At 57.8% G+C, this 56093-nt stretch carries 56 protein-coding genes and 1 other RNA gene (2 of these 57 only partly in view); 29 read left to right on the forward strand and 28 right to left on the reverse strand.

Translation table 11 applies throughout. The features are described from left to right. The 3 genes from N2601_RS12700 to N2601_RS12710 all read right to left on the reverse strand — a co-directional run. A protein-coding gene (locus N2601_RS12700) for an IS630 family transposase (RefSeq protein ID WP_260303969.1) occupies nt 1–541 on the reverse strand; the annotation gives its coding sequence in 2 pieces (ribosomal slippage) (nt 1–205 and nt 205–541; 945 coding nt in all) (it extends 403 nt beyond the left edge of the window). A 118-nt stretch (nt 542–659) separates the two neighbouring features. Further along, entirely contained in the window at nt 660–908 is a 249-nt protein-coding gene (locus N2601_RS12705; RefSeq protein WP_260303119.1) for a hypothetical protein, read from the reverse strand. A gap of 327 nt (nt 909–1235) precedes the next feature. Next, on the reverse strand, nt 1236–1451 hold the full coding sequence (locus N2601_RS12710) for a helix-turn-helix domain-containing protein (RefSeq protein ID WP_311319443.1): 216 nt from the start codon (nt 1449–1451) through the stop codon (nt 1236–1238). 218 nt (nt 1452–1669) lie between these two features. Between N2601_RS12710 and N2601_RS12715 the strand changes: the two genes are divergently transcribed. From N2601_RS12715 to N2601_RS12725, 3 genes are all read left to right on the forward strand, one after another. Further along, nucleotides 1670–2317: a hypothetical protein gene (locus tag N2601_RS12715; protein WP_260303120.1), complete on the forward strand. Its 648-nt coding sequence runs from the start codon at nt 1670–1672 to the stop codon at nt 2315–2317. Nucleotides 2318–2329: 12 nt separating this feature from the next. After that, nucleotides 2330–2662 (forward strand): zinc ribbon domain-containing protein, encoded by a 333-nt coding sequence (locus N2601_RS12720; RefSeq protein WP_260303121.1) that lies wholly within the window; start codon nt 2330–2332, stop codon nt 2660–2662. Between the two features lie 331 nt (nt 2663–2993). Further along, nucleotides 2994–3539, forward strand: a complete 546-nt coding sequence (locus tag N2601_RS12725; protein WP_260303122.1) for a hypothetical protein — start codon at nt 2994–2996, stop codon at nt 3537–3539. Between the two features lie 375 nt (nt 3540–3914). Here the strand turns inward: N2601_RS12725 and N2601_RS12730 are convergent, their stop codons facing one another. After that, nucleotides 3915–5774, reverse strand: coding sequence for an ATP-dependent nuclease (locus N2601_RS12730; protein ID WP_260303123.1), 1860 nt, complete (start codon nt 5772–5774; stop codon nt 3915–3917). Nucleotides 5775–6026: 252 nt separating this feature from the next. Here N2601_RS12730 and N2601_RS12735 point away from each other — a divergent pair, with 252 nt between their 5' ends. Continuing rightward, the gene (locus tag N2601_RS12735) at nt 6027–6575 is read left to right on the forward strand and encodes a recombinase family protein (protein ID WP_260303124.1); all 549 of its coding nucleotides are present in this window, start codon (nt 6027–6029) and stop codon (nt 6573–6575) included. Nucleotides 6576–6643: 68 nt separating this feature from the next. Here the strand turns inward: N2601_RS12735 and N2601_RS12740 are convergent, their stop codons facing one another. Next, nucleotides 6644–7225, reverse strand: coding sequence for a hypothetical protein (locus N2601_RS12740; RefSeq protein WP_260303125.1), 582 nt, complete (start codon nt 7223–7225; stop codon nt 6644–6646). A 1391-nt stretch (nt 7226–8616) separates the two neighbouring features. Here N2601_RS12740 and N2601_RS12745 point away from each other — a divergent pair. From N2601_RS12745 to tnpC (N2601_RS12790), 10 genes are all read left to right on the forward strand, one after another. Next, complete coding sequence (locus N2601_RS12745; protein ID WP_260303126.1) at nt 8617–10137, forward strand: hypothetical protein; 1521 nt, start codon at nt 8617–8619, stop codon at nt 10135–10137. 70 nt (nt 10138–10207) lie between these two features. After that, complete coding sequence (locus N2601_RS12750; RefSeq protein ID WP_260303127.1) at nt 10208–10483, forward strand: hypothetical protein; 276 nt, start codon at nt 10208–10210, stop codon at nt 10481–10483. Nucleotides 10484–10762: 279 nt separating this feature from the next. Next, nucleotides 10763–11146, forward strand: coding sequence for a hypothetical protein (locus tag N2601_RS12755; protein WP_260303128.1), 384 nt, complete (start codon nt 10763–10765; stop codon nt 11144–11146). Continuing rightward, on the forward strand, nt 11094–12080 hold the full coding sequence (locus N2601_RS12760) for a DUF2971 domain-containing protein (RefSeq protein WP_260303129.1): 987 nt from the start codon (nt 11094–11096) through the stop codon (nt 12078–12080). The genes N2601_RS12755 and N2601_RS12760 overlap by 53 nt, the downstream gene beginning before the upstream one ends. A 430-nt stretch (nt 12081–12510) precedes the next feature. Beyond that, on the forward strand, nt 12511–12945 hold the full coding sequence (gene tnpA / locus N2601_RS12765) for an IS66-like element accessory protein TnpA (protein ID WP_104825481.1): 435 nt from the start codon (nt 12511–12513) through the stop codon (nt 12943–12945). Next, the gene (gene tnpB, locus N2601_RS12770) at nt 12929–13282 is read left to right on the forward strand and encodes an IS66 family insertion sequence element accessory protein TnpB (RefSeq protein ID WP_104825480.1); all 354 of its coding nucleotides are present in this window, start codon (nt 12929–12931) and stop codon (nt 13280–13282) included. The genes tnpA (N2601_RS12765) and tnpB (N2601_RS12770) overlap by 17 nt, the downstream gene beginning before the upstream one ends. Nucleotides 13283–13326: 44 nt before the next feature. After that, entirely contained in the window at nt 13327–14925 is a 1599-nt protein-coding gene (gene tnpC, locus N2601_RS12775) for an IS66 family transposase (protein WP_104825542.1), read from the forward strand. Nucleotides 14926–15016: 91 nt separating this feature from the next. Next, a complete protein-coding gene (tnpA, locus tag N2601_RS12780; RefSeq protein WP_104822824.1) occupies nt 15017–15445 on the forward strand; it encodes an IS66-like element accessory protein TnpA in 429 nt (142 codons plus the stop codon). Beyond that, nucleotides 15442–15792, forward strand: coding sequence for an IS66 family insertion sequence element accessory protein TnpB (tnpB, locus tag N2601_RS12785; protein WP_104822825.1), 351 nt, complete (start codon nt 15442–15444; stop codon nt 15790–15792). The genes tnpA (N2601_RS12780) and tnpB (N2601_RS12785) overlap by 4 nt, the downstream gene beginning before the upstream one ends. A 47-nt stretch (nt 15793–15839) precedes the next feature. Further along, on the forward strand, nt 15840–17483 hold the full coding sequence (gene tnpC, locus N2601_RS12790; protein ID WP_104822826.1) for an IS66 family transposase: 1644 nt from the start codon (nt 15840–15842) through the stop codon (nt 17481–17483). On the opposite strand, the gene N2601_RS12795 is transcribed toward tnpC (N2601_RS12790), so the two are convergent. The 5 genes from N2601_RS12795 to N2601_RS12815 all read right to left on the reverse strand — a co-directional run bounded on the left by N2601_RS12795 (nt 17452) and on the right by N2601_RS12815 (nt 20325). Then, nucleotides 17452–17697, reverse strand: coding sequence for a DUF6429 family protein (locus tag N2601_RS12795; RefSeq protein ID WP_260303130.1), 246 nt, complete (start codon nt 17695–17697; stop codon nt 17452–17454). The two genes, tnpC (N2601_RS12790) and N2601_RS12795, sit on opposite strands and share 32 nt — an antisense overlap. A 41-nt stretch (nt 17698–17738) precedes the next feature. Further along, nucleotides 17739–19301, reverse strand: a complete 1563-nt coding sequence (locus N2601_RS12800) for a DUF6538 domain-containing protein (protein WP_260303131.1) — start codon at nt 19299–19301, stop codon at nt 17739–17741. 88 nt (nt 19302–19389) lie between these two features. Then, a non-coding RNA gene (ssrS, locus tag N2601_RS12805) (6S RNA) lies at nt 19390–19548 on the reverse strand. Between the two features lie 74 nt (nt 19549–19622). Then, entirely contained in the window at nt 19623–20000 is a 378-nt protein-coding gene (locus N2601_RS12810; protein WP_104824183.1) for a cell division protein ZapA, read from the reverse strand. A 49-nt stretch (nt 20001–20049) separates the two neighbouring features. Next, the gene (locus N2601_RS12815) at nt 20050–20325 is read right to left on the reverse strand and encodes a DUF4164 domain-containing protein (RefSeq protein WP_104825195.1); all 276 of its coding nucleotides are present in this window, start codon (nt 20323–20325) and stop codon (nt 20050–20052) included. Nucleotides 20326–20727: 402 nt separating this feature from the next. Between N2601_RS12815 and tkt the strand changes: the two genes are divergently transcribed. The 6 genes from tkt to N2601_RS12845 all read left to right on the forward strand — a co-directional run bounded on the left by tkt (nt 20728) and on the right by N2601_RS12845 (nt 29053). Further along, complete coding sequence (gene tkt, locus N2601_RS12820; RefSeq protein WP_104824184.1) at nt 20728–22710, forward strand: transketolase; 1983 nt, start codon at nt 20728–20730, stop codon at nt 22708–22710. Between the two features lie 60 nt (nt 22711–22770). Next, on the forward strand, nt 22771–23781 hold the full coding sequence (gap, locus tag N2601_RS12825) for a type I glyceraldehyde-3-phosphate dehydrogenase (RefSeq protein WP_104824185.1): 1011 nt from the start codon (nt 22771–22773) through the stop codon (nt 23779–23781). Between the two features lie 2 nt (nt 23782–23783). Further along, nucleotides 23784–24368: a putative glycolipid-binding domain-containing protein gene (locus N2601_RS12830; RefSeq protein ID WP_104824186.1), complete on the forward strand. Its 585-nt coding sequence runs from the start codon at nt 23784–23786 to the stop codon at nt 24366–24368. Between the two features lie 330 nt (nt 24369–24698). After that, on the forward strand, nt 24699–26549 hold the full coding sequence (locus N2601_RS12835) for a potassium/proton antiporter (protein ID WP_104824187.1): 1851 nt from the start codon (nt 24699–24701) through the stop codon (nt 26547–26549). A gap of 72 nt (nt 26550–26621) precedes the next feature. Beyond that, nucleotides 26622–27824 carry a phosphoglycerate kinase gene (locus N2601_RS12840; protein WP_104824188.1) on the forward strand — a complete coding sequence of 401 codons (1203 nt, stop codon included), beginning with the start codon at nt 26622–26624 and terminating at the stop codon, nt 27822–27824. Between the two features lie 206 nt (nt 27825–28030). Continuing rightward, a complete protein-coding gene (locus N2601_RS12845; RefSeq protein WP_104824189.1) occupies nt 28031–29053 on the forward strand; it encodes a class I fructose-bisphosphate aldolase in 1023 nt (340 codons plus the stop codon). A 90-nt stretch (nt 29054–29143) separates the two neighbouring features. Here the strand turns inward: N2601_RS12845 and N2601_RS12850 are convergent, their stop codons facing one another. After that, complete coding sequence (locus N2601_RS12850) at nt 29144–29776, reverse strand: CatB-related O-acetyltransferase (protein ID WP_104824190.1); 633 nt, start codon at nt 29774–29776, stop codon at nt 29144–29146. Between the two features lie 259 nt (nt 29777–30035). On the opposite strand from N2601_RS12850, the gene N2601_RS12855 reads away from it, so the two are divergent. Beyond that, nucleotides 30036–30956: a PhzF family phenazine biosynthesis protein gene (locus tag N2601_RS12855; RefSeq protein ID WP_104824191.1), complete on the forward strand. Its 921-nt coding sequence runs from the start codon at nt 30036–30038 to the stop codon at nt 30954–30956. A gap of 48 nt (nt 30957–31004) precedes the next feature. Here N2601_RS12855 and N2601_RS12860 read toward each other — a convergent pair whose 3' ends face one another. After that, nucleotides 31005–31166, reverse strand: coding sequence for a hypothetical protein (locus N2601_RS12860; protein WP_199773484.1), 162 nt, complete (start codon nt 31164–31166; stop codon nt 31005–31007). A 224-nt stretch (nt 31167–31390) separates the two neighbouring features. Here N2601_RS12860 and N2601_RS12865 point away from each other — a divergent pair, with 224 nt between their 5' ends. The 3 genes from N2601_RS12865 to rcdA all read left to right on the forward strand — a co-directional run bounded on the left by N2601_RS12865 (nt 31391) and on the right by rcdA (nt 33781). Beyond that, nucleotides 31391–32680: an MFS transporter gene (locus N2601_RS12865; RefSeq protein WP_104824193.1), complete on the forward strand. Its 1290-nt coding sequence runs from the start codon at nt 31391–31393 to the stop codon at nt 32678–32680. Between the two features lie 27 nt (nt 32681–32707). Continuing rightward, complete coding sequence (locus N2601_RS12870; protein WP_104824194.1) at nt 32708–32899, forward strand: DUF1192 domain-containing protein; 192 nt, start codon at nt 32708–32710, stop codon at nt 32897–32899. A gap of 366 nt (nt 32900–33265) precedes the next feature. Then, on the forward strand, nt 33266–33781 hold the full coding sequence (rcdA, locus tag N2601_RS12875) for a protease adaptor protein RcdA (protein ID WP_104824195.1): 516 nt from the start codon (nt 33266–33268) through the stop codon (nt 33779–33781). Between the two features lie 187 nt (nt 33782–33968). On the opposite strand, the gene rpmE is transcribed toward rcdA, so the two are convergent. Beyond that, a complete protein-coding gene (gene rpmE, locus N2601_RS12880; protein ID WP_104824196.1) occupies nt 33969–34190 on the reverse strand; it encodes a 50S ribosomal protein L31 in 222 nt (73 codons plus the stop codon). Between the two features lie 175 nt (nt 34191–34365). Here rpmE and N2601_RS12885 point away from each other — a divergent pair, with 175 nt between their 5' ends. The 4 genes from N2601_RS12885 (at nt 34366) to N2601_RS12900 (ending at nt 38316) form a co-directional block, all read left to right on the forward strand. Continuing rightward, nucleotides 34366–36186 carry an ABC transporter transmembrane domain-containing protein gene (locus N2601_RS12885; protein WP_445944959.1) on the forward strand — a complete coding sequence of 607 codons (1821 nt, stop codon included), beginning with the start codon at nt 34366–34368 and terminating at the stop codon, nt 36184–36186. Between the two features lie 102 nt (nt 36187–36288). Further along, nucleotides 36289–36471, forward strand: a complete 183-nt coding sequence (locus N2601_RS12890; protein ID WP_104824198.1) for a YegP family protein — start codon at nt 36289–36291, stop codon at nt 36469–36471. A 251-nt stretch (nt 36472–36722) separates the two neighbouring features. Then, nucleotides 36723–37061, forward strand: coding sequence for a YciI family protein (locus N2601_RS12895; protein WP_104824199.1), 339 nt, complete (start codon nt 36723–36725; stop codon nt 37059–37061). Nucleotides 37062–37068: 7 nt separating this feature from the next. Then, complete coding sequence (locus N2601_RS12900) at nt 37069–38316, forward strand: RNA polymerase sigma factor (RefSeq protein WP_260303132.1); 1248 nt, start codon at nt 37069–37071, stop codon at nt 38314–38316. Between the two features lie 3 nt (nt 38317–38319). Here N2601_RS12900 and N2601_RS12905 read toward each other — a convergent pair whose 3' ends face one another. The 12 genes from N2601_RS12905 to N2601_RS12960 form a co-directional block, all read right to left on the reverse strand. Next, nucleotides 38320–39351, reverse strand: coding sequence for a peptidoglycan -binding protein (locus N2601_RS12905; protein ID WP_104824200.1), 1032 nt, complete (start codon nt 39349–39351; stop codon nt 38320–38322). 3 nt (nt 39352–39354) lie between these two features. Beyond that, nucleotides 39355–40404, reverse strand: coding sequence for a flagellar motor protein MotA (locus N2601_RS12910; protein ID WP_104824201.1), 1050 nt, complete (start codon nt 40402–40404; stop codon nt 39355–39357). A gap of 134 nt (nt 40405–40538) precedes the next feature. Then, on the reverse strand, nt 40539–41339 hold the full coding sequence (locus tag N2601_RS12915) for an inositol monophosphatase family protein (protein ID WP_104824202.1): 801 nt from the start codon (nt 41337–41339) through the stop codon (nt 40539–40541). Between the two features lie 205 nt (nt 41340–41544). Continuing rightward, nucleotides 41545–42636, reverse strand: a complete 1092-nt coding sequence (locus N2601_RS12920) for a protein-glutamate methylesterase/protein-glutamine glutaminase (protein WP_104824203.1) — start codon at nt 42634–42636, stop codon at nt 41545–41547. Nucleotides 42637–42646: 10 nt separating this feature from the next. After that, nucleotides 42647–43504 (reverse strand): CheR family methyltransferase, encoded by an 858-nt coding sequence (locus N2601_RS12925; RefSeq protein WP_104824204.1) that lies wholly within the window; start codon nt 43502–43504, stop codon nt 42647–42649. 22 nt (nt 43505–43526) lie between these two features. Then, a complete protein-coding gene (locus tag N2601_RS12930; RefSeq protein ID WP_199773485.1) occupies nt 43527–44024 on the reverse strand; it encodes a chemotaxis protein CheW in 498 nt (165 codons plus the stop codon). Next, a complete protein-coding gene (locus N2601_RS12935; RefSeq protein ID WP_104824205.1) occupies nt 44021–45934 on the reverse strand; it encodes a HAMP domain-containing methyl-accepting chemotaxis protein in 1914 nt (637 codons plus the stop codon). The genes N2601_RS12930 and N2601_RS12935 overlap by 4 nt, the downstream gene beginning before the upstream one ends. Nucleotides 45935–46153: 219 nt before the next feature. After that, the gene (locus N2601_RS12940) at nt 46154–47854 is read right to left on the reverse strand and encodes a methyl-accepting chemotaxis protein (RefSeq protein WP_260303133.1); all 1701 of its coding nucleotides are present in this window, start codon (nt 47852–47854) and stop codon (nt 46154–46156) included. A gap of 37 nt (nt 47855–47891) precedes the next feature. Further along, nucleotides 47892–48407, reverse strand: a complete 516-nt coding sequence (locus N2601_RS12945) for a chemotaxis protein CheW (RefSeq protein ID WP_245463893.1) — start codon at nt 48405–48407, stop codon at nt 47892–47894. After that, nucleotides 48404–50440 (reverse strand): chemotaxis protein CheA, encoded by a 2037-nt coding sequence (locus tag N2601_RS12950; protein WP_104824207.1) that lies wholly within the window; start codon nt 50438–50440, stop codon nt 48404–48406. Before N2601_RS12950 ends, N2601_RS12945 begins: the two co-directional genes overlap by 4 nt. Continuing rightward, a complete protein-coding gene (locus tag N2601_RS12955; RefSeq protein ID WP_104824208.1) occupies nt 50437–50805 on the reverse strand; it encodes a response regulator in 369 nt (122 codons plus the stop codon). Before N2601_RS12955 ends, N2601_RS12950 begins: the two co-directional genes overlap by 4 nt. Further along, on the reverse strand, nt 50802–51125 hold the full coding sequence (locus N2601_RS12960) for an STAS domain-containing protein (RefSeq protein WP_104825198.1): 324 nt from the start codon (nt 51123–51125) through the stop codon (nt 50802–50804). The genes N2601_RS12955 and N2601_RS12960 overlap by 4 nt, the downstream gene beginning before the upstream one ends. Before the next feature lie 343 nt (nt 51126–51468). Between N2601_RS12960 and N2601_RS12965 the strand changes: the two genes are divergently transcribed. After that, on the forward strand, nt 51469–53220 hold the full coding sequence (locus N2601_RS12965; protein ID WP_445944960.1) for a chemotaxis protein: 1752 nt from the start codon (nt 51469–51471) through the stop codon (nt 53218–53220). Nucleotides 53221–53279: 59 nt separating this feature from the next. On the opposite strand, the gene N2601_RS12970 is transcribed toward N2601_RS12965, so the two are convergent. The 3 genes from N2601_RS12970 to N2601_RS12980 all read right to left on the reverse strand — a co-directional run. Next, a complete protein-coding gene (locus N2601_RS12970) occupies nt 53280–54521 on the reverse strand; it encodes a tetratricopeptide repeat protein (RefSeq protein ID WP_104824209.1) in 1242 nt (413 codons plus the stop codon). A 9-nt stretch (nt 54522–54530) separates the two neighbouring features. Continuing rightward, the gene (locus tag N2601_RS12975) at nt 54531–55184 is read right to left on the reverse strand and encodes a thiamine phosphate synthase (protein WP_260303134.1); all 654 of its coding nucleotides are present in this window, start codon (nt 55182–55184) and stop codon (nt 54531–54533) included. 183 nt (nt 55185–55367) lie between these two features. Next, nucleotides 55368–56093, reverse strand: a protein-coding gene (locus tag N2601_RS12980; RefSeq protein ID WP_260303135.1) for an IS630 family transposase whose coding sequence is annotated in 2 segments (ribosomal slippage) — nt 55368–55973 and nt 55975–56093 — 957 coding nt in all (it continues 232 nt past the right edge of the window). Because the reading frame shifts where the segments join, the coding sequence is not laid out codon by codon here.

Genomic DNA, 56093 nt, shown 5'->3' on the forward strand with positions numbered 1-56093 from the left:
TTCCAATGGCCGTGCGGCACGCCGGCACGGCAACGCTCACCTCGCAATGCACGTCCGCGCAGACGTGACATCTTGGTCGAGAGGCCGGTTTCGTCGATGAAGATCAGTTTCTCCGGATCGAGGTCCAATTGACCATCGAACCAGGCGCGCCGGCGCTTCAGGACGTCCGGTCGGTCCTGCTCCAGTGCGTGTGCGGTCTTTTTTTAAAGGTCCACCCACGGCCTCGGAGCCAGGCGCCAAGTGCGCTGCGGCTGATCTTCACCTGCCGCTCGAAGGACAAGCGCTCAACCATCTCATCGAGCGTCACATCCCTACGCTCGTCGATCAACGCGACAACGAATTCCTCGTGTGCATCCACTGCCGAAGGTCGTCTCCAGCCCTGTGGCCGAGCAGTTAACTCACCCTCTTTCGCTCTTGCGATCCAGCGGATCGCTGTCGAAATCCCAACACCGAAACGAGCCGCAGCCTGCCGAGCCGACATGCCCGACGCAGACGCTTTCAAAACTCGTATTCGGAGATCATCGCTCAGGGCCTGTCCCATCATCCACCTCTCCGCTGTGGATGTTGAATCAGCTTCGACCGGCCCCGTCACCTCACAATCGATTCATCAATCGCAGGACATGCTCTAGCAAGCCGCCACCGCTTAACGCGGGCCTGTCTCACGCGGCATCGATGAGCTTTACGAAATCGTCAAAGTCATCATTGGCATCGAACACTTCGAAGGCGACGGCATCATTAATGACAATCTGCGCACCTCTGAGATAAACGCGGTCGAGGATCAGATCGGCAACGAACCTGCCGATGCGCTCACGCGGAACGAGTGTCGTTTCGATAGTGTCCACGTAGTCGCCAGTCGCGACCACACGCACACCACTGTTAGTGCTTTCAATATTCAGATTGATTTTCATTTGAAGCCAAAATGCTTGGACTGCGGGGTGCCACCGATGTCGAGAACGACACATACAGCCGAACGTTGCGCGACGCCTCCCCCGAAGCATGCAGATTTGGTTAGGTTCGGGAGTCGCGTATGTTGGAGATCAAGAGGTGCAATGCATCAGCGGCATCAAAGCCTATTGCTTCAGCTAAAGCAATATATTCGATCACATCGATACGACATTGCCCGTTCACGACACCAAGCCAAAGATGACTCATGATGACTTTTTCATCGTCTGTGGTCGGCGCAGATTTCATAGCGGGGAATTCAGCCCGACAAGGTAGTCGTATCTAACCACGATCTACCCCCGGAACGATGCCAAATCGAATTGGGCGGCTAAAACGCGAAGCTCCGCTGCCGGGTCAAAGCCAATAACCTTAGCGATAGCTATGTACTCAACGACGTCTAGGCGGCGTTGACCGGTCTCCAGTTTAGCCATGTAGGACTGGTGATGCCCGATGGCTTTAGAAACGTACTCCTGCGTATAGCCCGCCGCGTGCCGCATGCGCGCAATCATCTGGATCAGTTGCTTGTGCTCCGCCGAACTTAGCGATTTCGACAAAAAAAAGGCCCCAATTTTCTAATTGGGGACTTCAAATATACGTAAGAACCAATTATCCCAAAATAGCAGATTGGTATTATTTTTCGCGACAACCAGCCGTAGGCGTTTTGGGGGATAAATTGAAATCTAAAAGTTTATGGACCGAGTGCGGAACCTGCCAAAAGCAGATTTCGGTGAGTGCGAAGGCGTGCCCGCACTGCGGCGCACGGCGCAAGCGATCTGGCGCTCTGAAATGGGTCGGTGGCGTTTTTCTAGCTTTCGTCGTGATTGGAGCTGTCGCCGGGGCGAACAAACCGAGTGATAAGACGACGAGCACGTCGGGAACGCCGATGGCGTCTGCCAGCAAGCAAAGCCCTCTTCCGGCGAGCCAACGCGACTTCCTCGCCGTGGTAGCAGATTACAAGGAGCGCTTCCGTTCCGCCTCTAACGAGCTTCAGCAAAGCGCTTTACGTGATGAGCGACGAGCCGCGATTTTAAAGGCGCTTGCCTCGCGGCTCACCGTCGAAAACTGGGCTGGGACGCTGCGTAATCTGGAGACCAATACCGAAGGCAAGGCGATCATCACCGTACGTCTCGCATCGGATGTCGATGTTATGACGTGGAACAACAGCTTTAGCGATGTGATCCACCGGACCATGATCGATAAAGGGACGCCGCTCTACGCGGCTCTCATGAATATGTCGGTCGGTGACCCCGTGATCGTCTCCGGCAGCTTCATTCCATCCGATCAGGACGGAATGCTGGAGACCAGCGTGACCATCGACGGTTCTATGACCGCACCTGAGTTCCTTTTTCAGTTTAGCAAAATTTCAAAGCAATAGGAGATTTTCGTAATGGCAATGATTAACTGCCCGGAATGCAATAATAACGTAAGTAATACTGCTTTCAAATGCCCGAGTTGTGGTACGCAGCTTCGTAAGCCGAAGCGCGGTTTCTTCGGGAAGCTGTTCAAATGGTCATTTGTTTTGTTCAATATACTGATGTTCGTGTGGCTGGTCGGCGGGATGAATGCCGCAACTAAGGGATACGAAAGCTTGAACGGCGCTGAGCAAGCCGGTGCCGCCATCGGTACAACCCTTGGAGCCGCCATGATCGTTGGCATCTGGGTAATCGGCGATATCGTCCTCGGACTTTTCGTACTGTTTACACGACCGAAGGCGGCGTAATGAAGCGAGTTCTTATTATTGCAGCACTTACTTTGGGTAGTGCAACGGCAAGCTTTTCGCAGGACAAATGCCTGACAGAGAGCGATGTTCAGAAATACGTCAAGCAACACCACATGGTAAAGACGCGCTGCTACTGGAACACCGATACCGCAGGTTCGGAAGAGGAGTTTCAGTGCGTCCGAACGTGGGTCTCTCCCCAAAAGGAATATTTCTCCGTCGAGAGCAACTCTGATTGCCTTGTTAATCCGAAAACGCACAACCAATCAGATATGAAAAGGCTTCTTAGAAACAAGGAGCCAAAACCGCCGTGTGACGAGTGCGGCTAACAGTGATGGAGAGCATTGGATTGGGGATACTTAAAGCGCTCGGAATGGCATGTGTGCTGGCGGCATTTTCGCAAGGTGTCGCCCAAGCTGCCGATAGCTTTGATTTTGCCGTCCATCGTGTCGATGCGGTCTATGAAGGCAAGCTAAGCCTCCCGGATTTCAAAGGGCGCGATAAGGACTTCGCGCTCTTCAAAACCCGCATAACCGAAGCGATGAAAGCCGGTGTGACGTTTGCGGGCGAGTATTCCGTCGCTCAGTTTGGATGCGGTTCTGGCTGCACGAACGTCGTCGTAGCCAGTAATCGAACGGGGCAGCTATACAGCTTTCCAAGGGGCGGCGAAAACAATCAGGGGCTTGAGCTAAAGTTCGACCGTCACAGCAACTTGATGGTCATGCGGTGGTATACAGACAGCTCATGGGAAAGCTGCATCTTCGAATCTTTTGTTTTCAATGATGGAAGATGGATCGCGGGGGATGCTTTGGCTTCCAAGGGGGATGAGACCTGCTCAGGAGATGTTATCGCAGGCGTTAATAAGGCAAGGGGCCACTGATCTTTTCGGAGCGCACAGTCAAGCATCTTCCATCGATCCCGCCCTGCCCGCCGGCGCAGTTTGCCACTTGCTGTGAACTATAAAGAGCGGGCGAAGGGGAGTTGCCACCAGATACGAAAAAACCGGCATCGGTGCCGGTCATTCGTTTAGTTATGCTCCTTACCCCAAGCCTTCCTCCGCCAGTTGCGCATAGGCTCAGCCATCATTAGCAAGCGACGATTAACGCTACAGCTTGCTTAAAATTGCCAATCATATTCTTGTCTGCAGGGCTCCGTTCAGATTGAGACTGACGGTCTCGTGCTCGATCTTCCACTTCCAATGGAGCACGCTTCGAAGTCGTCATTTGAGCATGCCGAGCAAAATGGCAATCTGATATCAACTCACCAGTGATAAGAACCAGTTCAAAATCTTTCCTCCCTCGGCAATTGTTTGCTCGTCGAGCATTCCATTGTCGCCCGCCGCATTAGCCTCTGCAAGGTACATAGCAACGTGCCGCTTGCTTGACTTGCCATTAAAACGTTCCGTTATTTTGTGGACAGACGCACTGAGAAGGTTCTCAAGCTTCATACCAAGCATGTCCTGGGAAACATCCGCTAACGTGAAGACTTGATCTGAAGCAATTATACCTTCATCAATATAGCGCTGTTTTTCAGCCCGTCCTTTCACATCATCATCCAAAAGCAGCACGAATTTTGCTCCCATCCCATACAGGGAGGGCAGCGTCGCTGAAAAGCCTCCAGCGCCAACGCCGGGGATGATTGATAAGCTAGCTGCTTGAAAGGTATGCTGCTTTACATACGAGAGAAAATGGAAATCGCTGATTCCTTCGACACAAAGAAAAGGTCCGCTTCCTATTACAGGAGGCGCTTCGTAAAGGAGCTTTTCCCAAACGGGCTGGAAATAGGTTGTTTTTTCCGGGTACTCGCTTACAAACTTACCATAACCTGTAGCCTTAATATCCGTGGGTTTAGTGTCCATGGCGAAGATGTCGTCACCGGCCTCCACATTCACTGCTTGATTCTCAATAATAACGGCGTCTGATAGCCATGACGGATTAATCATATGCGGACTATGGGTGGAGTAGATGACTTTATTTCCGCCTTTAACAATCCTTGCAATACTGTCCATTAGCTGCATTTGAGCTTTCGCGTGAAGGTTTGCGGCAGGTTCATCGAAAAGAAAGATAGTTTTCTTTCCAGACTTTGAGCGAAATTGTGTGAATAGAAGATACGAAAAAAACCAACGAAACCCCAATGATCTTTCGTGAACCGAGAAGACAGAGTGTCCGTCGGAAATTCCAAAGGATACAAACGGTATATCGTTTCGTGCTGTATCTACACCCCACTCAACCTTCACGCTGCGAGACCGGACCGGGTGATTAAACACCTTTTCCCAGCTACCGATAACCTCCCGGTTGATCACTTGTTGGACCTTGTGAAACACCGCGTCCACGATTTTTCGCTCGGGCCCCGCCCAAAAGTCCTGAAACCAATTAGAGGAATTTGCCTTCTCACGGTGGGTGTTAAGCCGCGCGAGAACATGCTTTTCTAGGTCTAGACCCTCCCCTATACTTGCAATCACGTCGCTTAATACAGTCCTATAATAAAGGTTGATTGGAGTTTCATCCGAATGCTTCTGCAAGTATATCTTTGAGGGCATGTCGACTATAAATGTAGGAAAATAGAGTATTTCATACAAGTCTTTTTCAATTAAATCTGCGACTCGAAGCCAAGCCTCGTCTTTAGATGTAACGTCTACAGGCTTTCCATTTTTTGTTTTCTTGTATTGAAAAGTTATCCCGCCCCAATAGTTTACTTGCTTTTGATACTCGCTGTCTTTGTATATAAACGCCTTTTCTACTCTTATTTTCTTCACAGGCTTTCCAATAGAAGTATGAATACCCATTGCGGAGCCAACTTTAGCGACGTATTTGTCGAATTCTGCGGGCTCGAACCCAAATTCTGCTTCTATTCTAATGTCTCCATTAAAGGCGGCTCTTTTGTCGATTGGAATCAATGACAGCAAATGTTCACTCTGTTCCAGCGCGCCCACAAGATTTGCGATAGTCCGGTCGCCGGTCGAAAAATGTGAAAGCGCCTCTAGGATGGTTGTCTTCCCGCTCTCGTTCAAGCCAATCAGTGTAACCACATCTGATTTTTTCCGGACGTCAATGTTAATCTCAGCATCTTGAATGCCCCTGAAATTCTTTATCCTAAAGCGGTTTAAGGTCGGCATGGCGCTTCCTGATTGTGCCAGCATCAATTTCGCTGGAAGAGGTAGTGAGCGAATAATGGCTTAGGTGATCGGACTTGCAACACTGTTGTTGTCTTCGTGAGAGTTTCGCAAGACTATCAGCCTAGAGATCACCGACGCAATGTGGTGGCGTCTCACAAAGTAAACATCTTGCGACCGTCTCAACACCGCCCGTTGACGTGTCTCTTTTTATGTCTCATAACTGCGACAGGGAAAGTCTAGGAGTTTCGAGACATGGCAACTATTGGATATGCCCGCGTATCGTCCGCAGGACAGAAGCTTGAAGTGCAGCGGGAAAAGCTTTTGGATGCTGGTGTTGAACGTCTCTACGAAGAGAAGAAGTCAGGCACTAACACCGACCGCCCTGAGCTACAGAAGGCGTTGGATTTCGTTCGAGAAGGCGACGTGTTCTGCATCACCAAAATCGATCGTCTGGCGCGCTCTGCCGCCGATCTGCTGAACATCTACACACGGCTTAAAAACAAGGGAGTTCAGTTCCGGGTTCTTGATCAGAACATTGACACGACATCGAAGGAAGGCGAATTCATGCTGACCATGTTGGCAGCATTCGCTCAATTCGAAACAGCTATTCGAGCCGATAGACAGGCAGATGGCATCGCCAAAGCAAAGGCTGTTGGAACGCGGTTCGGGCGCAAGCCCAAGGCAACGGGAGATGTAGCCGAAAACATCCGCACCATGCGAACCGAAGGGCTGATGATCCGGGAAATCATGGCAAAGACCGGACTTAGCAAGGCAACAGTCTACCGGGCACTCACCGCCTGATAGACCGAGCGCAAAGGCGTCTACAAGTGCAGGAAATCCGCCATCTGTGCCGACAGGATCAAAGAGCTTCATGCAGCCGGAATTGGTTCGAATAGCCCTTCTTCAATAAGGAACGTGCGCCACTGGTCCGCCATCTTTTCGAAAAGGTCAAAAGCGTGGTGTTTTTCGCCCTCGTATCCAACATACACAAACAGGGTATGGCTTTTTAGCGAACGTTCCCCATCTCTCGTTTCCCACGTCAGCTTGTAGCTCGATCCGCTCCATAGTTCGGGCATAGAGTCTTTTCGAATTTCACGGTGCTTTACGCTGTTCGCCAAGATGCGGCAGAATTTCAGGGCGGGAAGGCGATGCTCTTGCGCATCAGCAAAGTTTGCCTCAACGGTCTTGCCGTCGAACTGGTCCCGCTCTGGCTTGGTCTCTTTGCGTTTTCTGCCACCAGTAAGCCGCGTGAAATTGGCATCATCGACTTGGTCACGATGAAGCACCCAATCAACGAGATGCCACGCATCAACAGCGCAATCGATTGCGGCGTACCTTGCCTCATTCTGCAAGTTCGCCTTCTTGAGCCGTTCAATGTCGAATAATAGCTTATAATGCAGGTCTGTCGGTGATTTCAGTCCGAATGTCTTGGTCTTCCTGCGCTGATCCATTCTATCCCCGATTTTTGATGTTCAACGGCAGATAGTGGTGAACAGCCGAAAAGTACAACAGGGATCGGCGGACAGGCGGACTAACCCATTAAATGATGGATTTTGAGCGATTTCGGCGGTTTCGCGGGCGACTGAGCGCGGCGGGCGGAAAACGTGATCCCGGCAAGATGTGTGGGTTCGGCGACGGAACGCTATTTATCGGATAGGAATATATGCCCATACTTTGTTCTGGCGTTATAATGTAACGTTGCTCGTGTCTGTCTTTGCGGCACTTCAGCGCTAGCGCTCGGTCATGTTTGCGACACTCCATAAGACCATAGCCATTCCGTCGATGTCGGATGGAAATCCTTCGGTATAGGTTGATCACTCTTGTTGCCTTTCCAGATGTCGGTAGAGAACACCAGCGGAATCCAGTCGAAACCAGTTGGATACAGTTGAGGCTAGCGATCCATAGGTGTTGGCAGGATTGCTACAGGTATCCTTCAGTTATCCAGCAGGATTTATCAGGCGAACATGGTAATGGTTGATCAACAATCTAAAATCCATGGGGTATTTTGTCAGTCGAGATGGCAATTGGTAGGATAGCGATAGCGATTGGTCTGAATACCGATAAGAAAATCTAGTTTATTGATAGGCGATCCTAATGACAGCTAGAAATCATTAGCGATTGGTAGAATATTGATTGAATAAAGAATATTTTAAACCACTAGAAAACTCTGTCAATCGAAATGGCGATTGGTAGTAAATCCATTTAAAACTGAAACCCTACTGATTGCCAATGGAATTGGAGGCGTTCCCTCGCTACGCTCGTGAACGGGATTGCCCACTCGCTTTGCTCGTGGTCATCCATGGCTAGTGATTTGAGATTCCTTTATCGATTCATATCCCATGGATTCAAACAACAAGATGTCACACACTTATCCCGTAAAGAGTATATTACAGGTTATCTCTGTGACAGGCACTGTTATGATGAAGTGCCGCAAACGTGACACTATCTAACGCAGTACAATCGTCAGAAATTCATAGTGAAAACGAATTATTCTGACTGGTGTTGTCAAATTTATCCTTGCCAATTGGGATGATATTCGGTATAATTGCGACATCATTTTAAGAGACACTTAGCGCTTTGTCGCATGTCCTTATCAAAATCCTTCCGAACCGAAAATAATTCCCGAAACATTGAAGTTTTTCTTTGAATCACGCGTTTTAGCGGGAAGGATTTCACTAAATGAAAACATGAAGAAAAGGAATCGGCTTGGGAACTCGATCTTGCTCTTCAAGGTCGGTTAAGTCGGTTCTAATGCTCAATGCCTCGTGAATAGAAAGCAGGGAGTTAGGTCGTTTCCAAGCCGGACCTAACTCCCTTTTTTATTTTACTTGAGGCTACTTTAATGAATTTCCAGAACAAAAAGACTATTCAAAAAGTGTCGGGCAATATCGGTTCGCGCAAGACACTGACAGCCCTTCAATGGCTTGATGACCTTGTTGAAAAGAACATGGGTTGCCTTGTCCCGACAACGATTGCAACGCCCACCAATGGGCTTTCCCGGATGTATCGTGACCTGCTCGAAGGCTATGGCATTCCCTGCCTTGTCATCTCTCAAGATGAAGGTTTTCGCTCTGCATCGGAAGAATATGCTCGCCAGTGTGAAGCGGGTTATGAAGGCGTTCTGATCGTCCATCATTCCATTGCGCTGAACGCGAAGACGAAAACTTTCAATCGTATTCTGATCCATGACGAAGCTGTTTCGCCTATCCAAACCATCAGGATCAAATTCAAAAGCCCGGAAGACCTTCAACGGCTATCGGTGCAAGAGACCCCGGACGTTGACGGATATTACGAGCTTGTCCAGTCTGATGTGACGGAAGACATGGTGGAAGACGCCAAGGACTATGAAGGGTCGGATTTCACTGTATTCGGCAAGAAGGCGCAAGAGCTTGGTTGGTTTGCCAACAATGGGAATTACCGGGTGGTTGTCGATAGAGAAAGCTTCGATAAAGCTGCATCCGGGGAAGCCTTCGCGGAGTACAAGAAGGTGATTCTGCAATTCACGATCTTCATGCATTCAACCATCGTGAATGGCTATAAAGACACCCTGTTCATATCGGCTGAATTTGACAAAACCATGCTTGGTTTGATGTGGGCAAAGGACGTTGATTTTCAGTCCAATGAATGGATCGAGTCCCGCCTCGACAATGACTACCTAAGCCGGAAAGCCCCGAAGGTTGAGCTTTATCATGCCCCGGTTCCAAACCTGTCCAAGACCTTCTTCAAGCGCCTTGGCGGCGGCAACCGCGATGTGGGAAATCAAATGTTTCTCGACCACGTTGCCGATTGCCTTGGCGACATGTTTCCGGGAAAGAAACACATCGTCTGCACCAATGAACCCGACAAGGTAAAGCGCTATAGTTGGAAGCTCGAATGTCCTTGCCTTGGCAAGAATGAGCAATGCCAGTGTGAAGGCTACGGTAAGCGCGTCATCATCAACCCCCACGGATGGAACCACCTTCAAGATTATGACATGGGTGTGTTTTTGGCAGGCATCAATTTTGATCCTATCACCAATGACAGGCTTTCCGCTTTCTACGAAATCACCAAAGAGCAAGCCAAGGAAGCGCTGTGCTACCAGATGGTTTTGCAGTTCCTTGGACGTACCAGCCTTCGCAACAAGGACAGCGACAACCCGATTATCTTGGTTGCCCCTGATGAAGGCGCGGCGGCTTACATCCAACGAATTTTAGGCTGCGCTGAATCTAAGCCGCTTCCAATCGATTTTACAAAGCGCCCCCGTAAGACTCGTAGCGACAAGAAGAACAAGAGTGTCGACCAGAAGCGCACCGAAGCCGCTGAACGGCAGCGCAAAAGTAGGGCAGCAAAGAAAGCCGCAGCCTCTATCGAAATGACGCTGTGACGCGAGAGAGCTTTTCTCATACATAATGGCATGATTAGCTTTCCTGCTCCGCCACTCATCGCCGGAGTCTATGCAATCGTCGCCACGAAGACGAACGACCGCTGTTGAGCAACAGGATCAAACCATCAATCAGCTTAAGGCTGATGCAAATCGCCTTCAGGAAGCCACCACGGCTTATTCTGATGCGGTCAAAAAGACGGAAGCTGATTTCGTTGTCGAGTGGGAAGCGATTGATGCAATCGACTTCAGCACACCCAAGAACACGGATGAGCTTGAACGGCAAAGCAATGACGAATTTGCCAAGTCCGTTGACAGTCTCCGGGCAGCGACAAGTCCCGGGAACTGATCCTAGCCAAAGTGAAGGTACAGTACGAGCGCACCTAGAATTGCGGCAGCGATAATGCCTAGCCAGCCGTTGCCTGACAATTCGATGAAGCCAAACTTGAATTTAAATTCGGGGGGATGGTTCATAGCAGTCACCTTTCACCAAAAAAATCGGTTGGTGCTGCTAACTGCTACGCAGTATATGGGTGCCTGACCCCCTGCGCAAGGGGGGTACAATGGCGCTCAATTCGCTTGCAAGAGCTTGTAAACCTCAGACCGAAGGCGGTCAATTTGTCCACCGATGAGCAAAACAAAAAGGGGCGATGAAGCCCCTTATTTTGTTTCTCGTGGGCGCCTAGAGTCGTCACTGTGGATTGGCGACACCCTTGCCTTTGGTGAAGCAGTCGGCGATCGCTTGGGCTTTCCACGCCAGAAACCCAAGGAGAACGGAGAGGGAGAGCGGGCTTGGCGCGCCAATCAGGATGTGCTCGAAGTAGACGACTACATCAACGAGGCAGGGCGACCGGATGGTGGCGCTGTATCGAAGCTTGTGCCCAAATCTGCAAGCCTCTCGCACTTTTCGAACCGCTCGGCTAAATTGCCACAACAAAACGCGCGAACTGAGATATTTGATGCTTCAATCCTTGGTAGAAGAGCTATCGTTTACGGCGGAAGAAATTCGTAGCTTCCAAATATTTTATCCATATGCCTTCAACAAAACTATTGAGGCGCTGAGTACGCGGCATCCATTTGTCCATTATTGCAGCAGTGCAGCCGCCGAATCCATGATCCGGAACGGATCGGTATGGATGAGGAATGTTACCTGGATGAACGATAGCTCCGAGATACAGCACGGAAAGACTTGCCTTGCTAATGCGCTGACGAGCGATTCAGCACGAGAATTGGCGAGGGTACTGGACGGAAAATTTCCAGGATTTACTGAGCACCTTGTCGGGTTAGTCAATTCGTGGATACCGCACTTTGAACAGGAGACCTACATCACTTGTTTGACGGAGCAGTTGCCAAACGAAGAGCAGATGGGCAGGCTTTCCATGTGGCGCGCCTACGGTGCAGGCGCAAACCCGGTCGCATTCGTGTTAAATAGCGGTCCTTTTCTTCGTCCATCAGACGCACTTGGCGCCTACACCAGCCCGGTTGCCTATCTATCCCCCGCACAATTTCTTGAGCAATACGAGCAAGTCGTAAAGAACGTCATCGGTAACATTGAATTCTTGGAAGGGCTCGGGCGCGAGCATATCCTTGCAAATCTTTTTGCAGCCTATCGATACGCGATCATTTGCACGAAACATCCAAGCTTTCATGAAGAGCGTGAATGGCGAATTGTGTATCAACCTACGTTTCAAAAGTCTCAAAGGCTCGTGCCGGACCGGGTTGTCATCTCACAGGCTCCGCAACGAATCTATAAAATCCCTCTAATGGATGTACCAGACGAAGGTTTCTATGGAGCCACACTACCTGACCTCTTCCGAAAGCTTTTGATCGGCCCCGGCACAATGTCTGTGCACCTCAAGCGCGAATTCATTGCCCTTTTGGAAGAGCAGAACGTACCAAACGCCGCGACTAAAGTTGAAGTATCTGACGTGCCATTACGTTTATGATGTCGCAACAATATTACGATGACGACCCAACGGTTTATCGCGGTTTTAGCCCCCTTAAGGTCGGGAAACAAACGCTCGAACGTGAGTAAGGTCTAAGCCGTTGTAGGCGATGGATTGAATGCCTTCGTTCAAAACCGCCAAACCATACGAGCTTCCATAGACCTCACGGATGCCCTGTGAATGTCCCTGCAACTGGTCCATAACGGCGCTATCCACCCGGCTATCGCGACAGGCTTGCTCGAATGAATGCCGCAGAGAATGCCAAACCTTCTTTTCTGCCTTTATCCCCGCCTTTGAGGTACGCATCCGAGTTGGGCCGCATTGTGCAGTGAGTGAGAGTGTGGATGCTCTGTAAGCGCGCAAATCGCTGCACCTGTTCATTGGCGGAGTGTTGAGCGAATCTGTGTCCACAACGGAGACTGTGGATACAATGACATTGGATGGCGCGGGAATTTCAGGGGAGCTTCGGGTCGTCAAGGTTCTTCGCAATGGCAAGCGGCGGTTTGATCCGGTCGAGAAGGAACGCTTGATCGACGCGGCCCTTGAGCCGGGGGTATCGGTTGCAGGGCTTGCGCTGAAGTACGGGGTGAATGCTAATCAGTTGCGCAACTGGATCAAGCTGCATCAGCGCCGGCAGGCGGAGAAGGCGTTGACGGTTATGCCTTGCGCGCCGTCGGCCTTCGTTCCGGTGGTTGCGGCATCGCCGACTGGACGACCGCCGGCCCCGTCGGCTCCGACATCGCCACGGATGCGCTTGAAGGCATCGCTACCGAACGGCGTGCGGCTTGAGCTTGAAGATGCGGATGCGCAGGCTCTGTCGGCGATGATCGAAGCGTTGGGGCGTTGCGATGTTCCGGCTGGCTGATGATCTGCGCGTCTATCTTCACCGGGAACCGATCGACTTTAGGGCTGGGATCAACAGCCTCGCGATTTTGGTCGAGCAGTCTATGGGCCTCAATCCGTTCGAGCGGGCGGTATTTGCCTTCTGCAACCGTCGCAGAACCCGGATGAAATTGCTGTTTTTTGATCGATCGGGCTTTGTGCTAATTTTGAAAGCGCTGACCGAAGATAAGTTCCGCTGGCCTCGGCGACAGGAGGCTGTGGTGTCGCTTGATGCCGAGCAATTGCACTGGCTGCTCGACGGCATTGATCTCGACGCGATGGTTCGCCATCCGGTGCGACAATATGAATTTGTCGGGTGAATTTGGCGGTTGACGCAGGGGAGCGGTTCAGATTCAAAAATGCGATGACTCGAACCGGTACCCCGACCGTTGAAGAATTGATGGCGCTTTTGGCGGCGAATGCTGCCGAGATTGCCGCGCTGAAGGCTGAGAAAGATACCCTTGCGCAGCGCGTCTTCAAGCTCGAGGAAGAGCTGGCGCTGGCGCAGTTGCATCGTTTTGCGCCGCGTAGTGAAAAGCACGTGGATCGCATCTTCAACGAAGCCGAGCAGAGCGTCCTTGAGGGGGACGAGGGTTGCGACCTCGCCGACGAGGCGGATACCATCGATCTTCCGGACACGGGATTGCCGCAGACCGACAAGCCGGAACGCAAGAAACCTGGTCGCAGGCCGTTGCCGGAAAACCTGCCGCGCCAGCGCGTCGAATATGACCTTGCCGACGATCAGAAGGTCTGCCCGTGCTGTAGCCATCAGATGCACCGCATGGGCGAACTGGTCACAGAACAGCTTCACATCGAGGTGAAGGCGAAGGTTCTGCAGAATGTCCGAGCAAAATATGCATGCCGCAACTGCGACCGGACCGGGATCAATACGCCTGTTGTCATCGCGCCGATGCCGAAGCAGCCCTTGCCCGGCAGCATAGCCACGGCCTCGACGCTGGCCTTCGCGCTCGTCCATAAATATGTCGATGGCACACCGCTCTATCGTCTGGCGCAGGCCTTTGAGCGTGCAGGCGTTCCTGTCAGCCGCGGCGCTCTCGGCCACTGGGTGATCAGTTCGAGCGAGAAACACCTCGTTCGTATCTATGACGCGCTGAAACTGCGGCTCCAATCGCAGACGATCATCCATGGTGACGAGACCACAGTCCAGGTGCTGAAGGAAGAGGGCAAGGATCCCACCAGCATCTCTTACATGTGGGCCTATCGTAGTGGCGAAGACAGTAAACAGCCGATCGTGCTGTTCGATTATCAGGCCGGCCGCGGACAAGAGCATCCGCAGGCCTTTCTTGGCGACTACCGCGGCATCTTGATGAGTGACGGCTATCAGGCCTGGCGCACGTTGAAAGGTGCCACGCATGTCGGGTGCATGGCCCATGCCAGGCGGCGCTTTGTCGAGGCTCTCAAGGCGCGCAAGAAACCCGGTGGGCCGCCGGCACAGGCCATCAAGTTCTTCGACCAGCTTTATCGGATCGAAAGGCAGGTGCGGGACGAAAAGCCCGATGACGGCGAAACGCAGGCCGATTACATGCGTCGCTTTCGCCAGAAACATAGCGTTCCGGTTCTTTCCGCCCTCAAGGAATGGCTCGACAAAATCGCGCCAAAGGTCGTGCCCGACACCAAGCTTGGCGATGCCGTTTCCTATACGCTCAACCAATGGGACTATCTGACCCGCTATACCGATGACGGCAGGATGCCGATCGACAACAATTTGCTGGAGCGCGACATCAGGATTTTTGCAACTGGAAGAAAGAGTTGGCTCTTTAGCGATACAGTCCAGGGGGCCAAAGCCAGTGCCGTCATCTACAGCTTGATGCTGACCTGTCGCGCCTGCGGTGTCGAACCATTCGCATGGCTACGCCACGTCCTCACCGAACTGCCGCAGCGCCCCGACGATGTCGATATCGACGACCTGCTGCCCTTTAACTTCAAAAGCCAGCCAGCCTGAGCTGCCCCTTCAAGCCGCTTACCACGTGCAATGAAACGCGCGCTTACGATGCTCTGTCTATATAGACGGCAATATAGACGGTGCTTCACACATGGACTTGAGGAATGATCTCACCGGGCATTTCAGCCGGATGGAGATTGTCGATAGCGGGCGTCGCCGGCGTTTCACGGATGAAGCGAAGCTGGCGATCGTGGCTGAGAGTTATAACGGCCCGCGACAGGTGACGGCCACGGCGCAGCGTCATGGGATCACGCGCTGGCAGTTGAATGCCTGGCGCAGGGCCGCGCGGGAAGGACGGCTTGTCCCCCGCTCGGCGAACGGATTTGTTCCAGCGATCGTTGTTACCGAGCCTAATGTTGCGAATACGCCACCTGCGGCGACTGTCGCTGTGCCGCCTTCTGTCACCGCGCCCGGTCGCATGGAGGTGGTGAGTGCGAACGGCCGGCGTGTGATCGTCGGTCGGGATGTCGACGTGGACGTCCTGCTGCGGCTCATTTGTGGTCTGGAGACGTTGCGATGAACCCGTTTCCGATGGGAACGGGGGTCAAGGTGTGGCTGGCGACGGGACATACAGACATGCGGTGCGGCTTTCCTTCGCTGGCCCTTCGGGTGCAGGAGGTGTTGAAACATGACCCTCTGGGCGGTCATCTGTTCTGCTTCAGGGGTCGACGAGGTGATCTGGTAAAATTAATTTGGCATGACGGCCAAGGCGCCTGCCTGTTCACGAAAAAATTGGAGCGCGGGCGGTTTATCTGGCCCAATGTTGAAGGCGGCGCCGTCGCGATCTCGGCCGCACAGCTTTCTTATTTGCTGTCGGGAATTGACTGGCGGGCGCCGCAGGAAACCTGGCGTCCGACACGGGTTTGAGCGCCTTCTTCATTGAATTTGTTCAGGAAATATGCTCTAAAATTTGCATGTCATTGCCACCGCTTTCCCTTCCGGACGATCTTGCCAGCGCCCACGCCGCGCTGCTGGCGGAACGCGAGGCGCGGTTGCAGGCGGAGGCCGAAGCGACCAAAGCCAAGGCAGAGCTTTCCAGCATCGAGGCGCTCAACGCCCATCTGCAATTGCTGATCGCCAAGTTGGAACGCGACAAACACGGTCCGAGCCGGGAGCGCACCCAGCGGCTGATCGACCAGATGGAATTGCAGCTCGAAGAGCTGGTCGCCGACGCGACCGAGGACGAGCTTGCGTCCGAAGCGGCCTCTGCCAAAAGCCAGACCGTTCGGGCCTTCACTCGCAAGCGGCCGGTGCGCAAACCCTGGCCGGACAATATCGAGCGGGAACGTGTCGTCATCGAAGCTCCTGGCGCCTGCATCCATTGCGGTAGCGAACGGCTGTCGAAGCTGGGCGAGGATACTACCGAGACGCTGGAGGAGATCCCACGCCGCTTCAAGGTGGTCGAGACCGTCCGGGATAAGTTTACTTGCCGGGAGTGCGGCTGCATCAGCCAGGCGCCGGCGCCGTTCCATGCCACACCGCGCGGCTTTCTCGGCCCCAACCTTCTCGCCACTATAGTCTTCGACAAATTCTCCGAGCATCAGCCGCTCAACCGCCAGAGCCGGCGTTTCCGCAGCGAGGGAATTGATCTGTCCACCCAGACGCTTGCCGACCAGGTTGGCTACGTCAGCGCCGCCGTCAAGCCGCTCTTCGATCTCATCGAGACGCACGTGTTTGCGGCCGAGCGATTGCATGGCGACGACACCACTATCCCGATTCTCGCCAAAGGGCAGTGCATCACCGGCCGGATCTGGACCTACGTTTGCGACGATAGGCCCTTTGGGGGACAGTCGCCACCGGCCGCCGTCTTCTACGCCTCCAGCGACCGGCGTGGCGAACATCCACAACGACATCTGGCCGAGTTCAAAGGCATTCTGCAAGCTGACTGCTATAATGGCTTCAATCCGCTCTTTGATCGTACGAAGAAACAAATACCGGTGACGCCGGCTTTCTGTTTTGCCCACGCGCGCCGGAAGTTCTTCGAGCTGGCCGACGTCTCTCGCAGTGCGCGCCGCGGTAAAGGCGCACGGCCTGTCTCGGCGACGGCGTTGGAAGCGGTTAAACGCATCGACGCGTTGTTTGCCATCGAGCGCGATATCAACGGCACAAGCGCCGAGGAGCGGCTTGCCGTGCGCCAGGAAAAGAGCAAGCCGCTGCTCATCGAGTTGGAGGCCTGGTTGCGCCAGGAACAGGAGGGCCTCTCACGCTCCTCACCGGTCATCGAACCGATCAACTACATGCTGTCGCGCTGGGTCGATTTTGCCAGATACGCCGATGACGGCAGGATTTGCATGACGAATAACGCGGCGGAAAGAGCCCTGCGCGGCGTGGCTTGCGGCAGAAAAAATTGGAGCTTCGCCGGTTCCGATCGCGGCGCCGACCGGGCCGCCATCATGCTGACCCTGATTACGACGGCTCGCCTCAACGACATCGATCCAAAGGTCTGGCTTGCCGACGTGCTGGCCCGCATCGCCGAGCTTCCCGTCTCCCGCCTGCATGAGCTCTTGCCTTGGGAGTGGAAGGTGATCAAGGCGATGGAAATCCCGGCTGCCGCGTAAACAGTTTCCGAAACAGCTCTTCCGACCGGCGCAGACCCTCGTCCGTCAGCACCAGTGACTTCGACTTGTTCACCGGATCGCCGATCAGGCCTTTCTGATACAAGCGATCAGTCGTCGCCCACTCAAACCCCTTCCAGGCGCAACGCTCGTTGTGAAGCGTCAGCCATAGCAACGCCAGCACCGCGTCGTCAATTTTGTCCTCGTCGATCTCCATTCCGCAAGCTTACCACGCGCGACCCCAAAGATCCCTGCGGCCTACCTCGGATGGATACCCTTTGAGAGCAGTTTGTTGAACAACTTAGAGGCATGGCGGTGGCGTTGGCTAGCCGGTCCGATCTCAATATCAGGAAACAATCGGTGTCCAGGCTTCACCGACTGAACAAACTCAACAAATCCGAGCTCAAGCAATTTCGAATGGACGGGGATTTTACGGGCGGCAAACATCGTCTTGAGGGTCTTCCCTGCAAAGCCGCCCTCCGCGTCGTCAGCATTAACATCCAGAAACCAAATCCCATCCTCTAACCGAACATCATCGTGAAGGAGCTGTACGGTTTCCATCAATCTGGTCCCTGCATACAACGATAGGAGGGGCACCCAGAAACGTCCTGTAGCCTGCATGGGCACATTCCCTTTCACGAACCATTCCCGCGCACTCTTGACCCCGGTGAAAACCGGGCTGTGAAACAGCTTCTGTAGTTCGGGGATGCTGAAACCGTGCCTCTTATCACGCCGGTCGCCCGTGCTCCCGAGTTTTGGTATCATCGGCTGGACGATGTTTTTCAGGTTTATATCGCATTCAGCGCGGGCCCACCCGAACACCAAGTTTATCGCCGTCATCACCTGACGTACGCTTTCGACCGACAGGCCCTTGGACGCGCCGTCAATTTTCGCACGAGCAGCAACCTCTAGTTTGGAGAGCCCCTTTAACGCGGACCGACCATGGGCCTGAGGAGGCAGCGCAAATAATGTGGACTTTAGCAACCTGATGTCTGACTGAACGTATTGATTGAGTGGCTTGTCACCACAGATAGCAATGACCTGCTTAATCTGGTTCGCGCGTGCCGACTGAGTTTTCGCGCTCCACCCTTTGGATTTCGCAAGCGATTCAAAGCATTCGGGTGCGATCACTGAGAGCAATGGCAGCTCTGTTTCCATCGACGTCGCCTTAGGAGCTTTCGAACTCTGCGCGTCTGATGACGATTGGCGCAGCGACATGCCTGAACAAGGACCGCTGAACTCTCGTAGCCAAGCGGTGATCATGATCCGCTCGCAATCATACAACATGCGTATCGCGGCAATCGGATCGGCATCTGCAAGCTCGAAATGATCGCAATCGCGTTGCCAGCGCGATAGGTCGCGGACAGCATAAGCGCGCTCAATAGACACAAGGCGATGTTCAAGTCGACGCCGATGCTCGACAAAGAGAGCGTCGATGATTTCCTCCCGTTGAGCGCCCCCTGAACCAAACGCTTCCAGAGCGAGCGCCCTTTCATCGTCTTCCCTCGATTGAAGAAGATTGCTGAACTCATCGCGTGCCCGTCGCATCATTTCTGAACTAACAGGGATCGTTGGATTTTGTCGCCGTCCGGAAGTCGCATCAACCAGTTGATTGAAATGCTTAGCCCTTATCAAAGCGAACGCGTGGTCCACCTCAACGATCACAGCAGACAGCAGCCGAAGTGCCGCACGCAAGTCGCGCGTTCTCAGTGATCGTTGCTCTATTTGCTTGCCGTAGAAAGATCGTATGTCGGCAGGAACTTTGACCCGGTGATAATAGACACCGTTGGGATGACGATAAAGTCGATAGCGGTCAGCCATAGTCGGCAACTCGATTTTCACACCGGTGTCAAAGTCGGTGTCAAAGTTTCAGTCGAGAGCCGAAAGTGTTGAAAATCAATGAGATAAAGAGCGATCCACGACGACCGATGGATGTTTACGATCCTGGGCGCCTACAAACGTAGGTGGGCGCCGTGTGTCCAGGCCCACGAGCCTGGTCAGGGACAGCTCCCTTTGGATCGAGTATGGCCCCAGGGATTGTGGTTCCTGTCGGGAAGCGCAGACCGCAAGTCCTATATAAAGAGAATTCTCGCCTTGCACCAGAGGGTGCTACGGTGCAGTCCCGAGAAATAAAAGAACGCCTCAGTTCGGCTCGGCGCCTGGGCGAACCGTCAGCTTCTCGGTGATGCCGCGAATGCGCGTCGTCACTTCGTCGATGACGGTTGCGAGCGTCTCTTCGCTGCGGGCATTGGCCGCAAGCACGGTGTCACGGTTGTTGCGCAAGTTTTCGAGCTCGGCCTCCAGCCCCGAAACGCGACGTGTCAGCTCCGCCACCTCGTCCATGATCATGATGCCGGCCATGACGGTGACGCGCAGATCGCCGATTTCGCCGAACTGGCTCTTCAGATGCATGACATAGCGGTCGAAGCGGGTGGCGAGATCCGTCAGATGCTCTTCCTGCCCCTCTTCGCAGGCCATGCGATAGGCCTTGCCATCGATCGTTACCGTTACCTGCGCCATGAGACTTTCCGATCATTGCCGCTGATCGCGACGGCTGCGTCCCGAGGGATCAGCGGTCGAGCACGGCTCTTATGGTTTCCATCGCCGTCACAAGCCGGCGCGACACTTCGCGATTGACCTCTTCAAGCCGGTTCGCTCGGAACTCCGCCTGGTCGAGTTCCTGGGCGAGCCGCGAACGATCCGCATGCACCCGGCGAACCTCGCCTTCGACATCGCTTTGCGCGCGTTCACGTTCGAACCGCACATCGACGGCGCTCTCCAAAGTCGAAAGCGCCTGGCGCAACTGAGCGAGCGCCACATCCACCGTTTTGCCTGAGGGCGTCATGCCTTTCGATTCCCCGCGCAAGGCCCGAATCAAAATATCCGGCCACTCGACTGATTTCCCAACAATATTCAACTCGGCAACTGAACGTCAATAAAGGCCGCCATACGGCAGGGGACCTAATCTGTGGATGAAGGCCGCCTTTATGGCTTAAGCGGCCTTTGTCTTACCCTTGTCGTCTTTTGTATAAGTCGGCGGGCAAATGTCGAAAAATTGCCGCACCACCCCCTGATCGCCCCGCGGATTTATTGACTTGCTCGCCCCAACTGCTATGTCTCAGCCGCCTGAGGCAGCAGTGAAAACGGAGTTTGTAAGGTACTCCTCCGTTTCGGCCGCCTTTCAACCGGTGGCCCAGCCTCCCAAGCGTGTGGCCATCCCCCGAACCCGGAACCCTGCGGAAAAACCATGATCTCTCGCGAACAACACGACCGGATGGCGAATGCGATCCGTTTCCTTGCCATGGATGCTGTCGAGAAGGCCAATTCCGGTCACCCCGGTTTGCCGATGGGGATGGCGGATGTCGCCACCGTTCTCTTTGGCAAATATCTACGCTTCGACCCGAAGCATCCGCATTGGCCGAACCGTGACCGCTTCGTGCTCTCGGCTGGCCATGGCTCCATGCTGCTCTATTCGCTGCTGTACTTGACCGGCTACCCTGACATGGGGGTCGAGGACCTCAAGCAATTCCGTCAGCTCGGCTCCAAGACTGCCGGCCATCCGGAATATGGTCACGCCACCGGCATCGAAACCACCACCGGCCCGCTCGGCCAGGGTATTGCCAATTCGGTCGGCATGGCGATCGCCGAACGCAAGCTGCGTGAAGAATTCGGCGCCGAGCTGATGGATCACTATACCTATGTCATGTGCGGCGACGGCTGCCTCATGGAAGGCATCAGCCATGAAGCGATCGCGCTGGCCGGCCACCTGAAGCTGAACAAGCTCATCCTCTTCTGGGACAACAACTCGATCACCATCGACGGCGCCGTTTCGCTGTCGGATTCGACCGACCAGGTTGCCCGCTTCAAGGCCGTTCACTGGAACACGATCGAAGTAGACGGCCACGACCAGGCCGCCATCGGCGCTGCCATCGAAGCCGCGCACCAATCCGACCGCCCGACGCTGATCGCCTGCAAGACGATTATCGGCTTCGGCGCTCCGAACAAGCAGGGCACCCACAAGGTTCACGGCTCGCCGCTCGGCGCCGAGGAAATTGCAGCGACGCGCGTTGCGTTGAACTGGCCCTACGAAGCTTTCGTCATTCCGGACGACATTCTTACCGAATGGCGCGCCGCCGGCGAGCGCTCCGTCAGCACCCGCGAAGCCTGGGAAGGCCGCGTCGCTGTTGCGGAAGCCGGCAAGAAGGCCGAATTCAATCGCCGCTTTGCCGGCGAGCTGCCGGCTGGCTTCGATGCCGCCATCAGCGAATACAAGAAGAAGCTCGCTGAAACCAAGCCGACGCTCGCAACCCGCAAGGCATCGGAAGATGCGCTCGAAGTCATCAATGGCTTCCTGCCGGAAACACTGGGCGGTTCCGCGGACCTGACGCCGTCGAACAACACCAAGACCAGCCAGATGAAGTCGATCACCCCGACCGATTTCTCCGGCCGGTACGTCCACTGGGGCATCCGCGAGCACGGCATGGCCTCTGCCATGAACGGCATTTCGCTGCATGGCGGCCTGATCCCCTATTCCGGCGGCTTCCTGATCTTCTCGGACTATTGCCGTCCGCCGCTCCGTCTCGCTGCGCTGATGGGCATCCGCGCCATCCACGTTCTGACGCATGACTCGATCGGCGTCGGCGAAGACGGCCCGACGCACCAGCCGGTCGAACAGATCGCCGGCCTGCGGGCCATTCCAAATTTCCTGTTGTTCCGTCCGGCTGATGCCACCGAAACGGCGGAATGCTGGCAGATCGCGGTCAAGACGCACAATCGTCCGTCCGGCCTCGCGCTGACCCGCCAGAACCTGCTCGCTGCACGTACCGAATACAGCGAGAAGAACCTCTGCGAGCAGGGCGCCTACACGCTCGCCGGCAATGCCGACGCCAAGGTGACGATCTTCGCTTCGGGTTCCGAAGTCGAAATCGCCGTCGCCGCCCGCGCGGCGCTGGAAGGCAAGGGTATTTCCACCCGCGTCGTTTCCGTACCCTGCACGGAGCTCTTCTTCGAGCAGCCGGAAGCCTACCGCACGGAAGTGCTCGGCAATTCGCCGGTCAAGATCGCCGTCGAAGCCGCCGTTCGCGAAGGCTGGGACGCATTCATCGGTCCGGAAGGCGCCTTCATCGGCATGAAGAGCTTTGGTGCTTCCGCACCTTACAAGGACGTTTATAAGCATTTCGGCATTACCGCCGAGGCGGTTGTCGCTGCCGCTGAGGCAAAGCTTTCCTGAGGGCGTCGAAAGGCGCTCTCCATTTCAATAGAAATACCCTGAGTGAACGGGAGTGAACACATGACTGTAAAAGTTGCCATCAACGGTTTCGGCCGCATCGGCCGTAACGTTCTGCGCGCGATCGTCGAATCCGGCCGCACCGACATCGAAGTTGTTGCTATCAACGACCTCGGCCCGGTCGAGACCAATGCCCACCTGCTGCGTTACGATTCCATCCACGGCAAGTTCCCTGCCGAAGTGAAGGTCGAAGGCGACACGATCATCGTTGGCGGCGGCAAACCGATCAAGGTCACGGCGATCAAGGATCCGGCAACGCTGCCGCACAAGGACCTTGGCGTCGACATCGCCATGGAATGCACGGGCATCTTCACTGCCCGCGACAAGGCCGCCGCTCACCTGACGGCCGGTGCCAAGCGCGTTATCGTTTCGGCTCCTGCCGACGGTGCCGACCTGACCGTCGTTTTCGGCGTCAACCACGACCAGCTCACCAAGGAGCACATGGTCATCTCCAACGCTTCCTGCACCACGAACTGCCTGGTGCCGGTCGTGAAGGTTCTCGACGACGCCGTCGGCATCGACCACGGCTTCATGACGACCATCCACTCCTACACCGGTGACCAGCCGACGCTCGACACCATGCACAAGGACCTGTACCGCGCCCGTGCCGCAGCCCTGTCCATGATCCCGACCTCGACGGGCGCCGCAAAGGCTGTTGGTCTCGTTCTGCCGCACCTGAAGGGCAAGCTCGACGGCACGTCGATCCGCGTTCCGACCCCGAACGTCTCGGTTGTCGACTTCAAGTTCGTGTCCAAGAAGGCAACGACGGTCGGCGAAATCAACGAAGCCATCAAGGCTGCATCGAACGGCAAGCTGAAGGGCATCCTCGGCTACACCGACGAGCCGCTGGTTTCCCGTGACTTCAACCATGACAGCCACTCGTCGATCTTCGCGACCGACCAGACCAAGGTCATGGAAGGCAACTTCGTGCGCGTCCTGTCCTGGTACGACAACGAATGGGGCTTCTCCAGCCGCATGTCCGATACGGCCGTTGCATTTGCCAAGCTGATCTGATCATGGCCTTCCGCCCTCTCCTTCCGACGACAGTTCGCTGGCGTCCGCTGGAAGGAGACGGGCTGGAGCATCTGACGATCGCTCCCATCGACACCGCCACGGGCGCAGCCATTCGCGCCTGTGGCACCATCATCGGCAGCCGCGACGGCTCGCCCTACGGCGTCTTCTACCGCATCAATTGCGCAGCCGACTGGACCGTTCTCTCCTTTTCGATCGATACCACCGATGGCCGGCGCCTTGCCTTGCTTTCCGACGGCAAAGGACATTGGCGCGCCGAAGACGGCATTGCCTTGCCGCAATTCGACGGCTGCATCGATATCGATCTCTCCGGCTCGCCTTTCACAAACAGCCTGCCGATCCGCCGGCTTGAGCTGACGCCGGACGCTGGAACGGCAAAGCTTTCCATGCTCTATATTCCATTCGACAGCTTCGTGCCGCTGCGCGACGGCCAGCGCTACACTTGCATCACGCCGCAGAAACTCTATCGCTATGCTGCCGAAGACAGGACCTTTACCGTAGACCTGCCCGTCGACGAGGATGGGCTGGTGATCGACTATCCAATCTATTTCAAGCGTGTGGATGTTTAATACGGCCGCGCGGACAACAGCCTGCGGTCCGCATTATTCCTCCCATTCGCCTCAAATCTTTCCTCTCCCTGCCCTGCTATGGTCCAGATTTACAAATAAATTTTTGACAGGAATTCTCCCAAAGCGTTCCGGGGCCGTTTCGCTGTTCTGGCGAAACGCATCACAGCATGAAGTCGCTATCGTCGGAGCGGGCATCGAACCAGCGCCTTCTCCGAAGAATATTTGTATGTACTAATTTTAAGCATGCGGCAGCATAGTGAGTGGCGGGAGAATTGCGAAGGATCCCGGCTGCGGCCGGGGCAAGAGCGCGCGGGAAAGGGGAAGAAGGGCGTGGAGGCATTTTACGTCGTCGTATTGGTGTGCACGGTCCTCATTCTGATGGCGGCCTTCTCGAGTCTGCTTGCCTTTCGTTTCGGCGCACCGCTGCTGCTGCTTTTTCTGATGATCGGGCTGATGGCCGGCACGGACGGGCTCGGCATCGAATTCAGCAATAACTATCTTGCCTATATCCTCGGCTCGCTCGCCCTCGCCGTCATCCTCTTCGATTCCGGCTATGGCACGCCGATCCAGGCCTTCAAACTGGCCGCCGCCCCGGCCCTGACCATTGCGTCCATCGGCGTTCTCGTGACAGCGGCACTGTTCGGCCTCGCCGCCACCTGGCTCCTTGGCTTTACCTGGCTGCAAGGCCTGCTCCTCGGCTCGATCGTCGCGTCGACGGATGCGGCTGCTGTCTTCTTCCTGCTGCGCATCGGCGGCATCAACATCCGCGACAAGGTGCGCTCGACGCTGGAAGTCGAATCCGGCACCAATGATCCGATGGCGATTTTCCTGACGCTGGCGCTGGTCGAGCTGCTTGCGAGCGGCGACGGCTATCACGGTTTCAACCTTGTTATGCTCGCCACCTTCATCCAGCAGATGGGCCTGGGCGTCATTCTCGGCCTGCTCGGCGGCATGATGATCGTGCTGATCGTCAGCCATCTGGAGACCGATCGCGGCCTGACGCCGATCTTCGTGCTGGCGCTCGCCCTGCTCGTCTTCTCCTTTACCGGCGCTGTCGGTGGCAGCGGCTTTCTCGCCGTCTATGTGGCAGGCATTTACGCCGGAAATCGCAAGATGCCCGCCTCGGCCAGCATCAAACGCTTTCAGGACGGCATGACGTGGCTGGCGCAAATCATCATGTTCCTCGTCCTCGGGCTACTCGCCACGCCGTCGCAATTTCCGGCGATCGCCATCCCCGCCGTGGCGTTGGCGCTGTTCCTGATCTTCATCGCCCGGCCAATTGCCGTCTGGCTCTGTCTGTTGCCTTTCGACTACACGCAGCGCGAAACGGGTTTCGTCGCCTGGGTGGGCCTGCGCGGTGCCGTCTCCATCCTGCTCGCCATCATGCCGATCCTTGGCAATCTCCCGAGCAGCCAGACCTATTTCAATGTCGCCTTCATCGTCGTGCTGGTGTCGTTGCTCGTTCAGGGCTGGACGATCAAGCCGATGGCGCGTCGGCTCAGCCTCATCGTGCCGCCGCGCATGGGCGCCGTCGACAAAGTCGAGGTCGATCTGCCGGGCACAGTCAATCACGAGCTGCTCTCCTATCGCGTCGTCAAGGATAGCCCGGTTCTGCGCGGCGAACGCATCCCGCGCTGGGCGATGCCATCGCTCGTCGTCAGGGACGGCAAGTCGATGCGCTACCAATATGCTGGGCGCCTGCGCGAACACGATCTCGTCTATCTCTTCATTTCGCCCAGCTATTCACGCCTTCTCGACCGCCTGTTTGCCAGCCGCGCGCCGGTCGATCCGGATGATGCGGATTTCTTCGGCGCCTTTTCGATCTCGCCGCTGCGTCCCGCCGCCGATCTCGACGCCGCCTATGGTCCAGGGCTTCTCAGCGATGCGGAAAAAGGCCTGACGATCGCCGAGCTGATGCGCCAGCGCCTCGGCGGCAAGGCCGATTATGCCGATCGCGTCCGTCTCGGCGAGATCATCCTGATCGTCCGCGATCTCGACGAAAACGACCATATCCAGTCGGTCGGCATGTCGCTGGAAGCGTTGGAACCACCGGCGATCCTGCCGATTTTCATCAATCTCCACGACATTTTGAACGGTATTCGCGGCTTCCTGCGCAAGCGTCGCGAGCACGCCGAAGAGGTCGTTTCAACCGATTCAAATACCGGCAAAAACGACGCCTGACCGCCTTGCGTCTCGCATCATCCGTAGTATGGTCGGCGCACTTCGCGGCACCAACAACATTGGATCCTCCCTATGGCAGCCTTCAAAACCCTCGACAATCTCACCGATATCACCGGCAAGCGCGTGCTCGTGCGCGTCGACCTCAATGTGCCGGTCAAGGACGGCAAAGTCACCGACGCGACCCGTATCGAGCGCGTGGCGCCGACGATTCTGGAATTGTCCAAGAAGGGTGCCAAGGTCATCCTGCTTGCCCACTTCGGCCGCCCGAAGGATGGGCCGTCGCCGGATCTGTCGCTTTCCTTGATCATTCCCGCGATCGAAGAAGTGCTCGATCACGCCGTCCTCTTCGCCTCCGATTGCGTCGGCGCACCGGCAGCCGACGCCATCGCCAAGATGAACAACGGCGATATTCTGCTGCTCGAAAACACTCGCTTCCATAAGGAAGAAGAGAAAAACGACGCCGCCTTTACTCAGGCGCTGGCAGCCAACGGCGATATCTACGTCAACGACGCCTTCTCCGCCGCCCACCGCGCCCATTCCTCGACCGAGGGCCTTGCCAATCACCTCCCCGCCTATGCCGGCCGCACCATGCAGGCCGAGCTGGAAGCGCTGGAAAAAGGTCTTGGCAACCCGGCCCGCCCGGTTGTTGCCATCGTCGGCGGCGCCAAGGTCTCGACCAAGATCGACCTGCTGATGAACCTGGTGAAGAAGGTCGATGCGCTGGTGATCGGCGGCGGCATGGCCAACACCTTCCTCGCCGCCCGCGGCACCAATGTCGGCAAATCGCTGTGCGAGCATGATCTGGCCGACACCGCCAAGCAGATCATGATCGAAGCCGCGACGTCGGGCTGCGCCATCGTGCTGCCGGAAGACGGCGTTGTCGCCCGCGAATTCAAGGCTGGCGCGGACAATGAAGTTGTTTCGATCGAAGCCATTCCGGCCGATGCCATGGTCCTCGATGTCGGCCCGAAATCGGTCGAAGCGGTCAAGGCCTGGATCGGACGCGCAACGACGCTGGTCTGGAACGGCCCCCTCGGCGCTTTCGAAATCACGCCTTTCGACGCCGCCACCGTGGCTGCTGCCAAATATGCCGCTGAATGCACCAAAGCCGGCAAACTGACCTCGGTTGCCGGCGGCGGCGATACCGTCTCCGCGTTGAACCATGCCGGCGTCGCCGATGATTTCACCTATGTCTCGACGGCAGGCGGCGCTTTCCTCGAATGGATGGAAGGCAAGGTCCTGCCGGGCGTCGCCGTTCTCCATACTGAAAAATAGACCGGCATCTCACACAAAAAGGAGAGCTGCGACCCGGACTTTCGCAGCTTTCCACAGGATGCTAAAATGATAGTCCGAACTTTCAAACGGTTGAAATCATTTCAATCGTTTCAATAATTTAGCTGCCCATTTCCCTCTTTATACACTTCTGTTATCGCCGACCTATATGACCCCGTCGCTGACTGAAATCGACTTGGAGAACGAAAATGAGCGAACGACTTGAAGACATTGCCGTAAAGATGGTAGCCGGTGGCAAGGGCCTGCTGGCGGCTGACGAATCCACCGCCACGATCAAGAAACGTCTCGACACGATCGCTCTCGCTTCCACCGAAGAGAGCCGCCGCGATTATCGCGAAATGCTCTTCCGCTCGGAAGAGGCGATGAAGAAGTACGTCTCCGGGGTCATCCTCTATGAGGAAACTCTCTTTCAGAAGGCCGCCGACGGCACGCCTTTCGTCGACATCATCCGCGCTGCCGACAGCATTCCCGGCATCAAGGTCGATACCGGCGCCAAGCCGATGGCCGGCTTCCCGGGCGAAACCATCACCGAAGGCCTGGACGGCCTCGCTGACCGCCTGGCGAAATATTATGACGCCGGCGCCCGCTTCGCCAAGTGGCGTGGCGTGATCGCCGTTTCCGATACGCTGCCGACCCATGGCTCGATCAAGGCCAATGCCCATGCGCTCGCCCGCTACGCCGCGCTTTGCCAGCAGGCAAAGATCGTGCCGATCGTCGAGCCGGAAGTCTTGATGGACGGCGAACCCGGCACCCACGATCTCGCCCGCAGCGAGGAAGTCACCCGCTGGACGCTGCAGATCGTTTTCCAGGAGCTCGCAGAAGCCCGCATCAACCTCGAAGGCATGATCCTCAAGCCGAGCATGGTCATCGACGGCAAGAAGGCGCGCAAGGCATCGGTCGAGCAAGTCGCCGAACGCACCGTCAAGGTGCTGAAGGAAACCGTTCCCTCCGCCGTCCCCGGCATCGCCTTCCTCTCCGGCGGCCAGACGCCGGAAGAAGCAACCGCGCATCTCTCCGCCATCAACGGCTATGACCTGCCTTGGCACGTTACCTTCTCCTACGGCCGCGCCCTGCAGGACGCCGCGCTGAAGGCATGGGGCGGCAAGGCGGAAAACGTCGCCGCCGGCCAGCGCGCCTTCGCCCACCGCGCCGAGATGAACTACCTCGCCGCCAAGGGTAGCTGGACCAAGGACAGCGAAAAGGCCGCCTGATCTAAGGTGACGCTTCGAATGGATGAAAGCCCCGATCGCGATGCGGTCGGGGCTTTTTGCTTTTGTGCGGTAGATGAGTTTGCAGCACGCTCAAGCTGTTTTGAGGGCAGCGAGATCACCGCTACTGAGAGACGCTAAGTTGGCTTCGATTTTGTCTATCGGCCAATCCCACCAGGCTATATCAAGAAGTTCGTTGATGACCTCACTCGGATAGCGCATCCGAATGATAGTTGCCGGATTCCCGCCAACAACTGCATAAGGCGGTACATGACTTGCGACGACCGAAGCAGCGCCGACGATCGCGCCCGCCCCAATCTGCACGCCCGGCATGATGGCCGCGTTATGACCAATCCAGACATCGTGACCGACGATGGTATCCTTCACCGGCAGGTCGGTGTAGCCGAAGGTCTCAGGCTTAAAGATGCGAAATGGATAGGTGGTGAAGCCAGTCATCGGATGATTAGCCGAACTGGTGATGAAGTAGCTTCCCCGAGCAATTTGGACAAACTTGCCGATCACTAGGCGCTCACGAACGCTACCACCGAGATAGGGCGCCAGTATCTGGGCAGTATCTTCCGGCCTTCCGGAATGGGTATAATAGCTGAACTCGCCGATTTCCATGCGCGGATGGTCAATTACGTTCTTCAGGTAGACAGTATCGCGATAGAGGGTGCCATCAGGCAAAGTAATTGGATGGACTGCATTAGGGTCAAGAAGAGGCATGGAAAACCTTTTCAAATTGCCGGTAACTTCGCAGAAGTAGATCCCGCTTCATCCTAGCTATGTGATTTTATACAGACGAAGCTAATCCCGCATATCGATGGAATCCATCACGCCGCTCGAAAGCCTTCATGAATAATGTAAATGATGGCTGAGGCCCGCTCCACGGCGAAGAACTTGTCACCGGCACAAGTTCCCGCTTTCAGGCTCGCCCGAGCCGCGGCTAAATCCTCGCAGTTCGATCAATACTCTGGGAGCCGCCATGAACACCGTCGCTTATGTCACTGTCGACGTCTTCACATTGGAACGTTTCGTCGGCAATCCGCTGGCCGTCATTCCCGATGCCCGCGGCGGCCTGAGCAGCGACGCCATGCAGAAGATCGCAGCCGAGTTCGGCTATTCGGAAACGACCTTCGTGCTGCCACCGGAGAACCCGGATCATACCGCGCGCGTCCGCATCTTCACGCCAACGGCCGAAATCCCCTTTGCCGGCCATCCCAATGTCGGCACCGCTTTCGTTCTCGGACAACAACAGGAAATCTTCGGAAAGCCCGCGGGCGACAGGCTGATCTTCGAAGAGGATGCCGGGCTGGTTGAGGTGACGCTGTTGCGCAAGGGCGGTAACATCACAGGCGCCAGCATCCGTGCGCCGGGAAAGCTGACGGTCGGCGACACGATTGCCCCCGAACTGATTGCCCGCTGCGTGCAGGTCGGTCCGCAATCGATCCGCACGATAACGCACGCCCCGACCTTCGCCTCCGTTGGCCTGCCTTTCGCCTTCGCAGAACTGGACAGCCTGGAAACGCTTGGAAAAGCGTGGCCGAATGCGGCGATCTTTGTCGAAGCGGCTGCCCGGCACAAGCTGGACAAGACCGGCTTCTCGCTCTTTCTCTACGTGCGCTCGGCCGAAAACCCGTGGCATATCCGCGCGCGCATGTTTGCGCCCATGGACAACGTGACGGAAGACCCGGCGACCGGCAGCGCCTCCGCTGCACTCGGCGCCTACCTGACCTCCCTGTTGCCGGCACAGGATGCGGAGGTGAAAATCACCATCGAGCAGGGCGTGGAAATGGGAAGACGCAGCGTCATCGGTGTCGAAGTCCGGAAATCTTCCGGCACGGTAAACGAAGTCTTGCTGTCGGGTAGCAGCGTCCATGTCATGCGCGGCGAAATCCTGCTTTAAGGCGCCCCGCACGATCCTCCGAAGGCCTCAATCCCGGCCTGCAATGCCTTAAAACGTCTCGTTGATGACCAAGGCGATCGTCCAGGCTGCAAAGGCTATCACGGCGATCTTCCAGAAATCGGCACGCCGTTTGAGGCCGGGCAGCCCGAGCGGCTTGATGATTTGCACCGCCATGGCAAGCAACAGCAGCACCGCGATCACTTTTGTCACGGTATTTTTCCCCGTTTGCGCAAGAGTGAGCATAGCCTCATCAAAAACCACTGCGCAGTTTTCATGATCATGCTCTAATCGTCATAGGACGGACATTTTTCCGCGCCAACAGACTGTTTCTTAACGCCGATAGCGGCAATCCGGGGCACAATCAATAGTGAAAACTGGCAGGGCTTGGTTCTGCCTTATCGGTTCTCTAAGTGGAGCCGCATGAAAGTAGGAACATGAAGAGAAATATTTTACCCGTTCTTGCCCTGCTTTTCGGTACGCTCTTCCTATTCACCGGCAATGGCCTGCACAGCCTGCTTCTACCGGTGCGTGGCACGGCCGAGGGCTACGCCACCACGACGCTCGGTCTGCTCGGCACGACCTGGGCGACAGGCTTCGTGCTCGGCTGTCTGACCGCGCCGAAACTCGTTCGGCGCATCGGTCATGTCCGCGCCTTTTCCGGCTTCATCTCCGTCATCGCCATCATCGCGCTGCTGACCGGCATCATCGTCGACGCGACCTGGTGGGTGCTGCTGCGGGCCGTCACCGGTTTCTGCACCGCCGGCACCTCGATGATCATCGAAAGCTGGCTCAATGAACGTGCCACCAATGAAAGCCGTGGCGCGATCTTCTCGCTTTACATCGGCATTACCTTGATCGGCGCCGTTGCCGGCCAGATGATGATCCCCTTTGCAGATATCCACACGCCGATCCTCTTCATGTGCTGCGGCATCTGCTATTGCATCGCCATGCTGCCGACGACGCTCTCGACCGCTGCCTCGCCGCAGCCGCTGAAGGCCGTCAGCCTGGATTTGAAGGCGCTCTACCGCAACTCGCCGGTCGCCTCCATCGGCATCCTCTTGGTCGGCATTGCCAATGGTGCCTATGGCACGCTCGGCGCCGTCTTCGGCGCCAATGCCGGTCTCTCGGACAGCAATATCGCGCTGATGATGAGCTCGACCATCTTCGCTGGTGCCGTGATGCAGTTTCCGGCCGGGCGCCTTTCCGACCGCATCGACCGCCGCTACGTGCTGGCCGGCATGGCCGCTGTCGCCGCCATCGACGGGCTGCTGCTCTTCCTGCTGCAGCCAGCCGGTCCTTATTTCCTGATCGGCATGGTGGTCATCTATGGCGCCGTCGCCAACACGCTCTATCCGATCACCGTCGCTCATGCTAACGACTTCGCCGCGCCCGAGGATTTTGTCAAAGTCTCCGGCGGCCTGCTGCTGCTCTACGGCATCGGCACGATCATCGGCCCGACGCTGAGTGGCCCGGTCATGTCCTCCATCGGTCCCTACGCACTGTTCTTCGTCACCGCGGTCGCGCATGTGCTGATCACCAGCTACGCGATCTTCCGCAGCCGCATGCGCGCCGCCAAGCCCGCGAGCGATCGCGACGCCTACACCAACATGCCTTCGGCGAATGCGCAGATGATCACGCCGGAAAGCATGTCGTTGGCGCGCAGCGAGGCTTCGAAAAGTGAGGCTTCGAAAAAGGACGATATGACGGTAAATTACGGCACATGAGCCGGGGAGTGACGAGGAGGAAACAGAATGAGCATCTTCGATGATGACCGCCCGAAAAAGCCGTCCGCCCATGAAATCGGCAGCGATTTGTCGCTGCTTTCCGTCGACGAGCTCAAGGCACGCGTCGCGCTGATGCAGGCGGAGATCGCCCGGCTGGAAGCGGAGATTGCCACTAAGGCATCCGGCCGTCAGGCGGCCGAAAACCTGTTCCGCTCGTAAGCCTGCCATCGGCGCAAACCTGTGTGATTGAAGTACAGATAGAGGCATGCTCAACGGAATATTAAGCTTTACGACATATTACTATGACCATCCAGATTTGCTCTGGACTCAGACAGTTCCTCCACTTGGCGAATTGGTCTGATTTTTCTCCCTGTTTTACCTTGAGAGCCGCGTTTGCGGCTCTTCTTTTTCGCCTTGACACGGCGCTCCCGAGGAAACTGTGGAGATTAACCCTTTCTTAAGAATCGCCTTGCGAATTTCAGTTAAAACCACCATCTTGAAGTCATAAGAACGGACGCCGAGAGTTCTTCTGAACTTCACCGGCTTTTCCTGAACAAAAGTGTTGCGTTAGCAGGGATTTCTTCGATGTCGGAACTTGGTTTGAACACGATCAGCTTTGCTGGCCACGCAGCTTCGTCGGCGCAGTTCAGGACGCTGTATTCGGAAGGCATGTCGCTGGTCGAAGAAACCGCCGCTTATCTCGACGGCCAGGGTCGGGCAGCCTCCAAGGTTCTGCCGCGCATGGCCTCCGTGCTCTACGCCGCCGAATCCATGCGGCTGACCACCCGCCTGATGCAGATGGCCTCGTGGCTGCTGCTGCAGCGCGCCGTCAACAACGGCGAAATGTCGCGCGATCAGGTGCTGGCCGAAAAAAACAAGGTTCGCCTCGACGGCTTCAACGTCGACCGCAATGCTCCGGGCTGGAACGACCTTCCGGAATCCTTCCGCGATCTCGTCGAGCGCTCGCTGCGCCTTCAGAACCGCGTCGCCCTGCTCGACCGCGAAATCTATCGCCCGACGGAAGCTCCGATCGTTCCGGACAACCAGAACAGCGTCAAAGCGCAGCTCACCCTGCTGCAGACGGCTTTTGGGACGAACTGAGTTTCGATAGCTTATAGCTGACGAATAAAACCGGCCGTGTTTCGCACGGCCGGTTTTATTTTGTTCGGTCTGAGATGATAGCGGCGATGAGCCTGAGAAGCGACCGCTCTACGAAGAGCATCGCATCAAGACAACAAAAAAGCCCAGCAAAGCCGGGCTCTTTTCAAAACACCAGATCGCGAAGCGATTAGATGCCGAGACCGCCGAAACGCTTGTTGAACTTGGAAACGCGGCCGCCGCGGTCCATGAGCTGCTGGTTGCCGCCCGTCCAAGCCGGATGAGACTTGCTGTCGATTTCGAGGTTCATGACAGCGCCTTCCGAACCCCAGGTCGAGCGGGTTTCGTATTCGGTGCCGTCGGTCATGACCACCTTGATGGTGTGGTAGTCGGGATGGATGTTGGCCTTCATAACAATCTTCCTGTCATGCCAGGGTCCATTTGTCGCAAGCCATTGCGGCAACCGAACCGATTGAATAAATGAAGCCGCAGTCCGATTGAGGCCACGGCTTCCAATTAAGATGGCGTGCCTATACATGAAGGCGGCAAGGATAACAAGGGGCGAAAGAGCGAAGTCCCTTGCTGATATGGGGATTGGAGACGACTTGTCAGAGACGGGCCAGGCAGACGACAAAAAGCGCAAATCCATTCGGCCGCTTGGACGGCTGGCACCCTATCTCAGGCGCTATCGCGGCATGGTGCTGGGGGCGCTGATCGCCTTGGTCGTTGCTGCCGTCACCTCTCTCGCCCTGCCGCTAGCCGTCCGGCGCATGATCGACCATGGCTTCGATCAGTCCGATCGCGGTCTCATCGACAGCTATTTCGCCGCGATCATGGCGATGGCCGTCATTCTCGCGATCGCAAGCGCGTTGCGCTATTATTTTGTCATCACCATCGGCGAGCGCATCGTCTCGGATATGCGCCGCGAGGTCTTCGATCATGTGACGCGGCTGTCGCCCTCCTTCTTCGATGTCAATCAATCCGGCGAGATCGTCTCGCGGCTGACGGCCGACACGACGCAGATCAAGTCCGCCGTCGGCGCAACGGCTTCGGTGGCGCTGCGCAATCTCATTCTCTGTCTTGGCGCCGTGGGCATGATGATCATCACCAGCCCGAAGCTGTCGAGCATCGTGCTGATTGCCATCCCGATCATCGTGCTGCCGCTTGTCAGCTTCGGCCGCTCCGTGCGCAAGCGCTCGCGCGCCGCGCAGGATACGCTTGCCGATGCATCCGCCTATGCCAACGAGACCATCGCCGCCAGCCGCACCATCCAGGCCTTTAACGGCGAGGCGGCGGCAGCGCAGCGTTATGGCGCCGCGGTCGAGGATGCCTATCAGGCGGCGCGCGCCGCGATCAAATCCCGCTCGCTGCTGACCGGATTTGCCATCACCATGGTCTTTGGCAGCATCGTCGCCGTGCTTTGGGTCGGTGCGCAAAATGTTCTCGCCGGAACGATGTCGGCGGGTACGCTCGGTCAGTTCCTCCTTTACTCCGTCATTGCCGGCACGTCGCTCGGCTCGCTGTCGGAAGTCTGGGGCGAGCTATCGCAGGCCGCAGGCGCAGCCGATCGCCTGGGCGAACTTCTCGCCGAAGTCTCGCCGATCGCCGCCCCCTCCAATCCATTGCCCCTTCCCCAGCCGCCGCAGGGTCGGGTGGAATTCTCCGACGTGCATTTCTCCTATCCGTCCCGACCGGGCAAATCAGCGCTGCATGGCCTGTCGCTTTCCGTTCAGCCGGGCGAAACGGTGGCGATCGTCGGTCCTTCCGGTGCCGGCAAGAGCACGGTCTTCTCGCTGTTGCTGCGCTTCTACGATCCGCAGCAGGGTAGCATCGCCATCGACGGCATTGACGCTCGTCGCGTTTTGCCCGACGCCCTGCGCGACCGCATCGCCATCGTGCCGCAGGACACGACCATTTTCGCCGCCTCGATTCACGACAATATTGCCTTCGGCCGCCCCGAAGCCTTGCGCGACGAGGTCCGCGCCGCCGCGATCGCCGCCCAGGCGGATGAATTCATCTCGCGCCTGGACAAGGGTTACGACACACAGGTAGGCGAGCGCGGCATTACCCTTTCCGGCGGACAGCGCCAGCGCATCGCCATTGCCCGCGCCATCCTGAAGAATGCGCCGATCCTGCTGCTCGACGAAGCGACATCGGCGCTCGATGCGGAGAGCGAGACGCTGGTGCAAAGGGCCCTCGATGGCCTGATGGAAACGCGCACCACCCTCGTCATCGCGCATCGCCTGGCGACGGTTCTGAAGGCCGACCGCATCCTTGTGCTCGATCAAGGCCGCATCGTCGAAGAAGGCACGCACCAAAGCCTGATCCATCACGGCGGCATCTACGCCAAGCTGGCGCGGCTGCAATTCGACGCCGGCATCGACGACCGCATGCTCGCAGTCAAATAACGGGGATCGGGCAAGCCGAATACAACAGGTGGAAATAGCTTTAAAGTTGCGCTAGATTTTTCCCGTTATCTCGCGCTGACGCGATTCTAGGAGACGGGAACCATGTATAAATTTGAAGTCTACAAGGACAAGGCTGGCGAATTCCGCTTCCGCTTCAAGGCCTCGAACGGCGAAACCATGTTTGCCTCCGAAGGCTATAAGGCGAAGGCTTCGGCCCTCCACGCTATTGAATCGATCAAGTCCCATGTCGGCGCCGCCGCTATCGACGACCAGACCGCCGCCTAAGACTTCGCGTCGAGCGCTGCTATACAGCCTCTACGGCCGGCTGCCTTCGGGCGCGCCGGCCGTTTTCGTTTGCCCATCAAAAAATTTCGAAAAAATCTGCTCGGCCTGTCGAAATCAGCCTCGCTCGCGTCTCATAGTATCGGAACGGGCATGAAGCCGTTTCGCCGGCGGCGTTGCACATCTTGGCATTTGCTCTTTAGATGCAGCGTCCAGTCCGGCTTACCGCCAACACAGCGAGCAGGAGTTTCCCCATGCAATATGCTTTGATCATCCGTGAATCGGCCGAGGATTTTAAGCGGCGCGAGGATCCCGCCTATAAGAACGGCTGGATCGCCTATACCCAGGCGCTTGTCCAGGCCGGCATCATGACCGGCGGTGCCGGGCTGACCGAGCCGGAAACCGCAACGGTCATCCGCCGCCGCGGCGAAGACCATGATGTGCAGGACGGTCCTTTCCCGGAAGGCAAGGAACAGCTCGGCGGTTTCTATCTGATCGATGTGCCGAACCTCGACGCAGCCCTGGAATGGGCCGTGCGCGTGCCAATCTCCCAGAAGGGATCCGTCGAAGTGCGGCCGCGTCTGCAAATGTGACATGGCCATGGACCATGACGTTGGACGCGCCACGGAACGGGTGGCGCGCCAATCCTACGGCAAGTTGATCGCTTTCCTGGCGGCGCGCTCGGGCGATGTGCCGGCGGCGGAGGATGCGCTGTCCGAGGCTCTCGCAGCCGCATTGCGCGCTTGGCCGGCGCGCGGCATTCCCGAAAATCCCGAGGCCTGGCTATTGGTCGCGGCGCGGCGCAATCTTTATGGCGCCGCAAGACATGCAAACGTCAAGGCCGCCGCCCGCGATACGATCACTCTGGCTTTCGAGGAAGCGGAGGAGCGCATGAATGCGGATGGCCCCACCTTCCCCGACGAGCGGCTGAAGCTGCTGTTTACCTGCACCCATCCGGCGATCGACCGGTCCGTGCATACACCGCTGATGCTACAGACGGTTCTCGGCATCGATGCCAGAACCATAGCGCAGGCTTTCATCGTCTCGCCGGAAACGATGAGCCAGCGGCTAGTTCGGGCCAAGACCAAGATCCGCGAAGCGCATATTCCATTCAGCGTGCCCGATCGTTCCGTGCTGCCGGAGCGGCTGACGGGCGTGCTCTCGGCGATCTATGCTGCCTACGGCCTCGGCTGGGACGGGCTCGATGGCGAAGACGGCAAGCTGCATGCTCTGGCAGACGAAGCCATCTGGCTCGGCCGCGCCCTGCTTGCCACCCTACCGCAGGAGCCGGAGGCGATCGGATTATTGTCTCTGATGCTTTACTGCGAAGCCCGCCGTGCCGCCCGCCGGGATGCGGATGGCTGCTATGTACCGCTCGGCGAACAGGACACCGCACGCTGGAACGCCATCATGATGGCCGAAGCCGACAGCCTGCTGTGGCAGGCGGGAACTTTCGATCGCTTCGGCCCATTCCAATGCCAGGCGGCAATCCAGTCCATCCATTCCGAACGCCGTCGCTCCGGTGTCACCGACTGGACGGCGCTCGCAAAGCTCTATGACGCACTCGTGCTGATGAAACCGACCGTCGGCGCCCGCGTGAGTCAAGCCGCCGTGATCGGCCGGGCGCAGGGGGCTATGGCGGGATTGCAGAAGCTGAACCAGTTGGTTGAGAGCGATATCCTGAGCTACCAGCCCTATTGGGCCGTCCGTGCCCATCTGCTTGCGGAAGCCGGAGAAACGGAGAGCGCGGTTACGGCCTATCGCACGGCGATTGGGCTGAGCCACAGCTCTGCCGTCCGAGAATTCCTGCAGGCAAGCCTCGATACCATTCTGGTCGAGAGGAATTGACGACTATTTCTCCGTCAGCTTCAGCTCGATACGGCGATTGGTGGCGCGGGCTTCCGGCGTATCGCCGGGAGCGATCGGCTGGAATTCGCCGAAGCCGGCGGCGACGAGCCGGTCCGCAGGAACGCCATGGGCAATCAGGAACTTGACGACAGCGATGGCGCGCGCCGACGACAGCGCCCAGTTGTCGGGATAGCGGCCGCTGCCGGAGAGCGGCACATTGTCCGTATGCCCATCGACGCGCAGCACCCAGTTGATCTCGGGCGGAATTTCCTTGGAAAGATCGATCAGCGCGGCCGCAAGCTTGGCCATCTCCGCCTGGCCGTCCGGGTTGAGATCAGCCGCACCGGAAGGGAACAGCACTTCCGACTGGAAGACGAAGCGGTCGCCAACGATGCGAATATTGTCGCGGTCGGAGAGAATTTCGCGCAAGCGCCCAAAGAAGTCGGAACGATAACGGTTGAGCTCCTGCACGCGCTGCGCCAGCGCCACATTCAGCCGCCGGCCGAGATCGGCGATCTTCACCTGCGATGTCTGATCCTTCTCCTCCGACGCCTGCAAGGCCGCCTCGACAGCGGCAATTTGGCTGCGCAGCGCGGCAATCTGCTGGTTGAGAAGATCGACCTGGCTGAGAGCGCGGGCGCTCGCCTGCTTCTGGTCGTCAAGCTGCTGCGTCAGCGTGCCGACCCTCTGCTGCGCGGCCTGGCTATTGCCGGAACCGGCATCCAGCAGCGCCTGCAGACGCGAGCGGTCGCCCTCTGCCACCGAAAGCGACGCCTGCAGATTGGCGATGGAATCCTCGAGATCCTGCTTGCCGCTCTTTTCGAGCGCCAATGCCTGCGTCAATTCGTTAATCTGGCTATTGAGGCGATTCAGCACCTCGTCGCGGCCGGAAATCTCGCGACTTAGAATGAACTGGCCAACGACGAACACCGTCAGCAGGAACATGATCGCCATCAGCAGCGTGGAGAGCGCATCGACGAATCCCGGCCAATAGTCGACCGTTCTCTTGTGGCGACTGTTTCGCGCGAGCGCCATGATTTACTTGCTCCCGGTCTTTTCGGTATGGCTGATCCGGTCGGCGAGACGGTCGAGCGTGCGTCGCATCGATTTCGCTTCTTCCTGCTGTGCCTCGATCCAGTCGCGCAACATCTGCTGCTCGTTGCGCATGTTTTTCACCAGGCCCTGGATGCCCTCAGCAAGGTTCGCCATCGCCGTCACCGAGCGTTGGCCACCGCCGCCTTCTTCCGCGATCTTGCGCAGGTATTCCGAAAGCACCCGCACATCCTCGGAGGATGCGCCATTGGCGCCTTCGATCACGGGAGAGATGTCCGAGCCGACATCGGTAACCGAGGAAAGCCAGTTTTCCAGTTCGGTGTAGAAGCGGTTCTGCGCGCGGCCGGCCTGAAGGTCGAGAAAACCGAGGATAAGCGAGCCGGAAAGGCCGAGCAGCGAGGACGAGAACGCCGTGCCCATGCCGACCAGCGGGCCGGAAAGGCCGGTCTTGAGGGCGCCAAGGATATCGCCGGTGTCGCCGGAGCCGACATCGAGGCTCTGGATGACATCGTTGATCGAGCCGATCGTGCCGATCAGACCCCAGAAGGTGCCGAGCAGGCCGAGGAAGACGAGCAGACCGATAAGATAGCGCGAAGTGTCGCGCGATTCATCGAGACGGGTGGCGATGGAATCAAGGATTGAGCGCAGCGTCGCCGTCGACAACTGCATGCCGCGACGGTTGCCGATGAGCGCCCGCATGGGCGCCAGAAGCCGCGGATTGCGGCCGACCTTGTCGGCAGCATTGCCGACGGCGCGGAAATGATTGAACCAGCGAACTTCGGGCCTCAGCATCAGGACATGATTGAAGACCAGCAGAATGCCGACGGCCAGCACGCCAAGGATCAATCCGTTGAGACCGGGATTATGCAGGAAGGCGACTTGAGCCTGGCGAAACAGGATCGCCACAATAAAACCGACGATGACCAGGAAAAGGATCATCGTCCAAAAGAAGGCCATCGGGCTGGAGAGCTTGTAGGTATAGCTGCCCGACACATTGTCGGTCGACCCCAGATCCCCCAGATTCACATTTTCCATCGCACGCTTTGCCTCCGCATACTCCGCCCGCGGAGACTAGAGCAACATTGTGCCGAATTGAAGAGACGGAAAACACAAAACAAGCCATTGGCAACAGGCTGTTTTGCTGAAGGGCAGTTGCTGAAAGATCAGCTTTATTTTGTCGGGATAGGCCGCTTGACGACCTCGGCCAGCGCCTTTTGAATATGCTCGTTGCCGCAGATGATCGTGCCGGTACCGAGCATATCGGTGCCGCCGTCGTAATCCAAGACGAAACCGCCGGCTTCGCGCACCAGCAGGATACCGGCCGCCATGTCCCAGGGCGACAGGCCCAATTCCCAGAAGCCGTCGAAACGGCCGGCTGCGACATAGGCGAGATCGAGTGCTGCCGAACCGAGACGGCGGATGCCGGCGACTTCGCCCATCACATGGCGCAGCTCGACTAGGAACTTGCCGTGATTGCCACGGCCGAGATGCGGAACGCCGCAGCCAATGACGCTGTCCGACAGCACGCGACGCGAGGCGACGCGCAGGCGGCGATCGTTGAGGAAGGCGCCACCGCCGCGCTCGGCGGTGTAAAGCTCGTCCGTCGCCGGATTGAAGACAACGCCGGCGACGATCTCGCCATTGCGCTCCAGCGCGATCGAGATGGAGAACATCGGAATGCCGTGCAGGAAATTGGTCGTGCCGTCGAGCGGATCGACGATCCAGCGATGCGCGCCGTCCGTGCCCTTGATCTCTTCGCTTTCCTCGCCGAGGAAGCCATAGGTCGGCCGCGCCTTCAGCAGCTCGTCATGGATGATCTTCTGCGCCTTGAGATCTGCCTGGCTGACGAAATCGCCCGGTCCCTTCACCGAAACCTGCAGGTTCTGCACTTCACCGAAATCGCGGCTGAGCGACTTGCCTGCCTTGAGGGCGGCCTGAACCATGACATTGAGAAGAGCAGAACGGGCCATCGGGCTTCCTTGGGTAAAATAGAAGGCACTAACCGGACCCGAAAGCAGGCCCCGGCGGAGCGGGATCGGCAGCGCAATAAAGATTGGCGGCCTCAAGACCACAAAATCGGGGGAATTTCAAGTACAGCGAGGCGGAAGGCCTGGTTTTCTCGTCGAGCCGACTTCGCGACATAGTCCGCGCCGATCAAATCGACGATTATCCAGCCTAGAATTTCTGCTGCGCCATCAGGATCTCGCGGGCGATCTGCTCGAGCGGCACGACTCGGTCGACACCGCCGCGGGCGATCGCCTCCTTCGGCATGCCGAAAACGACGGAGGTCGCCTCGTCCTGGGCAACGGTATAGGCGCCTGCCTGTTTCATCTCGAACATGCCGCGCGCACCGTCGTCGCCCATGCCGGTCATGATGATGCCCATGGCATTCGATCCGGCCGCCCGCGCCGCCGAGCGGAAGAGGACATCGACTGACGGACGGTGGCGCGAGACCAGCGGTCCGGTCTTGATAGCCACATGATAACGCGCACCCTGCCGCTCCAGCATCATGTGGTTGTCGCCGGGGGCGATCAGCACATGGCCGCGCAGAACCGGATCGCCATCGGCCGCTTCCTTCACTTCCACTTCGCAGAGGCTGTTCAGCCGCTTGGCGAAGGCGGCGGTAAACCTCTCCGGCATGTGCTGCACGATGACCATGCCCGGCGCATTGGCGGGCAGCGCCTCCAACATTTGCCGCAATGCCTCGGTGCCGCCTGTCGAAGCGCCGACACAGACGACCATCTCGGTCGTCTTCGCCATGGCGCGGCCGGTCGGCGGCGGCAGCATGGCGTCGGCCGTCAGCTTCTTCGTCGGTCCCGAAGCGGATGCCGAACGCGCCTCAGCGCGGCGGACATTCGGCATCCTGGCATGCGAAGCGCTCTTGACCACCTCGCGGATGCGCATCGCCTCGTCGGCCAGATAATCGGCAGCGCCAATCCGCGGTTTCAGGATGATATCCACCGCGCCCGCTTCCAGGGCCTGCAGCAAAGTTTCCGAACCCGCCTCCGTCAGCGAGGAGCACATGACGACCGGGATCGGCCGCTGCGACATCAACTTGCGCAGGAAGGTGATGCCATCCATGCGCGGCATCTCGACATCCAGCGTAATGACATCTGGCACCTCCTCCTGGATCCGGCGGGCGGCCATGAAGGGATCGTTCGCCACCCCCATCACCTCGATCTCGGGGTCCTCAGACAAAAGCGCCGCCAGCGTTTGGCGTACGCTGGCGGAGTCATCGATGATCAGGACGCGGATTTTCTTTGGCATGAAGGCCTGCCTAAATTCGCTGGAAGGCCGTGTTGGAAACCTGTTTCAGCGGCAGGTCAAAGCCGGTGATCGATTCCGAATGGCCGATGAACATATAGCCGCCGGGCACGAGACAATCGCAGAGACGCGAAAGGACGCCGGCCTGCGTCTGCTTGTCGAAATAGATGAGAACATTACGGCAGAAGATGATGTGCATGGCATCCCCCACCTGGTATTTCTCATCCATGAGGTTCAACCGGCCGAAGCCGATCTTCGAACGCAAACGCGGCGTGATGCGCACCTCCCGCCTACCCGGCACTTTGGCGGTCATCACATATTTGCGCTTCAGTTCCGCCGGAACCGGCAACACCATGTCGTCCGCGTAGATGCCGCTCCTGGCCGATTGCAGCACGTCGGTGCTGAGATCGGTCGCCAGGATTGCATAGTCGATGCGACCTTCGCTTTCGGAAAATTCCTCCATCACCATCGCCATCGAATAGGGCTCCGCCCCTGTCGAGCAGGCAGCACTCCACGCGCGCAGGCGGCGATGGCCGGCGCGCATCAGCGCCGGCAAGGCCACAGTCTGCATGAACTCGAAATGTTTGGCCTCGCGGAAGAAATCGGTCTTGTTGGTCGTCACTGCATCGATGAGATAGACAGTCTCCTGTTCCAAGCCGCCATGGTTGAACAAGAAATCGCAATAATCGTCGAACGACGTGATGTTGGTGGCGCGCAGGCGCCGCCGCAGCCGCCCCTCCAGCATCGTCAGTTTCGTCGACGGCATCTTGATGCCGCTGTAGTCATAGATGAAACGCGCCAGCTTCTCGAAATTCCGCGTGCTGATGCGGTCACCGATGATTTGGCTCTCCTGAACGGCAACCGTTCCCATTCACCCACCCCCTTACGAATTCTTATGCGGCATGGCCGGCGCGATGCGGATCGAGCGCGACGGTGTCTTCCCGCGACAGCAAGCGGGCGAGATCGACGATGACGACGAAACCATTCTCCCGGCGCACGACGCCGGCGATGTAGTCGGAACGCCAGCGTACGCCGATATCGGGGGCCGCTTCGATCTGGCCATGCCGAAAGGGCGTCACCTCGAAGACGCGGTCGGCGACCAGGCCGAGCGTCAGCACCTTGGCCTCCATCGGAATATCCAGCACCAGCACACGGGTATGCGGGGTCGGAACGGTCTTGGTAAGACCGAGCTTCAGCCGGAGATCGATGGTCGGCACACCCTGCCCACGCACATCGCGCAGGCCGAGCAGGTAATCCGGTCCGTTGGGGATCTTGAAAGCCTCGGCATAATCGAGGATTTCGCGGACCACTTCGACCGCTACGGCGAAGACTTCCTCGCCGAGGCTGAAGGTGACGAATTGCGCTTCCAGAGCAGGTGAAGCCATGGTCATGCACTTTCCTTGAATTCGGCGTCGGCATCATCCGGGCCGCCCATGGAGAGATCGAGGGCAAAGCCCTTGAGACGCGCTTGCTGCGCCTGAACGGAGGCGGGTTTCGGCGCTTTCGCCTGACGAGCGACCGCAGCCGGAGCCCGGTCGGTCGTCTTGGCCGCAACAACACTGCGCTGGCGATTGGCCGATGTATCGACCTTGAAGAAGGCGATCGAAGCTTGCAGCTCTTCAGCCTGGGCGGCCAGTTCTTCCGAAGTGGCCGACATTTCTTCCGAGGCACCGGCATTCTGCTGCGTGACCTTGTCGAGCTGCTGGATCGCTTCATTGATCTGGGCGGCACCGATGTCCTGCTCGCGGCAGGCGGCGCTGATCTCGGAGACGAGTTCGGCGGTCTTGCGGATATCCGGCACCAGACGGCCGAGCATCTCGCCAGCCTCGGCGGCAGCCTTGACGGTATCGCTCGACATCGAGCTGATCTCGGCAGCAGCCGATTGGCTGCGTTCGGCAAGCTTTCGCACTTCCGAGGCAACGACCGCAAAGCCCTTGCCATGTTCGCCGGCACGAGCCGCTTCGACGGCCGCGTTCAAAGCGAGCAGATCAGTCTGGCGGGCGATCTCCTGCACGATGCCGATCTTTTCGGCGATCGTGCGCATGGCGCTGACGGCGCGAGTGACGGCATCGCCGCTTGCTTCCGCATCCCTGGCCGACTGGCGGGCAATCTTTTCCGTTTGGGCGGCATTGTCGGCGTTCTGCTTGATGTTGGCCGCCATCTGCTCCATCGAAGCCGAAGCCTCTTCAGCCGAAGCCGCCTGCTCGGTAGCACCCTGCGACACCTGCTCCGAGCTTGCCGAAAGCTGCTGGCTGCCCGAGGAGACGTTGTCAGCCGCACCCAGCGCATCGGCAACCACGCCGCGCAGACGTTCAACCATCTGCTCCAGCGCCAGGCCGAGCACATCCTTGTCGGAAAGCGGTTTCGGCGTCACCGTCAGGTCTCCGTCGGAAATCTGCGTGGCAATATCGGAGGTGGTGCGCAGGTTGGCGACCATGCTCTGCATTGCCAGACCGAGAACGTCCTTGTCGGAGAGCGGCTTCACGGCAACGGAAAGATCGCCCATGGCGATGCGGTCCGCCACGCCTGCGGTGATGCGCAAGTTCGATGTCATGACATTGACGGTATCGATCAGATCCTTGATCTCATCATTTGTCTTGACTTCGACCTTCTGATCAAGGTCGCCGAGCGCCACCGCCTTGGCGATGTTGGACACCTTGGTCAGGCCGCGATTGATCCCGAGCGTAATCCAGAAGGCGGCGCTTAATGCAATGATCAACGCGACGGCGGAGGCGATCGCCAGGATCATCAGCGTGTCTTCATAGAGAAGGTCGCCGCCCGCGTCCGTGGCCGCCAACTCCTTTTTCTGGATGTCGACCAGCTTGTTGATCACGTCGGTCATCTGATTGTTCAGGTCGCTCAGCTCGCCGTCCGAAAGCGCCTCGGCGCCGGCGTGATCGCCCTTGGCCTCGAGGGCCTGCAAGTCGGTGGAACGCTGGCGGAAGGTCTGGCCAAGCGATATCAATTTCTCCCAAAGCGGCTTGCCTTCCGCCGCCGAGGCAGCGAGACCCTCCTGGGCTTGTGAGAACATGGTGTCCAGATGAGTGCTGGACTCCTTATAAAAGGCGGTTTCCGCCTCACCGCTGGATATGAGCGCATCTTTCTGCGCACGAACGGCTTCAACTGCGGCAATGTTGGCGTCGAGCGCCAGTTGCAACCGTTTGACCGGTCCCTCGGTCATCTCGTTGCTGGCGTCGTTGAGGTGACCGAGACTGATGCTGCCGTAGACCGCTATGCCAATCAAAAGCAGCGTCATGGTGCCGAAGGCGAGGCCTAATTTCAGTTTGATGGAAAAGCGCATGTCCTATCCCCAGAGATAAAGAGGCAAATGAGTATTGCGGAACGGCGTCACCGTTTGACAGCGTCGTACCGATAAAGAGAGCCGTCGAACCGGGGAAAGCGATCCATTCACCTCCCCGTCACCGGACATCTCAAGAACCACGACGCCAACGCATACACACGTTGGGGATATCAGAACGCCGGGACCATGACGGTCCTGGCGGGAGTCATCGGGAAGCGCTCAGGCGCTTTCGCGGAAATCCGCGTCGCCGGCATCCGGGCCGCCCATGGAAAGATCGAGGGCAAAACCCTTGGCCCGGGCCTGCTGGGCAGCGACGGTCTGCACGGAATTTACCGCGGCAGACGTGGCACGGCGGTTGGCAGCCGGCGCAGCGGCAGCCTTGTGACCGACCTTGGTGGGCAACTTCCTGGCCGTGACTTTGCTGCCTGCCGTATCGACCTTGAAGAAGGCAATAGAGGCCTGCAGCTCTTCAGCCTGCGCTGCCAGCTCTTCCGAAGTGGCCGACATCTCTTCCGAGGCACCGGCATTCTGCTGCGTCACCTTGTCGAGCTGCTGGATCGCTTCGTTGATCTGGGCGGCACCGATGTCCTGCTCGCGGCAGGCGGCGCTGATCTCGGAGACGAGTTCGGCGGTCTTGCGGATATCCGGCACCAGACGGCCGAGCATCTCGCCGGCTTCCGCGGCAGCCTTGACGGTATCGCTCGACATCGAGCTGATCTCGGCAGCAGCCGATTGGCTGCGTTCGGCAAGCTTGCGCACTTCCGAGGCGACAACCGCAAAGCCCTTGCCATGTTCGCCGGCACGAGCCGCTTCGACGGCCGCGTTCAAAGCGAGCAGATCGGTCTGGCGGGCGATCTCCTGCACGATGCCGATCTTCTCGGCGATCGTCCGCATGGCGCTGACGGCGCGAGTGACGGCATCGCCGCTTGCTTCCGCATCCCTGGCCGACTGACGGGCAATCTTTTCCGTTTGGGCGGCATTGTCGGCGTTCTGCTTGATGTTGGCCGCCATCTGCTCCATCGAAGCTGAGGCCTCTTCGGCCGAGGCCGCCTGCTCGGTTGCGCCTTGAGACACCTGCTCCGAGCTTGCCGAAAGCTGCTGGCTGCCCGAGGAGACGTTGTCCGCCGCACCCAGCGCATCGGCAACCACGCCGCGCAGACGTTCGATCATGACATTGACGTTGCCGAGCAATGCGCCGATTTCGTCGTGATTGGTGATTTCCGCCGTCTTGGTCAGATCGCCCTCGGCAACTTCTCGAACGACGGTATTGGCGCGGGCGAGACCCTTGCTGATCGTGTTTGCGATCCAAAACGCGGTCACGGCTGCAATCAGCAGCGCTACACCTGCGGCAACGAGCATCGTCAGGCGGGTGCCGGCATATTGCACATCGGCGCCGTCGTCCGCTTCCTTCATTTTCTGCTTCTCGGTGGCGAGCAGAGCTTCGAGAGCCTTGTCGATCTCGTTGGCGGCCCGGCGGGCATCGGTAACGGAGATGTTGCTTGCGCCTTCCTTGTCGCCTGCCTTCAGCAGTTGCCGAATCTGGTCGTCGGCCTGGATGAACTTCGCTGCGATGGCTTCGACGGAGTCCCAATGAGCGCGGCTTTCTTCGGTAGCGACCTTGTCCACGGCCGCCAAAGTGTCGGCAAGCTGCTTGCGTGCCACGTCGCCGGCAGCGAGCGCAGCCTTGGCTTCATCGTCGCTGTGGGCCGCAAGAAGGTTCTTCTGCTGACGGATGACCTGGAGCTGGGAGATGTTGACCTGCTGTGTCAACTCCAGTCGCTCCACGGGGCCTTCGAGCACGTTGCTGATGGTGTCGTTGAAAGCGCTAAGGCTCATGAGGCCGTAGCCGGCCGTGCCTATCAGCATGAGGATGATGAAGGCGAACGCCCCCACCAGCTTGGCTTTTATCGTTAGACGCATAGTCTTGCTTCCCTCGAAAATTCGGCCGCGGCAATGTTCAGGCGGAAAGCGCCTTGTTTCGCCGGGCGGAAAAAATCGCCTGCAGATTGGGGAGAATGATGAATTCCCCTCCGCGCTTGACCAGGCAGTTGATGTAGTCGGGACGCCAACGCATCCCCACGCTAGGCGGTGCTTCACTGGAAGCTTTTGCAAGTGTGGTGACTTCATTCACCTTGTCGGTCCGCAGACCCACGAGCGTGGGTTCATCCTGCAGGTCAAGTTCGATAACGATGATACGGCTATCGATAGTCGCTTCCGCCGCTTCCATGCCGAAAGCGAGACGGAGATCGGCAAGGGGGATCACCTTGCCGCGAAAGTTGATGACGCTGCCCACGAAGGGCTGGCTGCCGGGAACGGCGGTTTCCGGCAGAATGTCCAGGATTTCCTGAACCATGACCGCCTCGAGGGCGAAGGTTTCACCGGCAAGATCGAAGGTCAGAACTTCGACCTCGCCGTTTTCATTCCAATGAGTGCCATTCCAGAGATTGTCGGATTTCCTGGCTTTTCCGCTCATCCCGCTGCACGCAGATGCGCCTCCTGTTGCTGGCCGGCCGCGACCAGATGCACGACATCGAGAATGAGGGCGACGCTGCCGTCACCAAGGATCGTAGCCCCGGAGAAATGCGCGACGTCATTGTGCAGCTTCGACATAGATTTGATCACCGTCTGGTGGTCGCCGATGATCTGATCGACCACCAGGCCAACCCGCTCAGTCCCGGTCGAGATAACGACGACCTTCTGATGCACATCCGGCTTGGTGCCGGTGCGGAATACGTCCCGCAACCGCAGGAAAGGCACCAGGCTGTCGCGCAGCGAAATGAAACTGCGGCCACGCGAGCGCAGGTCCTCTTCCAGCGACAATTCCAGGCATTCCTCAACCGCCGACAGCGGAATGACGTAGCGCCCGGCGCCGACGCGCACGAGCAGACCGTCGATGATGGCGAGCGTCAGCGGAATGCGCAACGATACATCGGACCCCTGCCCCGGCAGGCTGACGATATCGATGGTGCCGCGTAGCGTTTCCACCGTCTGCTTCACCACATCCATGCCGACGCCGCGGCCGGAAAGATTGGTGATCTGCGCCGCCGTCGAAAATCCGGGCGCGAAGATGAGCTGCAGGAGCTCGGCATCGCTGAGCTGCTGACCCGGCTGGATCAACCCGGACGATTCCGCCTTGGCGCGAACGCGCCCACGATTGATGCCACGGCCGTCGTCCTTGATCGAGATGATAACCTCGCCGCCCGATTGCCGGGCCGACAATATAATAGTTCCAGCTTCGGCCTTACCGGCAGCAAGACGCTCTTCCGGCGGCTCAAGGCCATGATCGATGGAATTGCGCACCAGATGCACCAGCGGGTCGGCAAGCCGCTCGATTACGGTCTTGTCGACCTCCGTCGTCTCGCCTTCGGTGACGAGCTCGATGACCTTGCCAGTCTCTCGCGCCAGATCATGCACCAGGCGGCGGAAACGGTTGAAGAGGCTTGCGACCGGCACCATGCGCAGCACCATCATCGTATCGCGCAACTCGCCGGACAAGCGCTCAATCTCTTCCGATACCGATCTCAGCCCGATATCGGCGCTGGCACTGGCCAACTGGCTTAGGCGCGATTGTGCGATGACCAGTTCGCCGACACGGTCCATAAGTTCATCGAGACGCAAAGCCGGAACGCGAACGCTTTCGGCAGCCTTTGCCTGTCGCTGGTCGGCAACCGGCGCCGCAGGTGCCGCCACTTCCCGTTTGACCGGGACAATTTCGGCAGCGGCCGGCGCGGCAGGAGCAACGACCGCCTGCGGGGCAGCCGAAACGGCGGGCTCATCCGGCGTTGCAGCAACTGCATGGCCATCGATTTCCTCGACATCAAGCTGCATGTCGTCCATGACGAAGATGAAAACATCGTCGATGGCCGACCGCGGCTGCTCGGTCGTAACAGTGACATCCCAGGAAAGATGCAATTCCGTAGGCACCAGCGCGCTCAGCGGCGGAATGGCCGAGGTGTTGGCGAGGATGCGGCATTCGCCGAGATCGCGCAGCTCATCCAGCAACCCTAGCGGATTGGTGCCGTTGATCATCGCGTTCTGTGGCAGGCTGAAACGAATGCGCCAGGTCTTTCGCTTGTCCGTCACAACAGGCGCAGTCACGGCGACGGCCTGAACCGGCTTTGCAGCATCGCCGGCGCCGCCGACTGCTGCATGCAATTGCGCCAGAAGACGTTGGCTGGTGGCTTCGTGATTGCCGTTGGGATCGTCGACGAGGGCGCGCATATGGTCCTGCGCGTCGAGAACGGCGGCGACGAGCTCGGCCGTTGCCGGCGCCTGGCCCTTACGGACGCGGTCGAAGGCGGTTTCGCAATGATGGGTGAAGCCGGCGAGCGCATCGAAGCCGAACATGGAGCCCGAACCCTTCAGTGTATGAAGGCCCCGGAACACGGCATCGATCAAAGCCTTGTCATCGAGCTGATGCGTGAGATCCAAAAGGCCTGCCTCGATCTGCTCCAGGCATTCTGCAGCCTCGGTACGGAAGACAGCAATTGGATCGAGCGAGTTCATCTGCCCAGCACTTTCTTGGTGATTTTGACGAGATTTTCCGGATCGAAAGGCTTGGTCAGCCAGCCGGTGGCGCCGGCGGCCTTGGCGCGCGCCTTGAGATCAGCATCGGATTCCGTCGTCAGGAAGATGATCGGAACGCCCATGTGAGCCGGCAGCTTGCGCAGCTCCTCGATCATGGTCAGTCCGTCCATGACGGGCATGTTGAGATCGGTCACGATGAGATCGAAGTGCCCGGCCTTGGCCTTATCCAGGCCTTCGGCACCATTCTCCGCCTCGGTGACCTCGTAACCGGCATTGGTCAGCGTCACCTTGGTCGTCAGACGGATGCTGGCGGAATCATCGACAGTCAAAATCTTCGCACTCATGAATGTACCTCTTTATGGAGCCAGAATTGCGCATCCTCCGCCGTAAAGGCGTCGACGAACCCGCCCCTCTGCAAGACTTTCAAAACAGAACCGCTAGCCGGCGAAGAAAGACGAAGTGTTTTGTCGGAGGCCTTCGCCTCCATCCTTGCCGACTCGACCAATTGCACGAAGCTCAAATCGGCTTCCGCATCGTCGGCGACTTCGAGGACAAGCATTTTGCCGTCCCGAAGCTTCAAAGTCATACTTTGATAAATTTCGGAAATGTTCCTGATGCTTAGGATATTCGGCAGGGAAATAGATTCGGAATATTTATCATCCATTTCAAATCTGGCCCCGCTACCAAACGAATACTTGAGCAATAACTATTGAATCTCATGTCAGCCTTAAGAGGGAGTAAACACAGGTTGTATAATTCGTCGTTTCAGGGGATGTGAATTCTCACCTGGCATAAATGACCACTCAAATTTTACGATGAAAATATGATTGGGATTCAGGCGGTTAAATCGAATAGATCAAAACACGCACTTTCCGGTGAGTGAATATTAACGCTGCCGGGGAAAGTCTGGCATGCAACGCCCACGAGTCCGGAGAATTTACCGGAATTTTCCATCCCACATTTAAGAGTTGAGTCAAACAGGCCTTTTTCCAAGTAAAGGGACAGACATGACATACGCAACAGCGCTGGCACGCCGCATCGATCGCCAACGGGGATTCCCGCAGGCCATGGATGTCAGCCGCACCCTGGAAGCGGCGCGCAGCGAGGTTGAGAAACGCTTTCTCGACGGCGGCGCTGTTCTCCTGTCTGTCATGGAGGTTCTGAACCAACTCCTGTCATCCCTCGACAGGTTGACCAAGGCGCTCGACAGCGATGGCGCCAGCGACACCACCACCGATCTGTTGCAGACGGTGAGCGGCCTGTCCGACCTGCCCGGACTTGAGGTCAGGCGTCAGCAGAATTTCGCCGTTCTGGCTGAGGCCGGCACCAAGCTGCATGCCCATGTCACCGATATGCAGGAGACCATGCGTTACCTGCGTACCTTCGCCGTCACGGTGAAGATCACCGGTGCGGGCATTGCCGAATTTGCCGGTTTTGCCGAGGAAATTCTGGAGCGCATTCACTCCGGCACCGATGAAGTCAACACCTTCGCCCAGCAGCTCGGCGCCCTCGAACGCGAGTTGAAGGTCGCCATGGGCTTTGGCGCCACCACCGCGAAGGCCTATGACCGCAACGTTCCGCAAGTGGTGGCAGCACTGGAAAAGGATGCCCGCACCATCGCTGCTCACCGTAAAGAACTCGCTGTGATCGCCGCTGAAGTTGGCGCTATCGCCCGCGGCGTGCAAAGCAAGGTCGCGACCACCCTTTCGGCTCTGCAAATCGGCGACATTACCCGCCAGCGCATCGAGCACATACAAAGCGCCTTTGCTTTTCTGGAAGAATTTCTCGCAAGCGGCGAGGGCAGCAAGCTCGATACCGATGCCCGCCAGCGGCTCGAAAATGTCATTCATCACCTGACGGCGGCACAAATGCGCGACATGGTCACGGACTTCCAGCGGGAGTCCGGTAGCGTCGTCAAGACGATCGCCAGCTTCAGCCATGACACGCAGGAAATCCTGAAGCTGCGCGACGCCATGAAGCCCGACGGCAGAAGCGGCGACGGCAATGTGCTGCGCGCACTGGAACAGAGCGTCTCCGCCGCCCACACGATCGTCAAACAGGTCGAAACAGCCCGCATTCAGGCCGACGGCATCAGCCAGTCGACGCTCGGCACGGCCTCGAACCTGTTGCACCGCATCGAGACCATCCGCGCCGTCAAGACCGACATCCACTACATGGCGCTCAACACCAATCTGCGCTGCAGCCGCATGGGCGAAGAAGGTCGTTCGATCAACGTCGTCACCGCCGAACTACGTATCTTTGCGGCAAAGCTCGATGAATCCGCTGACGCGATCGTCTCCGGCCTCGCATCTCTCGAAACAGCAGCCGGCCACGTCGCCTCGGGCCAGGAGGCCTCAGACTATCGATTGGACGAGAGGCTGATCTCGGCCGTCGACACCATCCGCGCCGCCGCCAACATCATGGATGGCGAGTTGGAAACCCTCTCGGCGCATGGCCGTGAAGTGGCAAACAAGATTATGCTGTCTATCGGCAAGCTCGACTTCCAGCGCGACCTCGGCGAAACCTTGGCAAATTGTGCCGATACGCTCGAAGACATGGCCGGCAGCGATATGGCCGATGCCAGCGATTTGGAAGAAATCATCGCGCCGCTCAGCGCCCGCATCTTTAAGACCTACACGATGGCGCAGGAACGCAACGTCCATCGCGATATCATCGCCATGGACGTTAGAGCGGCACCGATTGCGGCAGCGCCGGTCAAATCAGACGACGAAGATCTTTTCGCGGATGCTTTGTTCTAGCGGGATTGGCTTTCACGTAGAGCGCCATACGTTCAAATAAACGCTGCGCGCTTTAAGCATTACTGCGACCTGCGAAATTTGTTCGCGGCGTCGATCGCAGCCTTCTGCTGATAATCCTCGATGCCCTGGTAAAAATCCTCGAGCTCCGGATCTTTCAGGCCGGCGCGACGCGAGATGACATACCAGGTAGCCGCAGCGACCGGGTCCTGCTTCGTGCCGAGCGCGTTAATATAGAGATGCGCCAGCTTGTTTTGCGCAACGACATTGCCGCGATAGGCGGCGACCTTCATCCAGTTGAAACCGTTCTCCAAATCCTGCTTGCCGCCGATCCCGTTGATCAGCCAAATGCCCATGTCGAGCTGGGCGGTGTCGAAGCCCGCATTGGCGGCGCGCGACAGCCATTCACGGGCCTGCTCCTTCTTCTCCTGCGGCAGGTCGGGCAGATTGAGATAGAGCTGAGAGACGGCATATTGCGCATCGGCAATGCCCTGCTGCGCCGCCTTTTCATAATATGGGAGAGCCATCTGCAGGCCCTTGATGCCTGGATTGTCCGCCGTCAGGCTCTGCCCCCAGTTGAATTCGGCGGATGCCTGGCCGGCATCGGCCGCCTTCTTCATCCATTCGTCCGCCTTCTTCTCGTCGCGCGGCACGTCGCGCCCCTCCATCAGGAGCAACGCGTATTTGAACATCGACGTCGCATCGCCGCCCTCGGCTGCCTTGCCATACCAGAAGGCAGCATCCTTGGTGTCGCGCTTGACGCCCAGGCCCTGCGACATCAGTTCGGCAAGCAGGGTCTGCGCCGCGGGATCACCGAGCTGTGCCCGCGGCAAGGCTTTCTGGAACGCGGTCAGGTAATAGCCGCGCTGGAAGGCGCCATAGGCTTCGTCGACCTTGCCGGTAAAGGGCTTTTCCGGTGGCAGGTCGGGCAGCTTCGCGCCCATGCGATCAAAAACGCCGACACCCTGGGAAGGCTTGATGGCATCGTCGGCTTTCGGCTCGGCACCGGGCCCGACCTTCTCCGTCTTGAAAGTGCCGACGGTGGCATTCAATGGCCGCGTCACCACGCTATCATTTTGTGCCGGCGCGCTATCGTCCGGCGCCGCAGTCTCATCCGACTGAGCGGCATCGTCGGATTGGCCGCTATCGGTGGGCCGGCTGCCCTTTTCCGGCTGTGTCGTAATGCCCGGCAGCGACGTATCGCTGTTGTTCGATTGGGCCACCGCCAGCGGCGGCAATGCCGTCAGCCCAACGGCGAGCGCAGCAACAAAGAAACGGTGACGGAATCGAGGCGTGAGCGACATGGATTGCTATCAATCTTCAAACCGTGGCGCTTTTTCGTCGAGAAGCGCATTCACTTCCGCAACGATGGACGGCGCCGCCGAAGGGTCGGCAAAAACGGCCGTGCGCAGCGCCACGAATTCGGCGCCCGACAAAGCCACCTCCAGCGCCGATTTTGGATCGGTGCCACCCATGACGATGCAGGGAATCTCGATCATCGAGGCCCACCATTCGCCGAGTGCGACGTTTTTCGGATGCGCCTCCGGCTTGATGTCGCCGTCGAGCTTGCCGAAGAAGATATAGTCGGGACGCAGTTCGCCGATCTCCAGCGCATTGTGCCTGTCCGTGGCGCTGCCACCGCCGACGATCAGCTTCGGCACGAATTTCTCGACCGCCTCGGTGAATTCGGCAAGATTGCCGGTAATGTGCAGCCCGTCGGCCTTGGCGCGGCCCGCGACACGGCTATCTCCGGCAATCAACGCCGCAGCACCCGCCGCCTGCACCATCGGCACCAGCTTTTCCGCATGCTTCTGAAAGGTGCTGTCGTCGAGCCCATATTGCGGAATGATGACCGACGCCACATCCCCGCCTCGCAACGCGTCAGCCACCGCCTTCGCCTGCTCCTCTATATCGGCGATATCGGGAACGATGAGAACAAGGCGGCAGCGATCTTCGGGCACGGTCATGCAAGCTTCCATATTTGCGTTCATTTATCAGGGATGGCGCACCCATTCGATGCTTGTGAGTAAATCCGTTAGAACTTGCTGACAAGGGGAAACAGACGCTGATCTGCGCATTGCCCGCCCGACAACTGAAGACTCAAGTTGATATTTGCCGCAGTACCAAAATAAAGCTAGAGCCTCGTACTTTTAATCGAACCCATAGCCAGCGGCTGTAAAATAGTTACGACATTCTTGGCTGTTGAAGAGGTCGCAAATCGATCCGAGAGCATTGGAGAGTGCGTCAAACGTGCGAGCGGCCGCGGCTCTAAGGTGGGCCTTAATTTTGGCGAAGGCCATTTCGATCGGGTTCAAATCTGGCGAATAAGACGGCAGAAACAGGAGCCACGCCCCAACTTCCTTGAGGCAGGCTTTGGCTTTATCGCTCTTGTGAACGCGAAGATTATCCAGGATGACGACATTGCCTGGTTCGAGTGTCGGCGCAAGCTGGGTCTTGATGTAGGTGTCGAAGATTTCCCGGTTCATCGGCCTGTCAATAATCCAGGGAGCGGTAAGACCGAAACAGCGCAAGCCTGCAATAAAGGTCTGTGTCCCCCAGTGGCCAAAGGGCGCATCCGCTATGAGACGCTCGCCACGCGGGGAGCGCCCACGCAGTCTCACCATCTTTGTGTTCACCGCGGTTTCGTCCAAGAAAACAAGTCGATGCGGTTCAAATCGCATCCGGGGTTGGCGTTTCGAAATCCAGACATCACGATCTTTTCGGATATCAGCGCGAGCGCGTTCCGACGCCATCAACTGTTTTTTTATATGTGTATCCCTGCGTTATCAAAAACCGCGACAGAGACGATGGTGGAATAACCAATCCATGTTCATCCGTAAGGCGACGGGCAAGCTCTGGCATGGTGATATCCGGTT

This window comes from Rhizobium sp. CB3060 (genome assembly GCF_025200735.1).
In the GTDB taxonomy this organism is placed as follows: Bacteria; Pseudomonadota; Alphaproteobacteria; order Rhizobiales; family Rhizobiaceae; genus Rhizobium.

Excerpts from the sequence above, each read along its gene's own strand:
- N2601_RS12915 (WP_104824202.1), bottom strand. The coding sequence starts at position 41,339 with ATGGCCCGTTCTGCTCTTCTCAATGTCATGGTTCAGGCCGCCCTCAAG.
- N2601_RS12750 (WP_260303127.1), top strand. The coding sequence starts at position 10,208 with ATGCAATCGTCGCCACGAAGACGAACGACCGCTGTTGAGCAACAGGAT.
- N2601_RS12935 (WP_104824205.1), bottom strand. The coding sequence starts at position 45,934 with ATGCGCTTTTCCATCAAACTGAAATTAGGCCTCGCCTTCGGCACCATG.
- N2601_RS12840 (WP_104824188.1), top strand. The coding sequence starts at position 26,622 with ATGGCAGCCTTCAAAACCCTCGACAATCTCACCGATATCACCGGCAAG.
- N2601_RS12735 (WP_260303124.1), top strand. The coding sequence starts at position 6,027 with ATGGCAACTATTGGATATGCCCGCGTATCGTCCGCAGGACAGAAGCTT.
- N2601_RS12815 (WP_104825195.1), bottom strand. The coding sequence starts at position 20,325 with ATGACGCCCTCAGGCAAAACGGTGGATGTGGCGCTCGCTCAGTTGCGC.
- tnpB (WP_104822825.1), top strand. The coding sequence starts at position 15,442 with ATGAACCCGTTTCCGATGGGAACGGGGGTCAAGGTGTGGCTGGCGACG.
- N2601_RS12975 (WP_260303134.1), bottom strand. The coding sequence starts at position 55,184 with ATGACCGTGCCCGAAGATCGCTGCCGCCTTGTTCTCATCGTTCCCGAT.
- N2601_RS12870 (WP_104824194.1), top strand. The coding sequence starts at position 32,708 with ATGAGCATCTTCGATGATGACCGCCCGAAAAAGCCGTCCGCCCATGAA.
- N2601_RS12855 (WP_104824191.1), top strand. The coding sequence starts at position 30,036 with ATGAACACCGTCGCTTATGTCACTGTCGACGTCTTCACATTGGAACGT.
- N2601_RS12845 (WP_104824189.1), top strand. The coding sequence starts at position 28,031 with ATGAGCGAACGACTTGAAGACATTGCCGTAAAGATGGTAGCCGGTGGC.
- N2601_RS12895 (WP_104824199.1), top strand. The coding sequence starts at position 36,723 with ATGCAATATGCTTTGATCATCCGTGAATCGGCCGAGGATTTTAAGCGG.
- rpmE (WP_104824196.1), bottom strand. The coding sequence starts at position 34,190 with ATGAAGGCCAACATCCATCCCGACTACCACACCATCAAGGTGGTCATG.
- N2601_RS12720 (WP_260303121.1), top strand. The coding sequence starts at position 2,330 with ATGGCAATGATTAACTGCCCGGAATGCAATAATAACGTAAGTAATACT.
- N2601_RS12745 (WP_260303126.1), top strand. The coding sequence starts at position 8,617 with ATGAATTTCCAGAACAAAAAGACTATTCAAAAAGTGTCGGGCAATATC.
- N2601_RS12920 (WP_104824203.1), bottom strand. The coding sequence starts at position 42,636 with ATGCCAAAGAAAATCCGCGTCCTGATCATCGATGACTCCGCCAGCGTA.
- N2601_RS12725 (WP_260303122.1), top strand. The coding sequence starts at position 2,994 with ATGGAGAGCATTGGATTGGGGATACTTAAAGCGCTCGGAATGGCATGT.
- N2601_RS12885 (WP_445944959.1), top strand. The coding sequence starts at position 34,366 with ATGGGGATTGGAGACGACTTGTCAGAGACGGGCCAGGCAGACGACAAA.
- tnpC (WP_104825542.1), top strand. The coding sequence starts at position 13,327 with ATGACTCGAACCGGTACCCCGACCGTTGAAGAATTGATGGCGCTTTTG.
- N2601_RS12965 (WP_445944960.1), top strand. The coding sequence starts at position 51,469 with ATGACATACGCAACAGCGCTGGCACGCCGCATCGATCGCCAACGGGGA.
- N2601_RS12940 (WP_260303133.1), bottom strand. The coding sequence starts at position 47,854 with ATGCGTCTAACGATAAAAGCCAAGCTGGTGGGGGCGTTCGCCTTCATC.
- N2601_RS12810 (WP_104824183.1), bottom strand. The coding sequence starts at position 20,000 with ATGGCGCAGGTAACGGTAACGATCGATGGCAAGGCCTATCGCATGGCC.
- N2601_RS12955 (WP_104824208.1), bottom strand. The coding sequence starts at position 50,805 with ATGAGTGCGAAGATTTTGACTGTCGATGATTCCGCCAGCATCCGTCTG.
- rcdA (WP_104824195.1), top strand. The coding sequence starts at position 33,266 with ATGTCGGAACTTGGTTTGAACACGATCAGCTTTGCTGGCCACGCAGCT.
- N2601_RS12850 (WP_104824190.1), bottom strand. The coding sequence starts at position 29,776 with ATGCCTCTTCTTGACCCTAATGCAGTCCATCCAATTACTTTGCCTGAT.
- N2601_RS12925 (WP_104824204.1), bottom strand. The coding sequence starts at position 43,504 with ATGGGAACGGTTGCCGTTCAGGAGAGCCAAATCATCGGTGACCGCATC.
- N2601_RS12800 (WP_260303131.1), bottom strand. The coding sequence starts at position 19,301 with ATGGCTGACCGCTATCGACTTTATCGTCATCCCAACGGTGTCTATTAT.
- N2601_RS12740 (WP_260303125.1), bottom strand. The coding sequence starts at position 7,225 with ATGGATCAGCGCAGGAAGACCAAGACATTCGGACTGAAATCACCGACA.
- tnpB (WP_104825480.1), top strand. The coding sequence starts at position 12,929 with ATGTTCCGGCTGGCTGATGATCTGCGCGTCTATCTTCACCGGGAACCG.
- N2601_RS12830 (WP_104824186.1), top strand. The coding sequence starts at position 23,784 with ATGGCCTTCCGCCCTCTCCTTCCGACGACAGTTCGCTGGCGTCCGCTG.
- tnpC (WP_104822826.1), top strand. The coding sequence starts at position 15,840 with ATGTCATTGCCACCGCTTTCCCTTCCGGACGATCTTGCCAGCGCCCAC.
- N2601_RS12945 (WP_245463893.1), bottom strand. The coding sequence starts at position 48,407 with ATGAGCGGAAAAGCCAGGAAATCCGACAATCTCTGGAATGGCACTCAT.
- N2601_RS12970 (WP_104824209.1), bottom strand. The coding sequence starts at position 54,521 with ATGTCGCTCACGCCTCGATTCCGTCACCGTTTCTTTGTTGCTGCGCTC.
- N2601_RS12730 (WP_260303123.1), bottom strand. The coding sequence starts at position 5,774 with ATGCCGACCTTAAACCGCTTTAGGATAAAGAATTTCAGGGGCATTCAA.
- tnpA (WP_104822824.1), top strand. The coding sequence starts at position 15,017 with ATGGACTTGAGGAATGATCTCACCGGGCATTTCAGCCGGATGGAGATT.
- N2601_RS12705 (WP_260303119.1), bottom strand. The coding sequence starts at position 908 with ATGAAAATCAATCTGAATATTGAAAGCACTAACAGTGGTGTGCGTGTG.
- N2601_RS12795 (WP_260303130.1), bottom strand. The coding sequence starts at position 17,697 with ATGGAGATCGACGAGGACAAAATTGACGACGCGGTGCTGGCGTTGCTA.
- N2601_RS12910 (WP_104824201.1), bottom strand. The coding sequence starts at position 40,404 with ATGGAAAATGTGAATCTGGGGGATCTGGGGTCGACCGACAATGTGTCG.
- N2601_RS12865 (WP_104824193.1), top strand. The coding sequence starts at position 31,391 with ATGAAGAGAAATATTTTACCCGTTCTTGCCCTGCTTTTCGGTACGCTC.
- N2601_RS12950 (WP_104824207.1), bottom strand. The coding sequence starts at position 50,440 with ATGAACTCGCTCGATCCAATTGCTGTCTTCCGTACCGAGGCTGCAGAA.
- N2601_RS12710 (WP_311319443.1), bottom strand. The coding sequence starts at position 1,451 with ATGATTGCGCGCATGCGGCACGCGGCGGGCTATACGCAGGAGTACGTT.
- tnpA (WP_104825481.1), top strand. The coding sequence starts at position 12,511 with ATGACATTGGATGGCGCGGGAATTTCAGGGGAGCTTCGGGTCGTCAAG.
- N2601_RS12905 (WP_104824200.1), bottom strand. The coding sequence starts at position 39,351 with ATGGCGCTCGCGCGAAACAGTCGCCACAAGAGAACGGTCGACTATTGG.
- N2601_RS12760 (WP_260303129.1), top strand. The coding sequence starts at position 11,094 with ATGCTTCAATCCTTGGTAGAAGAGCTATCGTTTACGGCGGAAGAAATT.
- N2601_RS12900 (WP_260303132.1), top strand. The coding sequence starts at position 37,069 with ATGGACCATGACGTTGGACGCGCCACGGAACGGGTGGCGCGCCAATCC.
- N2601_RS12755 (WP_260303128.1), top strand. The coding sequence starts at position 10,763 with ATGAGCAAAACAAAAAGGGGCGATGAAGCCCCTTATTTTGTTTCTCGT.
- gap (WP_104824185.1), top strand. The coding sequence starts at position 22,771 with ATGACTGTAAAAGTTGCCATCAACGGTTTCGGCCGCATCGGCCGTAAC.
- N2601_RS12890 (WP_104824198.1), top strand. The coding sequence starts at position 36,289 with ATGTATAAATTTGAAGTCTACAAGGACAAGGCTGGCGAATTCCGCTTC.
- tkt (WP_104824184.1), top strand. The coding sequence starts at position 20,728 with ATGATCTCTCGCGAACAACACGACCGGATGGCGAATGCGATCCGTTTC.
- N2601_RS12960 (WP_104825198.1), bottom strand. The coding sequence starts at position 51,125 with ATGGATGATAAATATTCCGAATCTATTTCCCTGCCGAATATCCTAAGC.
- N2601_RS12930 (WP_199773485.1), bottom strand. The coding sequence starts at position 44,024 with ATGACCATGGCTTCACCTGCTCTGGAAGCGCAATTCGTCACCTTCAGC.